This is a genomic window from Agreia sp. Leaf335 (assembly GCF_001423605.1).
Classification (GTDB): Bacteria; Actinomycetota; Actinomycetes; order Actinomycetales; family Microbacteriaceae; genus Agreia.
In genome coordinates, this window is sequence record NZ_LMOQ01000002.1 from 227,050 (window position 1) to 284,720 (window position 57,671).

Sequence of the window (57,671 nt, forward strand, 5' to 3'; positions counted from 1 at the left end):
GGGGTCGCTCATGCGCGCGACGCCGCCCTGCGACCGGATGTCGGCGGGAACGCGTTCCAGCGCCATGACGGCGACGGCACCGGCTTCTTCGGCGATCTTCGCCTGCTCGGCATTGACGACATCCATGATCACGCCGCCCTTCAGCATCTCGGCGAGACCGCGCTTGACGCGGCTCGATCCGTGCTCGGTGCGGCCAGTCTGGGAAGGTGTTTCGTGGGTGCTCATTGTGTCCTCTCGAACCCGATTCTACTCGGGGTGCTGGTGTCTAGGCTGACTCGGGCCAGGCTGCTGCGATAGACGCGCGCACGTCTCCGAGCAATTGCGGAAGTGCTTTCGTCTTGGCGATGATCGGAAAGAAATTCGAGTCCTGAGACCATCGTGGAACGACATGCTGATGAAGATGGCCAGCGATTCCCGCGCCCGCTACCGCACCCTGATTCATTCCGATGTTGAAGCCGTGGCACTGGGAGGTCTCGCGCACGACCCGCATCGCGGTCTGCGTGAGGGCCGCGATCTCCACGACCTCGGCCTCTGTGGCGTCGTCATAGAGCGAGACGTGGCGATAGGGGCAGACCAGCAGATGGCCGCTGTTGTAGGGGAACAGGTTCAGAAGAACGTATGCGTGCTCTCCGCGATGCACGATGAGGGCCTCCTCGTCGCTCAACTGCGGGGCCCGGCAGAACGGGCAGGTGTCGTCACCCGTCACCGGGCCGTTCTCGATGTAGACCATGCGGTGGGGCGTCCAGAGACGCTGGTAGGCATCCGGGACACCCGCGAAATCGGCCGAGCTCTCGATCGGAACCTCGGGGAACTCCTGATCTGCGGGAATCACGCCTGGCCCTGGCTGGTGACCTGCAGCCGCGAATCGATAGCGGCCCGGATGCGGGCGACGGCCTCGTCGATCGGCACGCCGTTCTCCTGCGTGCCGTCGCGGAAGCGGAAGCTCACCGACCCCTGCGCGCGATCCTCTTCTCCCGCGATGAGCAGGAACGGGACCTTCTGCAGGGTGTGATTGCGGATCTTCTTCTGCATGCGGTCGGCAGACACGTCGAGCTCAGCGCGCACGCCCTGCTTCTTCAGCGTGGAGACAACCTCGGCGAGGTAGTCCTCGTACTGCTCGGCGATCGGGATGCCCACGACCTGCACGGGTGCCAGCCACACGGGGAATGCGCCGGCGTAGTGCTCCGTGAGCACGCCGAAGAAGCGCTCGATCGAGCCGAAGAGGGCACGGTGGATCATCACCGGGCGCTTCTTCGTTCCATCGGATGCCGTGTACTCGAGCTCGAACCGCTCGGGCAGGTTGAAGTCGAGTTGAACCGTCGACATCTGCCAGGTGCGGCCGATGGCGTCGCGCGCCTGCACCGAGATCTTGGGTCCGTAGAACGCGGCTCCTCCAGGATCGGGCACGAGCTCGAGGCCGGACTCCGCGGCGACCTCTGCCAAGGTCGACGTCGCTTCTTCCCAGACGTCGTCGTCTCCGACGTACTTCTCCGGGTCCTTGGTCGACAGTTCGAGGTAGAAATCGGTCAGGCCGTAGTCGCGAAGCAGCGCGAGGATGAAGTTGAGCGTCTTGGTCAGCTCCTCCTTCATGTTCTCGCGAGACGTGAAGATGTGTGCGTCGTCCATCGTGAGACCGCGCACGCGGGTGAGACCGTGCACCACACCCGACTTCTCGTTGCGGTACACCGTTCCGAACTCGAAGAGGCGAAGAGGGAGATCCCGGTACGAGCGTCCTGATGAGCGGTACACCAGGATGTGCATCGGGCAGTTCATCGGTTTGAGGTAGTAGTCCGCTCCCTGGCGAGTGATCTCGCCTTCCTCGTTGCGGCCCTCGTCGAGGTGCATCGGGGGGAACATGCCGTCGGCATACCAACCGAGGTGGCCGGACTGCTCGAACAGGTGCGCCTTGGTGATGTGGGGCGTGTAGACGAAGTCGTAGCCTTCCTCCTCGTGCTTGCGACGAGAGTAGTCCTCCATCTCACGGCGGATGATTCCGCCCTTGGGATGGAAGACGGCGAGACCGGAACCGATCTCGTCGGGGAAGGAGAAGAGATCGAGTTCGTTGCCGAGCTTGCGGTGGTCGCGCTTCGCCGCCTCCTCGAGGCGCGCCTGGTAGGCGCGGAGCTCGTCCTTGGTCGGCCAGGCCGTTCCGTAGATGCGCTGAAGCTGCTTGTTCTTCTCGGAGCCGCGCCAGTATGCGGCGGCCAGTCGGGTGATGGAGAACCCGTTTCCGACCAGACGGGTGGACGGCAGGTGAGGACCGCGGCACAGGTCCTTCCACAGAGTCTCGCCGGTCTTGGGGTCGACGTTGTCGTAGATGGTGAGTTCAGCTCCGCCGACCTCGACGGACTCGTCTGCGGTCTCGTCCTCGGGGGCCCCCTTGAGTCCGATGAGCTCGAGCTTGTACGGCTCGTCTGCCATCTCGGCCCGAGCCTCGTCTTCGGTGACGACGCGGCGGGTGAATCGCTGACCCTGGCGGATGATCCGCTCCATGGCCTTCTCGATGGCCTTGATGTTCTCGGGAGTGAACGGCTCTGCGACATCGAAGTCGTAGTAGAAACCGTCGGTGATGGGCGGGCCGATACCGAGCTTGGCCTCGGGGTTGATCGTCTGCACGGCCTGTGCGAGCACGTGGGCGGCGGAGTGGCGCAGGATATTGAGGCCATCGGCAGAGTCGATCGTCACCGGCTCGGTGGTGTCATCGGCCTCGACCGTCGTGGCGAGGTCGCGCAGCTCGCCGTTCACCCTCATGGCCACGATGGACCGGTCCGGAAAGAGTTCGAATCCGTCAACCACTTTTTGTCCCGCTCCTTGTTATGTCACCGACCTATCCACTGTAGTGCCGGGTACGAGCAGCTCGATCCCGCGGTCCGCTGCGTGAGCTCATGGTTCCGGATGCCCGGGAACGACAAAAGCCCCCGGTTTCCCGGGGGCTTCATCTTCTGTGGGCGATACTGGGATCGAACCAGTGACCTCTTCCGTGTCAGGGAAGCGCGCTACCGCTGCGCCAATCGCCCATTCGTTGTGTCTCGAAGCGAGACCGGGTGAGTGAAACCCTGTTGAGTGGAGGTGGCGACGGGATTTGAACCCGTGTGGACGGCTTTGCAGGCCGCTGCCTCGCCTCTCGGCCACGCCACCATTCTTTGAGCTACACGTGGCACATGACTGTGCTTTGTGAATCTTCACACTCGAGCGGATGACGAGATTCGAACTCGCGACCCTAACCTTGGCAAGGTTATGCGCTACCACTGCGCCACATCCGCATTTGCTCGCTTTTCGGCGTGCGTTGAAGACTCTAGCCGAAACAACGCGGCATGACCAAACCGAGCACTTTTCGTCTCCGCCGGATTGCGGTCGAAGTCCCGTCGAGCCCCGGAACGGAGCCGAACGCGAGCGTTGACAGCGACGGGACGCCCCGGGCGTGTCGACGCGATTCCGCTGGCCGATGTGCGCAGCGCGCGCCGCGTCGGCTAGGATCGATCCGCGCTGCTTCGTGTGGCGCGTGACGGGCGATTGGCGCAGTTGGTAGCGCGCTTCGTTCACACCGAAGAGGTCATCGGTTCGAGTCCGGTATCGCCCACCCGTCAGAAGCCCTGGTCAATCATGAGATTGCCCGGGGCTTTTCTCGTTCGTCGAGCGTGCAGCGCGAACCACACCCCACGCGATGAGGCCCTGGCCCGCGAGGTAGAGGGCCATGATGATCAGGTCCTGCTGCACGAGCTCGAAGTCCGGCAGAAAGATGCGGCACGCGAGCAGGCTGTCGGAGCAGACGAAAAGTAGAGCGCCGATGGCCGTCAGCCGGTTCGTCGCGACGGCGACGGCTCCGGATGCCCCGAGCACGAGACCGTAGGCCGCCACCGGTATGAGCAGGCTTCCGAGCGAGGGGGCCAGCAGCAGCACGAAGCCCACCCACCACAGCAGATAGAGCCACGCCCCGAGGGGTACGCGCTGGCGCCTGAAGAAGGCGGTGAATGCGACGAGGTACAGCAGGTGCGCGACGAAGAATCCCGTCAGTCCCAACAGAAAGCCGACGTCGCCCGGCGAGGCCAGCAGCACATCACCCAGCCACGAGAATCCGAGGGCGGCGATGATCAGGACGGTTCCGGCGCCCCCTCGCCGGCCCGTCATGAGGAGAACGGCCAGCAGCAGCGCGGGCATCAGTAGCGGCTTCGTCCACCCGGACAGCTCCGGCAGCTCAGCACTCAGGGCGACGAGGTGCACGGCGCTCAGCACGACGTACGGTACGACGGCCCAACGGCGGCTCCGAGTGCTCACCGGCGCGTGATTGTCGGTCATGCATCACACTGTGGCACGACGCGGGTCGATGCTGAAGCAGCAGGGGAATGTCTCGTCGGGTGCGCCGGTTGCGCAAACGGATACATTTGCATGGAAGCCGCAGAGAACGAGGAGATCGACATGACCAAGCAACTCGAGTTCGGACTGGACACGTTCGGAGACGTCACATCGGATTCCGACGGAACCCCTCGAAGCTACCCCCAGGTCATCCGGGATGTCATCGCAGAGGGTGTGCTCGCCGATCAGGTCGGGGTCGACTTCATCGGATTGGGTGAGCACCACCGCGACGACTTCGCCATCTCCGCGCCCGATGTCGCCCTCGCCGCCATCGCGGGGCAGACGTCGCGCATCCGACTCGGTTCGGCCGTGACGGTTCTGAGTTCGGACGACCCCGTGCGGGTGTTCCAGCGCTTCGCGACGCTCGACGCGGCATCCAACGGTCGCGCCGAGGTCATCCTCGGCCGCGGCTCGTTCACCGAGTCGTTCCCCCTTTTCGGCTACGAGCTCAGCCAGTACGAGGAGTTGTTCGAAGAGAAGCTCGACATCTTCACCCGCCTGCTGACGGAGAAGCCCGTGACCTGGCAGGGCAGCACCCGCCCCGCGCTGGTCGATCAGCGCGTGTTCCCGACCACCGAGTCCGGCTCGCTGAAGACGTGGATCGGAGTCGGAGGAAGCCCTGAGTCCGTCGTTCGTGCCGCGCGATACGGACTGCCCCTCATGCTCGCCATCATCGGCGGCGATCCCGTGCGGTTCGCGCCCTACGCCGATCTGTACCGCCGCGCGCTCGCCCAGCTCGAGAGCCCTGAGCTGCCCATCGGCGTGCACTCCCCCGGCTACGTCGCCGCGACCGACGAGCAGGCACGCGAGGAGTTCTGGCCCCAGTACAAGAAGATGCGCGACCGCATCGGGGCCGACCGCGGCTGGCCGCCCATGGCGAAATCGGAGTTCGACCGTGAGGCCGGCCCGCACGGTTCGCTCTACGTGGGCTCGCCCGAGACCGTCGCCCAGAAGATCGCGTCGACCGTACGCGCTCTCGACGCGACTCGCTTCGACCTCAAGTACAGCGCGGGTCCCCTCCCGCACGACCTGCTCATGACCTGCATCGAGCTGTACGGAACCGTGGTCATTCCGCGCGTCCGCGAGCTGCTCGCAGAATGACCGCCGCCGACACGAGCGGCGTCGGCTTCCGGTCGCAACGAGGCCCGGTTCTCATCGCCCTGATGGTGACCACCGGGCTCGTCGCGATCGATGCGACCATCCTCGCCACCGCCGTTCCCTCGATCGTCGACGATCTGGGCGGCTTCGCGCAGTTCCCGTGGCTCTTCTCGATCTATCTGCTCGCGCAGGCCGTCTCCGTGCCCCTGTACGCGAAGCTGTCCGACACGGTCGGTCGAAAGCCGATCATCCTCGTCGGCGTCGGACTCTTCCTCCTCGGCTCGATCCTGTGTGGATTCGCCTGGAGCCTACCCGCGCTCATCGCGTTCCGTGCGGTACAGGGTCTGGGCGCCGGTGCTGTTCAGCCGATGGCGATCACGATCGCGGGAGACATCTACACGGTGGCGGAGAGGGCCAAGGTGCAGGGCTATCTCGCCAGTGTCTGGGCCATCAGCTCCGTCGCCGGTCCCACCCTCGGCGGGGTGTTCTCCGAGTTCGTCTCGTGGCGGTGGATCTTCTTCATCAACGTGCCTCTCTGCCTCGTCGCCGGTTGGATGCTCGTGACCCGTTTTCACGAGAAGATCGACAAACGCGCCCACCGGCTCGACATCGCCGGCGCCGCTCTCCTCACCTCAGGGCTCAGCCTTGTCATCCTCGCCGTGCTCGAGGGCGGGCAGGCGTGGGACTGGGACTCGATTCCGAGCATCGCGGCCTTCGCGGTCGGCGGGGCGCTGCTCGCGGTGTTCGTGCTCGTCGAGCGGCGCGCGGCCGAACCGATACTCCCCCTGTGGGTCTTCTCCCGTCGGCTGCTCATCACGACGACGCTGATCTCGCTGGGTGTCGGAGCTATTCTCATCGGCCTCACCTCCTACGTTCCGACGTTCCTCGAGGGCGTCGCGGGAGCATCCCCCCTGATCGCGGGATTAGCGCTCGCCGCCCTCACTATCGGCTGGCCCATCGCGGCCTCGCTGTCCGGTCGGCTCTACCTGCGGTTGGGCTTTCGCACGACAGTGCTCATCGGCACGGGCCTCGCCGTGCTCGGAGCGACTCTGCTGATCGTCGTCTACCCGACCGCGAACATCGTCCTCGTCGCGGTGAGCTGTTTCATGGTGGGCCTCGGTCTCGGGCTCGTGGCGACACCCAGCCTGATCGCTGCCCAGTCGAGCGTGCCGTGGAACGAGCGCGGCGTCGTCACCGGAACGAACCTGTTCTCGCGCTCGATCGGCAGCGCGGTCGGCGTCGCCGTGTTCGGAGCGATCGCGAACGGCATTTTCGGCGCGAGTGCGACAGGCGAGAGCGATCCCTCGGTTCTGACGAGTGCGTCAGGGGCGGTCTTCGCCGCGGTGCTCGTGTGCGCCGTGTTCACCGGTGCGGCCGCCCTGGCGATGCCGCAGGCGCGCGTGGAGGACGTCGAGCACGTGGAGGCCTCGAGCTAGTCCGCTCGCTATGGGCGTCGGCCCTCGAGTGCCGACGACACGGCGGCGAACTGCGTGCGGCTGACCGCACTGGCCTCGCGTCGCATCCCCGACTCGAAGACACGGAAGACCCTGTCGAGGCGCACCCAGCTCGGGCGGCCCTGAGAGTCCCATGGTCCCGGCCCGATGTAGACGAAATGCTGCTCATCGCGTTCGTGCGGCTTGCTCGTGAGTTGCAGCGCGAGAACCGACCGCGGTGAGTCGCGCGTCACGATCAGCACGGGTCGATCCTTGCCGCGCCCATCGTTCTCTTCGAAGGGCACCCACGTCCAGACCACTTCTCCGGGATCCGGCTTGCCGTCGACGTGCGGCTCGAACGAGAGGCGGCGCCGCCGGAGCGCATCGACCCCCGCCTCGATCGTGGCACTCGCTCCCGTTCGGCCTGGCGAGGGGATATCGCCCCCGCCTCGTGGCGTGGACTTTCGGGATGTCTCGCTCGTGCGGAACGCGGAGAGAAGGCGCCTTACGATCGTCGTCAATGCGCGGAGTCTCATGAGGCCGAGCGTACCGGGTCGTCAATCCCCACCCGTTCGGCAGGCACGATTGCTAGACATGCCGAATGACGATTCGCGCCGACGGCACTGTTCCCCTCCGCTCCTACGGTGTTATCGGCGACGGGAGGACGATCGCTCTGATCGCTGAGGACGGCGGCGTGGATTGGCTGCCGATGCCGAGCATGGATGGGACTCCCGTCTTCGGTCGCCTGCTCGACGCGGAGGGCGGCGGCGCCATCGATCTGATGCCGGCTGAGGACTACACCGTGTCTCGTCGCTATGTCGATGGCACCAATGTGCTGGAGACCACCTTCACGACGAGTTCCGCCGAGGCCGTTCTGACGGATGCCCTCGTGACGGGCATAGCCGGGCGGCTCCCGTGGACCGAGCTCGCCCGGCGAGTGGATGGAGTTCGGGGTGAGATGCGGTTCCGCTGGCGCGTCGCGCCGGGAACCTGCCTGTCGACGGCGTCGCCCTGGAAGCAGGAGACCACGCACGGACCGGTGATTCGCGTCGACGGCGTGACGATCGCCGTGCGCGGCCTCGAGCACGGACCACGCGGCGGAGGCGATGCCGCGCTCGCGGGGTCGTTCACGACCGCCAAGGGTTCGCGTCACGTGGTCACCGTGGTCGGAACGTCCAACGAGCCTCTGCACCTTCCGGTCGCCGCCAACGTCGATCGTGGCATCGACCGCACGATCGAGAATTGGCAGTTCTGGTCACGCGAGTTCAGCTACGACGGTCCCTGGTCCGACGATGTGCACCGCAGCGCCCTGGCCCTGAAGCTGCTCATCTTCAGCCCGACGGGCGCCATCGCGGCCGCGGGAACCACCTCACTGCCCGAGAATCCGCGTGGCGGCAAGAACTGGGACTACAGATTCGCGTGGGTGCGCGATGTCGCGTACACCCTGCACGCGCTCATCCGCTTCGGGCTGCGCGAAGAGACGCACGCGGCCGTCGCGTGGCTGCTCACTACCATCAGACAGAACGGCCCCGAGCTGCATATCTTCTACCGGCTCGACGGATCTCTGCCGTCAGGGGTCACGGAGCAGGATGTGCCGGGCTGGAACGGGGCAGGCCCGGTCGTGACGGGAAATCCCGCGAGTGGTCAGTTGCAGCTCGGCGTCTACGGCGACCTGTTCGACGTCATGCGGCTCTACGTCTCGGCGGGCAACGTTCTGGATGCGGAGACGGGTCGACTCCTCGCCTCCGTCGCCGACCGCGCCTGCGACGCGTGGCGGCAGCGAGACGCCGGCATGTGGGAGCTGGAGGACGTGCAGCACTACACCTCCGCCAAGATGGGCTGCTGGCAGGCCCTGGATGCCGCGGTGGAGCTCTGCGAGAAAGGGCAGATCCCCGGCGACTCCGCCCGCTGGATCGCGGAGCGGGAGCACATCCGCGAGTGGATCGAGGCGAACTGCTGGTCGGAGGAGAGGCAGAGCTACGTGGCCTATCCGGGCTCCGATGAACTCGACACGTCGGTCCTCCTGCACGCGTCGAGCGGATTCAACAGGGGCGAGCGTATGTCGAAGAGCATCGATGCGATGCGTGAGGAGTTGGGCAGGGGCCCGCTGCTGTACCGCTACTCGGGCGCGGACTCGGAAGAGGGGGCGTTCGTCGCGTGCTCGTTCTGGATGGCTCAGGCGCTCGCGTGCGTCGGGAGGATCGACGAGTCCGTCGCCCAGATGGACGCCATGATCGCCCTCTCGAACGACGTGGGGATCTACTCCGAGATGATCGATCCAGACGACCTCGCCTATCTCGGCAATCTCCCGCAGGCCCTGAGCCATCTGGCGTTGGTGAATGCGGCGATCACGATCGAGGAGCTCACGGGCCGGTCGTAGCCGCGCCGCATCCCATCACGACTTCTCGCGCGGCGCAACCCGACCCTTGACGGGGGTCGCCATGCCTATCGTGGAGTATATGGATCTACGAATCTCAGGCAAGAAGGCGCTCATCACGGGAGCCGACTCCGGAATCGGTTGGAGCACAGCGAGGGTTCTGCTCGCAGAGGGCGTGACGGTGGTCATCACCGATCTCGATCAACGACGGCTCGACGATGCCGCCGCACGACTCGGTGCCGACGAAGGCATGCTGTTCGCGTTCGCTGCAGATGTGACGGACACTGCCTCGCTGGCCTCCTTGCACTCCCGGGTGGCCGAGGCGGTGGGACCGATCGACATTCTCGTGCAGTCGGCCGGGGTGACGGGTGCCCAGGGTCTCTTCCACGAGATAGACGACGCCGGATGGGTCGACACCCTCACCGTCGACCTGCTGGGACCTGTGCGGCTGGTGAAGGAGTTCCTTCCCGATCTCCGCGAGGGAGGCTGGGGTCGGCTGGTGTTCCTCGCCTCCGAGGACGCCGTGCAGCCTTACGACGACGAGCTTCCCTACTGCGCGGCGAAAGCCGGAGTGCTCTCTCTGGCGAAAGGATTGTCGCGCAGCTACGCACGCGAGGGCCTGCTGGTGAACGCCGTCTCCCCCGCCTTCATCCACACGCCCATGACCGACGCCATGATGTCCAAACGCGCCGACCAGACCGGCACGTCCTTCGACGAGGCCATCGAGAGCTTCCTCGATGAGGAGCGGCCATTCATGGAACTGCACCGCCGCGGAGAACCGGATGAGGTGGCCAACGTCGTGGCGTTCCTCTGCTCGGATCGTGCGAGCTTCGTCAACGGATCGAATTACCGCGTCGACTCCGGCTCCGTAGCGACCATCTGACCACCCACCAGACCCCCTTCGAAAGGAAACCACAATGACAACCACGATCGAACGCCCCGCGAGTGCGCCGAGCGATGCAGGAGCGAAGAGCACCCGACGCCAGAACGCCGAACGGGGATTCAAGGCATCGAAGTCGCTGACGGACAACATGCAGAAGGTTCTCGTCGACCTCATCGAACTGCATCTTCAGGGAAAGCAGGCGCACTGGAACGTGGTCGGCAAGAACTTCCGCGACCTGCACCTCCAGCTAGACGAGATCATCGACGCGGCCCGCGAGTTCAGCGACACCGTGGCCGAGCGACTCCGCGCTCTGCACGCGATCCCGGATGGTCGTAGCGACACCGTCGCAGCGACGACCACCCTGCCCGAGTACCCGAACGGCGAGGTCGACACGGCCGAGACGGTCGATCTGGTCACCGTGCGCATCGAGGCCGTCGTCGGCACGATGCGTGACGTGCACGACGAGGTCGACGAGGCCGACCCCACGAGCGCGGACATCCTGCACGCGATCATCGAGCGGCTCGAGCAGTACGCCTGGATGGTCTCGGCGGAGAACCGCACGGCGACCAAGAAGTCCTGACGTCCCGAAGCATTTGTAACGACGAACGGCGTGCCGCTTCCCGAGAGGGAAGCGACACGCCGTTCGTCGCTGTGTGGGTGATGCAGAGCGGCTGTTAGCGGGTCTCCTCCAGGAGGATGTATCCCTCTTCGCCGTGAACGACGGTGTCGATGCCGGCGATCTCGTCTTCGTTCTTGACTCGGAAGCCCATCGTCTTCTCGATGATGAGTCCGATGATGTAGGAGAGCACGAACGAGTAGATGAGAACGGCGAACGCCGCGATGGCCTGCTTGCCGAGCTGCTCGCCACCGAAGCCGAAGAACAGGCCGACGTTGTTGCCGAGCAGACCGATGTAGAGCGTTCCGATGAGTCCACCGACGAGGTGGATACCCACGACGTCGAGCGAGTCATCGAATCCGAGCTTGAACTTGAGGTCGATCGCGACGGCGCAAATGGCGCCGACGAGGATACCGAGGACGATGGCCCAGAACGGCGTCAGGATGTTACACGCCGGGGTGATCGCGACCAGACCCGCCACGGCACCCGATGCGGCTCCGACCGAGGTGGGCTTGCCGTCCTTGATCTTCTCGACGATGAGCCAGCCGAGGATCGCGGCGGCCGGAGCGGCGATCGTGTTGAGGAACGCGACAGCGGCGATTCCGTCGGCGGCCAGCTCGCTGCCCGCGTTGAAGCCGAACCAGCCGAACCAGAGCAGACCGGCCCCGAGGAGGACGAAGGGCGGGTTGTGCGGCTTGTGCACGCCCTTGGCGAAGTTCACGCGCTTGCCGAGGACGAGCGCCAGGGCGAGAGCGGCGGCACCGGCGTTGATGTGCACGGCCGTTCCACCGGCGAAGTCGTTCGCGCCGACACCGTATGCGATCCAGCCACCATCGGTGATCGAACCGTCGGTGACGGTGAAGTTGAAGACCCAGCTGGCGACAGGGAAGTAGACGACGGTCGCCCAGACTCCTGCGAACACCATCCAGGCGCCGAACTTGGCCCGGTCGGCGATCGCTCCCGAGATCAGGGCGACAGTGATGATGGCGAATGTCGCCTGGAACGCCGCGAACGCGAGCGTCGGATAGGCGGTCGTGATGTCACCACCGGTGGCCTCGTTGAACGCACCCTGCAGGCCGAGCTGGCTGAGGTCGATGCCGAACCAGCCGTCGATGCCCACGTAATCGCCGACGCCGGCGTTCGAGAACGTGATGGCGTAGCCGTACAGAACCCAGAGAACGCCGATGAGTCCCATGGCTCCGAAGCTCAGCATCATCATGCTGATCACGCTCTTGGCCTTGACGAGTCCTCCGTAGAAGAACGCGAGTCCCGGCGTCATCAGGAGTACGAGGGCTGCTGCTATGAGCAAAAAGGCGGTATTGCCCTGGTCCATTGAAATTACCTCTCTTAGTTGTTGCAAGGTGCACCGAGAGATGATGACGAACGGGGGTGCTGTTAGAAGGAAACCAGCGCGCGCGCCTCACTCGGGTATGCCCAACTATCGTGTGAAGAAGTTTCAAGACATGCGCGTCAATGTTTCCGGCACGTAACGCTCGGACGGCAATTGTAAAAACTGTGTTTCGCCTCGCTGCGGAACCGCGGGGAGAGTCTGCGCAGAACGCGAGCCGGTGTCAGTACTGCGTCGACGCGATGAGTCGCGAGACCGATCGAAGGTACTTCTTGCGGTATCCCCCCGACATCATGTCGCCGGCGAAGACCTCGTCGAGCGGGCTGCCGGAGGCGAAGATCGGGATCTGGGCGTCGTAGACCCGGTCGATGAAGGCGACGAACCGCAGGGCGTCTGTCTGACTGTGCAGGGGTGAGACGTCGTCGAGGACGATCGCATCGATGCCGTCGATCAGCTTGACGAACTTCGAGGGATGGATGGTGCCGAGGTGGGCGATGAGTCCGCCGAAGTCGTCGCGGGAGACGGATGCCGAGGCGGACTTCTGCACGACGGCCGAGACGGCGTCATCGATTCCCGTCTCGTCGAGCACGCGGGCGTGGCCCTCGATGTCGCGCCGGCGGTAGTCGAGGCCGTCTATCCGCACCGTGTCGAAGCGGTCGGAGAGCGACTGGATCTCGCGGAGGAAGTCGGCTGCGGCGAAACGGCCCTCGCCGAGCGCGTTGGGCGGCGTGTTGCTCGTCGCGGCGAGCCGGGTTCCGGATGCGCTCAGGTCGGTGAGCAGGCGGGTCATCATCATCGTGTCGCCCGGGTCGTCGAGCTCGAACTCGTCGATCGCGATCAGCTTCGCGCCGGTGAAGAGCTTCACCGCGGCGGCGTAGCCCATCGCGCCGACGATCGCGGTGTACTCGATGAAGGTTCCGAAGTACTTCGGCCCGGGAGCCGCATGCCAGAGCGCCGCGAGGAGGTGCGTCTTGCCGACGCCGAAACCGCCGTCGAGGTAGATGCCCGTCGGTCCGGCCGGCGCTTTCTTCTGGCGGGAGAAGAACCCGCCCGACCGAGCTGCCGGTGCCCACGACGTCGAGAAGCTCCGCACGATCTCGAGGGCATCGGTCTGGGAGGGGTAGTCGGGGTCGGGCCGGTACGAATCGAACGACGCCCCGTCGAATTGGCGCGGCGGCACGAGAACGGCCGCCATCTCGGCGCCGGAGAGTGTCGGGGCGCGGTCGACGAGTCGAACGAGTGTGGTGGGGATGGATGACGCCATGACGGAGCTCTTCCGGAGAGTTTGTGTCGAACAGAGACGTTTCCCGGAGAACGGTCACCGGAACGGCATAGATTCGAGGGGAGACAAGTGTCTCCAGACTAAACCGCCGATACCGCCGTGCCGGTCTCCGACCGGCGAGTGCACTCCCAGGAGGAACCACCCATGACCGTCGCCGCCGATCCGTCGCCCCGCTTCGCCGAATTCGCGCATCCGGAACGCCTCGTGAGCACCGACTGGCTGCAGTCGCACCTGGGCGAGACCGGCCTCGTGGTGGTCGAGTCCGACGAAGACGTGCTGCTCTACGAAGTCGGTCACATTCCGGGGGCCGTCAAGATCGACTGGCACACCGACCTCAACGACCCCGTGGTGCGCGACTACATCTCCGGCGAGCAGTTCGCCGCCCTGGCCGCATCGAAGGGCATCTCCCGCGAGAGCACGGTCGTCATCTACGGCGACAAGAACAACTGGTGGGCGGCCTACGCCCTGTGGGTCTTCACCCTGTTCGGTCACGCGGATGTGCGGCTGCTCGACGGCGGTCGGGATGCCTGGATCGCCGAGGGTCGGCCCGTCACGACAGACGTCTCCAAGGTCGTCGCCGCGTCCTATCCGGTCGTCGAACGCGACGACGCACCCATCAGGGCGTTCAAGGACGACGTGCTCGATCATCTGGGCAGTCCCCTCATCGACGTGCGCTCACCCGAGGAGTACACGGGGCAGCGCACCACGGCACCCGCATACCCCGAGGAGGGCGCTCTACGGGCCGGCCACATCCCCACGGCCCAGAACGTTCCGTGGGCGAAGGCCGCGGCGCCCGACGGCAGGTTTCGCGCTCTCGCCGAATTGAACGAGATCTACCGCGAGGGCGCAGGCCTCGTCGACGGCGACGAGATCATCGCGTACTGCCGTATCGGCGAGCGATCGAGCCACACGTGGTTCGTGCTCACGCATCTTCTCGGCTTCGAATCGGTGCGCAACTACGACGGATCGTGGACCGAGTGGGGAAGCGCCGTTCGTGTCCCCATCTCCACCGGAGAGGCCCCGGGAGAAGCCACGACCAGGTAGTCGGGTCGTCGGATAGGCGATAATTCATAGACATGGATGCGACAGAACTCCCCGACTCCCTCGCGGAGATCCGCGACGACTTCCTCGATCTCGAGATCAAGGAGCGGCTGCAGCTGCTGCTCGAGTTCTCGAACGAGCTGCCCGAGCTGCCCGAGCGCTATCGGGACCATCCCGACCTCTTCGAACGGGTAGAAGAGTGTCAGTCGCCGATCTTCATCGTGGTCGAGGTCGACGAGCAGAAGGCGGTCCACCTCTTCGCGACGGCTCCGGCGGAGGCTCCGACCACCCGGGGCTTTGCCTCGATCCTCGTGCAGGGCATCGAGGGGCTCTCGGCGTCGCAGGTGCTCGGGCTCGCCGACGACTACCCGAGCATGCTCGGGCTCACCGCTGCGGTCTCTCCTCTGCGCATCCGTGGAATGACGGCGATGCTCGCGCGGATCAAGCGACAGGTGCGCGAGCGAGTCGCGTGAGTCAGACCTCGAGAAGCCACGCTCTGATGGCCTCGTTCCAACGTTCGGGATCGTAGTTCCAGAGCTTCGTATGCCGAGCGATCGAGAAGGGTACGAAGGTCACGATGTCGGCGCGGAGCTCGGCCAGTTTTCTGCTCGACACGCTCGACACGTATCCGTCGTCGTCGCTGTGCAACAGCAGGATGCGCGTGTCGAGTTCTGCGCTGCGTGCCACGAAGTCGAGGCGGTCGAGATCGACAGCCCTCTCGAGCCCCGTGGCGACCGTGCCCCACTCGTGCGTCAGGGTGGCGAGGGCCGCCGTCTGAACAGGCGCGGGAATACCGAGCTGCGTGCTGCGGTAGCGCAGTGTCTCGTGCCAGTCGATCACCGGTGAGTCGAGCACGACGCCGTCCATCACGTGCTTCAACCGTGATCGAGTCGCGACCTGGAGCACCGTCGCGCCTCCCATCGACCACCCCATCAAAATGACGCTCGTCGCGCCCGCCTCGACGGCGTAGGCCAGGGCTGCGTCGACGTCCTCCCACTCCGTCTCCCCCAGCCGGAACCGGCCATCGGAGCTGCGCGGCGCATCCCCGTCGTTGCGGTACGAGACGAGAAGCGAGGTGTACCCCGCCTCGTGGAAGACCCGGCTCGCGCGGAGCGTCTCGGCGCGCCTCACCGCGCGTCCGTGAACCTGGATGACCCACCTCGTCGAGTCGGGATCGGCTGCGGGAATCAGCCACGCCGGAGCATCTCCGACGGGGGTGGCGATGGATACGTTGCGGTAGGGGAACGGGAACTCCCGCGGATGCAGGAAGAACCAGCCGCTGATGCGACCGGTCGACGCCTGTTCGAGGTCGCCGAAGTCGACCTCGAGGATGGAACGGGTCACGGCGCCGTCGGCCACGGAGATGATCTCGCCGATGCGCGCGTGGCCGCCGCTGCGATCGAACCACAGGCTGTATCGGCCGGGAAGCAGCGTGTCGGCCGTGGCACGCAGCGTGATCGTTCCGGCCTCGAGGTCGACCGATTCGATGGTCGCGTCCTCGGAGGGATGCTTCGGGGGGACCACGACAGAACGAGAGACGAGCGTCGTGAGGACGGCCGCCGCAGCCGCAGTGGCGGCGGCCAGCGCTCCCGCCGCGATGGTGGCGATGGCCCAGACGGGTACGGGACGGCGGTCGTCGGGTGCGGTCATAGTGGTGTGGTCTCCCTGTCGTCGACACCCGAGACGGGCCGGAGCCCGCTCGCAATGGTCGTCACCGGCGTGCCTCCGGCGCGCAGCATGCGGGAAACTCTAGTCTGCAGACGTGTCCGACACTCCAACCACGTCCGAACTCCCTGCTGCCTTCGAGGCTGCCGTGGCAGCGGTCCGTGCAGCCGCGACCCGACCCGAACTCGTCGTCTCTGAGATTCCGTCGCCCGCGAACCTCGCCCCGTACTCGCTCGCGCTCGCCGCAGACGTGAATCCCGAGCGGCACGGCTCCGACTCGGAGCTCGGCACGGGTCGATTCATCCTTCTCCACGATCCCGACGAGCCGGAGGCCTGGGGCGGCGCCTTCCGTATCGTCTGCTTCGCGCAGGCGCCGCTCGAGACCGAGATCGGACTCGACCCGTTTCTGGCCGATGTCACCTGGTCATGGCTCGTCGATGCGCTCGACACCCGCGGCGCTCGGTACTCGGCCGCTTCCGGCACGGCGACGAAGATCATCTCCAGTGGGTTCGGCGAGTTGAAGTCGCAGGGCGACGGCGCCCAGATCGAACTCCGAGCATCCTGGACCCCCGACGATTACGACGTGACGGCGCATGTGGAAGGCTGGGGGGAGCTGCTCTGCATGCTCGCCGGCCTTCCCCCCGCGATCGACGGAGTCACACAATTGAATGCGAGGCGCTTCGGGCGTGACTGACGATAACGAGACCATCCCCGACACCGGCGCGGCAGTTCAATCGCCGGAGTCGGCTCCGCGCACGCTGGCGCTCGCCGTCATCGACACCCGCGAGGCCTACCTCGAGGCCGTCGATCTCATCGCCGCCGGGCACGGGCCCATCGCGGTCGACGCGGAGCGGGCATCCGGTTTCAAATTCTCGCAACGCGCGTACCTGATCCAGCTTTACCGTCGCGGCGCCGGCAGCTTTCTCTTCGATCCGCCCGCGATCGGATCGTTCACCGAACTGAACGACGCGATCTCCCGCGAGGAGTGGATTCTCCACGCCGCGAGCCAAGACCTGGCCTGCCTTCGCGAGGTCGGTCTCGACCCCCGGGTGATCTTCGACACCGAACTCGCAGCCCGGTTGCTGGGCATTCCGCGGGTCGGGCTCGGCAGCGTCGTCGAGGAGTTCCTCGGCATCCACCTCAAGAAGGAGCATTCGGCGGCGGATTGGTCTCGTCGGCCTCTGCCCGAGTCGTGGCTCGAGTACGCCGCTCTCGATGTCGAGCTTCTCCCCGATCTGCGAGACAAGCTGGCCGAGCTCCTGATCGAGAACTCCAAAGCGGTGATCGCCGCGCAGGAGTTCGAGGCGACGAGGACGAAGGAACCCAAACCCGTCGCCGCAGAGCCGTGGCGTCGGCTCACGGGGGTCCACTCGCTCCGCAACCCCCGCAATGTCGCCGTGGCGCGGTCGCTGTGGATGGCGCGAGACGCGCTCGCCCGCGAGATCGATGTGTCGCCCGGCCGACTCGTCCCCGATTCCAGTCTGGTCGCAGCGGCGCGGGTCCTTCCCGAATCGAAGCGAGAGCTCGCGGCGCTGAAGGAGTTCTCCGGTCGGGCGAGCCGTACGGAGATCGACCGGTGGTGGGCCGCCCTCGAATCGGGCAAGGCGGCAACCGATCTGCCGGTCAATCGACGCAGTGAAGACACCCTTCCGCCCCCGCGGAGCTGGTCCGACCGCAATCCCGAGGCCGATTCCCGGCTGAAGGCCGCCAGGGCGGCACTCGCGGAGCTCTCGGAGTTCGTCAACATCCCTGTCGAGAACCTCCTCACGCCCGAGATCCTGCGCCGTATCGCGTGGACCCCGCCGGAGCCCATGACGGCTGACGCGATAGCGGCGTCCCTCTCGGAGCTCGGCGCACGCCCCTGGCAGCTTGAACTAACTGCACAGCCGATCGCCCAAGCCTTTGTCGATGCCCACCAAAAGCCAGAGAACGAGCCCGAAGCCTCGTCGTAGGAACAGTCAAAGGATTTCGACCACTCATTGGCCCCGCCTAGGATCGTCTCGGTTCTCAACCAGAAGGAGGCAAAGTGGCCGAAATAGCCGAAGTCGTATTTGTTGATGGGGTGCGTACACCCTTCGGGCGTGCGGGCGAAAAGGGCATGTACTGGCAGACCCGCGCAGACGATCTGGTCGTGAAGGCGATCATCGGTTTGCTGGAGCGCAACCCGTCGGTTCCGAAGGAACGCATTGACGAGGTTGCCATCGCAGCGACCACGCAGCAGGGAGACCAGGGCCTCACACTCGGCCGTACAGCGGCCCTGCTGGCAGGACTCCCCCAGTCTGTTCCGGGCTTCGCCATCGACCGCATGTGTGCGGGAGCGATGACGAGCGTCACCACCCTGGGCAGCGGAATCGGCTTCGGAGCATACGACCTGGCCATCGCCGGTGGCGTGGAGCACATGGGTCGACACCCTATGGGTTTCAACGCCGACCCGAACCCCCGCTTCCTCGCTGAGAAGCTGGTCTCGGAAGAGGCACTGAACATGGGGTCCACGGCCGAGCGCATCCACGACCGCTTCCCCTCGCTCACCAAGGAGCGATCCGACCGCTACGCGCTTCGCAGCCAGCAGAAGGTCGCCGCCGCCTACGAGGCAGGCAAGATCCAGCCCGACCTCATTCCCGTCGCGACGCGCAGCGCTTCGGGATGGGGACTCGCCACCCGTGACGAGGCTCCCCGGCCCGAGACCACCATGGAAGGCCTCTCCGGGCTCCGTACGCCGTTCAGGCCGCACGGCCGGGTCACGGCCGGCAACTCGTCGGGCCTCAACGACGGAGCGACGGCCTGCCTGCTCGCCAGCGGAGCAACCGCGAAAGAACTCGGCCTCACCACGAAGATGAAGCTCGTCAGCTTCGCCTTCGCGGGCGTCGAGCCGGAGATCATGGGCATCGGACCGGTTCCGTCGACCGAAAAGGCGCTCCGCAAGGCCGGGCTTTCGATCACCGACATCGGACTCTTCGAACTGAACGAGGCGTTCGCGGTACAGGTGCTGTCGTTCCTCGATCACTTCGGTATCGACGACGACGACCCCCGCGTCAACGAGTACGGCGGCGCCATCGCGATCGGCCACCCGCTCGCCTCGTCCGGTGTGCGCCTGATGAACCAGCTCGCACGCCAGTTCGAGGAGCACCCCGAGGTGCGCTACGGCCTCACGGCCATGTGCATCGGTCTCGGTCAGGGCGGCACCGTCATCTGGGAGAACCCGCACTACAACAAGAAGGCGAAGGCAGCGAAGCGATGACCGACTACTCCACGATCGACTTCTCCTCTCTGGCCGAGCTGTCGGCCGACGAGGTCGTCACCCACTCGTACGTCCGCGATATCCCGCTGCCGAGTGGCAAGATCCTCGCCTTGATCACGCTCGACAACGATCGTGACCACACGCGTCCGTCCACCCTGGGGCCCAACTCGCTACTCGAGTATGGAGCGACCCTCGATGCCCTCGCCGTGCGGGCGTCCGCCGGCGAGATCCAGGCCGTCGCCGTCACCGGAAAGCCCTACATCCTCGCCGCCGGTGCCGACCTGTCGAAGGTCGGCGACATCCCCAACCGCGAGCTGGCCAAGCAGATGGCGCAGCTCGGGCACTTCACCTTCGGCAAGATGGCGGCGATCGGCGTGCCCACGTTCGCCTTCATCAACGGTTTGGCACTGGGCGGCGGTGTCGAGGTGGCCCTCGCGGCCGACTACCGCACCATCGATTCCTCGATTCCGGCTCTGGCGCTTCCCGAGGTGTTCCTCGGTATCATCCCGGGCTGGGGTGGCGCGTATCTCCTGCCCAACCTCATCGGCATCGAGAACGCCCTCAAGGTCGTCGTCGAGAATCCGCTGAAGAACAACCGCACGCTGAAGGGCCAGCAGGCCTTCGACCTCGGCATCGCCGACGCGATCTTCCCACCCGCCTCTTATCTGGAGCAGTCCCTCGTCTGGGCGGACGGCGTACTCACGGGACGCGTCCCGGTCTCGCGCCCTAACGCGCCCGGCAAGCTCGAGCGCCTCGTCAAATGGGATGCCGCGATCTCGATCGCGCGCAAGATGCTCGAGTCGAAGATCGGCACGGTCGCCGCCTCACCGTACGCCGCGCTCGACCTGCTGAAGGCGGCGAAGTCGGGATCGGCGGAGGAGGGTTTCGCGCGTGAAGACGACGTTCTCGCAGACCTGATCTCCGGGGATCAGTTCCGCGCGAGCATCTACTCGTTCAACCTCGTGCAGAAGAGAGCGAAGCGGCCGGCCGGCGCACCGGACAAGGCCCTCGCCAAGCCGGTCACCAAGGTGGGCGTCATCGGCGCCGGGCTCATGGCCAGCCAGTTCGCGCTCCTCTTCGTGCGTCGGCTGCGCGTTCCCGTCGTGATCACCGATCTCGACCAGGCCCGCGTCGACAAGGGTCTCGCCTACATTCGCGACGAGATCACCGCTCTCAAAGACAAGGGCCGCATCGGCGCAGACGAGGCCAACCGGCTCAGCGCTCTGGTGTCGGGCACGACGAACAAGGCGGACTTCGCCGACGCCGACTGGGTCATCGAGGCCGTCTTCGAAGAGCTCGGCGTCAAGCAGGATGTCTTCGCCGACGTCGAGAAGTACATCTCTGACACGGCAGTGCTCGCGACCAACACCTCGTCGTTGTCGGTGGAGCAGATCGGTGCGAAACTCGCCCACCCGGAGCGGCTCGTCGGCTTCCACTTCTTCAACCCGGTGGCCGTGATGCCGCTGATCGAGGTCGTGAACACGCCGGCGACCGACGAGTCCACCTTGAGCACGGCGATGGTCATCGCCGCGAAGCTGCGCAAGAACGCTGTCATCACCCGTGACACGCCAGGATTCGTCGTCAACCGCATCCTGGCGAAGCTGCTCGGTGAGGCCATGCACGCCGTCGACACCGGGACACCGTTCGAGGTCGTCGACAATGCCCTCAAGCCCTTCGGATTGCCCATGACGCCGTTCGAACTGCTCGAGCTCGTCGGTCTCAAGGTGGGGGCGCACGTGCTCGACACGCATCATGCTGCCTTCCCCGACCGGTTCTTCGAGAGCACGAATCTGCACAGGCTTGCAGAGCACGGCAAGATCTTCGATCGCGACTCCAAGGGCGCGATCAAGGGCTTCGACAAGAAAGCCGTGAAGATCGTCACCGATGGTGGACCTGGCGGAACGGCCCTCACCGAGGCGGACCTCCTGCGCCGGGTCGAGGACGGTCTCGCCGACGAGATCAAGAGGATGCTCGATGACGAGGTCGTGCACGCGCCCGAAGACATCGACCTCTGCCTCATCCTCGGCGCGGGCTACCCGTTCCAGATGGGTGGAGCGACGCCGTATCTCGACCGTGTAGGAGCGAGCGAGCGGGTGTTCGGAGACACGTTCCACCACCCGCCGATCGTCGGCACCGACTAGCGGCATGACCGTCGGGGGCTCGTCCTAGTCTGTGAGGCATGACCTTTCAGTACTACGTGGCGAGCACCCTCGACGGGTTCATCGCCGACTCAGACAACCGCATCGACTGGTTGCTCCGTTTCGGCACGGCAGACTTCGACGACGCGTATCGACGATTCCTCTCCGGAGTCGGTTCGATCGTCATGGGGTCGAGAACCTACGAGTTCCTGCTGACTGAGTCTCCCGATGACTGGCCGTACACGGTGCCCACCGTGGTGCTGACGCACCGCGACCTTCCCCTCGCTGCAGCCGGAGCAGACATCCGGTTCAGGAGCGGCGACATCGAGGCGGTGGCAGCCGAGCTCGACGCACTGGCAGGTGAGCGATCGACGTGGATCGTCGGAGGCGGTGATATCGCCGCTCAGTTCGCGGCTGTAGGCCGTCTCGATGCCATGATCGTCACGCTGATGCCGGTGATCCTCGGCTCGGGCGTGCCGCTGCTGCCCGTCAAAGACCTTCGACACCTCCACCTCGTCTCGACCGCACCCCTCGGGCAGGGCGCTATCGAGCTCAGCTATGCGGTGTCGACACCCGGTGACGACTAGCGGGTGATGCGGCTCTCGTTCTCGTTCTCGCCCTCGAGGGGGCGCGCGATCGGAATCTTGCTGCCGAGCACCTGGGCTACGACGTCGCGCGCGATGTGCTGTGGGGTGAGGCCGACCCGCTCCATGATCTGCGCGCGTTCCGCGTGATCCAAGAACTCGTCTGGTAGCCCCAGCTCGGTGACCGCGGTATCGATACCCGACTCTCGAAGATCCTGTCTGATCCTCGTTCCGACCCCGCCGACGCGGATGCCGTCTTCGATCGAGATCACGATGCGGTGCTCGGCGGCGAGGTCGAGCACACTGCGCGGAACAGGAACGACCCAGCGTGGATCGATCACCGTCGAACCGATACCCTGCGCGGCGAGCCTTTCGGCCACCTCGAGGCCTGTCCTGGCCATCGGGCCGACGGTCACGATCAGCACGTCCTTGCGCTCGTGCTCGACGAGCACGTCGACACCGTCGTCGAGGCGGCGTACGGCGGCGATCTCCTCGCCCACGCTGCCCTTGGGGAACCGCACGACCGTGGGTCCGTCAGAGACGGCCACCGCCTCGCCCAGCTCCTCGCGGAGCCTCTCGGCGTCGCGTGGCGCGCTCAAGCGAATGTTCGGAACGACCTGCAGGATCGCGAGATCCCACATGCCGTGATGGCTCGGCCCATCGGGACCTGTCACGCCGGCCCTGTCGAGAACGAAAGTCACGCCGGCACGGTGCAGCGCGACATCCATCAGCACCTGGTCGAACGCGCGGTTGATGAACGTGGCGTAGACGGCGACCACGGGGTGGAGCCCGCCGAAGGCCAGCCCGGCGGCGGACGTGACGGCGTGCTGTTCGGCGATGCCGACGTCGAAGACGCGGGCGGGGAATCGCTCCGCCAGCTTGTGCAATCCGGTCGGACGCAGCATGGCCGCGGTGATGCCCACGATCGTGGGGTCCTTCTCGGCCAGAGCGACGATCTCGTCGCTGAACACGCCCGTCCACGACGGAGCGCTCGGGCCCCCCAGAGCCTCGCCGGTCTCAGGGTCGATCTGACCTACCGCGTGGAACTGGTCGGCGATGTCGCTCAGGGCGGGCTCGTAGCCACGGCCCTTCTCTGTGATGGCGTGCACGATCACTGGCTGGGCGTATCGCTTCGCCTGCAGCAGGGCCTCCTGCATGGCCTGCAGGTCGTGACCGTGGATGGGGCCGATGTACTTGATGTCGAGATTGGAATAGAGCGCCTCGTTGTTCGAGAAACGGCTCAGGAATCCGTGGGTGCCACCGCGGATGCCGCGGTAGATCGCGCGGCCCGGCCCACCGAAGCGATCGAAGAGCTCGCGCGACGACTGATGCAGGTTGCGGTACTTGGTGTTGGTGCGAACGGAGTTCAGGTAGCGCGCCATGCCTCCGATAGTCGGAGCATAGGAGCGACCGTTGTCGTTCACGACGATCACCAGTTTGCGCGTGTTGTCGTCGCTGATGTTGTTGAGAGCCTCCCACGTCATGCCGCCGGTGAGGGCGCCGTCGCCGACGACGGCGATGACGTGACGGTCGTTCTGGCCCGTCATCTCGAAGGCCCGGGAGATGCCGTCGGCCCACGAGAGCGAACTCGACGCGTGCGAACTCTCGACGACGTCATGCTCGCTCTCTGAGCGCTGCGGGTAGCCTGCCAGGCCACCCTGCTGGCGGAGCCGGGAGAAGTCTTGTCGGCCCGTCAGGAGCTTGTGCACGTAGGACTGGTGGCCGGTGTCGAAGACGATCGCGTCACGTGGCGAATCGAATACGCGGTGAATGGCCAGGGTCGTCTCGACGACACCGAGATTGGGACCAAGGTGTCCCCCGGTCTTCGATACCTCGGCGACCAGGAACTGGCGGATCTCGGCAGCGAGCTGAACGAGCTGCTCCTGACTGAGAGCGTCGAGATCCCGGGGACCTGAGATGTTCTCCAGCAGGCTCATGCAGACGGCCCTTCCATTCGTGAGGACCGATCGGCCCCTCGTTCGAGTCTATGACGGATCGTTCCGACGACCGCTCGGAACGACGGAGCGCCCTCGAGGATGCTATGACGCATCCAGCGAGGGCGCTCATGTTCGATCAGGCGACGAGGCTCCGCAGAACGTACTGCAGGATCCCGCCGTTGCGGTAGTAGTCCGCTTCGCCCGGGGTGTCGATGCGCACGACGGCGTCGAACTCGACGATCTGCTTACCCTCGGGCGACTGCTCGCTCGGCGTGGCCGTCACGCGCACAGTGCGCGGGGTGACTCCGTCGTTGAGCTGTTCGATGCCCGCGATGCTGACGATCTCGGTTCCGTCGAGTCCGAGCGAGGCCCAGGACTCTCCGGCGGGGAACTGCAGCGGGACGACGCCCATGCCGATCAGGTTCGAACGGTGGATGCGCTCGAAGCTCTCGGTGATCACGGCCTTGACGCCGAGGAGGCTCGTGCCCTTCGCCGCCCAGTCGCGCGACGAGCCGGAGCCGTACTCCTTGCCGCCGAAGATCACTAGAGGCGTCGATGAGGCCGCGTAGTTCTGCGCGGCGTCGTAGATGAACGACTGGGGTCCGTCGGCCTGCGTGAAGTCGCGGGTGTAACCACCCTCGACGCCATCGAGCAGCTGGTTCTTGAGCCGGATGTTCGCGAAGGTTCCGCGGATCATCACCTCGTGGTTTCCACGACGCGAACCGTAGGAGTTGTAGTCCTTGCGGTCGACGCCGTGCTCGTCGAGGTAGCGGCCGGCGGGGCTGTCGCCCTTGATCGATCCGGCAGGGCTGATGTGGTCGGTGGTGACGGAGTCGCCGAGCTTGGCGAGGACACGAGCGTTGACGATGTCGGTGACCGGAGTCGTCTCCATGGTCATGCCGTCGAAGTACGGAGGCTTCCGGACGTAGGTCGATTCGGAATCCCACTCGAAGGTCGCGCCCTCGGGTGTGGGAAGCGAACGCCAGCGCTCGTCTCCGTCGAAGACACCCGCGTACTCGTGCTGGAACATGTCCGTGTCGATCGACGAGTCGATCGTCGACTGCACCTCGGCGGCGTCGGGCCAGATGTCCTTCAAGAAGACGTCGTTGCCGTCGTTGTCGGTTCCGAGTGCATCCGTCTCGAAGTCGAAGTTCATCGATCCGGCGAGGGCGTAGGCGATGACCAGGGGCGGCGACGCCAGGTAGTTCATCTTCACGTCGGGATTGATTCGACCCTCGAAGTTGCGGTTGCCGGAGAGGACAGCGGTGACGGCGAGGTCGTTGTCCTGCACAGCGGAGGAGATCTCCTCGAGCAGCGGACCGGAGTTACCGATACACGTGGTGCAGCCGTAGCCGACGGTGTAGAAGCCGAGATCCTCGAGGTACGACGTGAGGCCCGCCTTCTCGTAGTAGTCCGTGACGACCTTCGATCCGGGCGCGAGCGTGGTCTTCACCCACGGCTTCGCCTTGAGGCCCTTCTGGCTGGCGTTCCGAGCCAGGAGGCCGGCGGCCAGCATGACGGACGGGTTCGACGTGTTCGTGCACGAGGTGATCGCCGCGATGGCGACGGCGCCGTGGTCGAGCGTGAAGTTCGTGCCGTCGTCGAGCGATACGACCGTGGGCTTGGACACGGTCTTGGGTGCGTGGCTCGAGTGCGAGTGGCTGTGGCTGTGCGACGGGTCTGCATCCTCCGGTGACAGTTCACCGGGATCTGATGCGGGGAAGGAACCGGTGCCGACGAGATCGACGATGTCGTGTTCGACACGGGCGTAGTCGTTCAGGTCGTGCTCGAACTGGTTCTTCGACTCGCTCAGCTCGATGCGGTCCTGGGGACGCTTGGGGCCGGCGATGGAGGGCACCACCGTGGCCAGGTCGAGTTCGAGGTACTCGCTGAAGACCGGCTCGACACTCGGGTCGTGCCAGAGCGTCTGCAGCTTGGAGTACGCCTCGACGAGCTTGACCTGCTCCTCGCTGCGGCCCGTGAGCCGCAGATAGTCGAGAGTCACGTCGTCGATCGGGAACATGGCCGCGGTGGAACCGAACTCAGGGCTCATGTTTCCGATGGTGGCGCGGTTCGCAAGAGGGACCTCGGCGACACCCGCACCGTAGAACTCGACGAACTTGCCGACGACTCCGTGCTTGCGCAGCATCTGCGTGATGGTGAGCACGACGTCGGTCGCGGTGACGCCGGTGGGGATCGCTCCGGAGAGCTTGAAACCGACGACTTTGGGGATGAGCATCGAGACGGGCTGGCCGAGCATGGCGGCCTCTGCCTCGATGCCTCCGACGCCCCAGCCCAGCACGCCCAGGCCGTTGACCATGGTGGTGTGGGAGTCGGTGCCCACGCAGGTGTCGGGGTAGGCGCGGAGGACACCGTCGACCTCGCGGGTCATCGTGACACGTGCCAGGTACTCGATGTTGACCTGGTGGACGATTCCCGTTCCCGGCGGGACGACCTTGAAGTCGTCGAACGCGGTCTGTCCCCAGCGCAGGAACTGGTACCGCTCGCCGTTGCGCTCGTACTCGAGTTCGACGTTGCGCTCGAGAGCGTCGTCGGAGCCGAAGAGATCGGCGATGACGGAGTGGTCGATCACCATCTCCGCGGGTGCGAGCGGGTTGATCTTGGTGGGGTCTCCACCCAGGCTGCCGACGGCTTCACGCATGGTGGCCAGGTCGACGATGCAGGGAACACCAGTGAAGTCCTGCATCACGACGCGGGCCGGGGTGAACTGGATCTCGGTGTCGGGCTCCGACGTCGGAACCCAGTTGCCGATGGCCTCAATGTGCTCCGCGGTGATGTTGCCGCCGTCTTCGGTGCGCAGGAGGTTCTCGAGAAGCACCTTCAGACTGAAGGGAAGTTTCTCGTAACCGGGGACCTTATCGATGCGATAAACCTCGTATGAGTCGTTTCCGACCTTCAGTTGATCTTTCGATCCAAAGCTGTTGACTTTCGACACGTCGCCTTCTCCTTCGAGCTCCTGAAGTCAATCTTTGTCCCGCGGAACGCTCGAGGGCTAGCAAGGCTAACCTAACCGCTCGGTCGCGGTGGGCCTCGGTGCGAGTGCCCGCATGTATCTTGACGTCAAGATAAATCGTAACACCGCAAATGGTGATGCACGCGTTCAGACGCGGGTGTCGGTCTCGCTCTTGCCGTGTCCGAACGCGGTTCGGACGAGCAGCCAGGTGACCCACAGCATGGCCGCGTAGAGCGGTACGCCGAGGATCAATTTGACCGAACCCAGGGCTGCAGCCTGGCCCGCGAGGTAGAGAGGTCCCTCGACGCCGAGGCGCAGGGCGAAGAGCCCGACCCAGCACCAGGTGGCGACGAGGACGACCCTGAACTTCGCCCGGTCCGACCTCCACCCGGTCGAGTCGCCGGTGAGCAGACCCACGATGACACCGATGAGCGGCCATCGGACGATGATCGAGATGAGAAGCACAACGATGCTGATCGCGTTGATGATGAGGCCGGGGAGGAAGTTGTCTTCGGCCCGGCCGGTGAAGAGCGCGAGGGCGGCCGAGATGGCGACGCCCAGGAGGCCGGTCACGGCGGGCATGACGGGGCTGCGAGTGACCGCTCTGACGATGATGAATCCCACCGCCACGATGACGGGGGCGACGACGCTCGGGGTGAGATCGCTCGTCACCGTATAGATGACGAGGAACGCGAGCCCTGGGAGAAGAGACTCGACGAGTCCTCGCACTCCCCCGATGGCACGGATGAGCGACGCCGCCGTGGGAGTCTCCCCCGGCGTCACTTGGCCGATTCCTGCCCTCCGTGCCGCATCCGCGAATGTCTGCGACAGGCTCGGGGCCGGCGCGCGGTCGTCGGACTGCGGATCGGACATCAGGCGCTCGTGGGAGGCGTGGCCGTCGCGGCCGTCTTGGGCATGTTGAGAGGAATGAGGTCGCGCGGGGGCATGGGCTGGGTTCCGCGCACGACGACGACGCTCCTGAAGAGCTCTTCGATCGCGAGCTCGGCGGCGGGGTTTGTGAGCGCCTCTCCGGCGATGACGCCGCGAAGGAACCAGCGCGGTCCGTCGACGCCGACGAAGCGCGCGAGGCGCGACGATGGAGAGGCGTCCGCGGATGCGCCCGCTGCGACGGGGACTTCTCCGACGAGCTCCGGGCCGAAAGCGCCTTCGCGCTCCGTGCTCGTGCCGCCCTGCTTGATGATCTGGTCTTCGATCTGAGCGCGGATCTCGTGCCAGAGCCCCGTCGACCGGGGAGCGGCGAAGGCCTGCACCTGCAGGGTCGATCCTGCGTAGTCGAGGCCTACGGCCACGACGCGATTCGTTCCCTCCTCGACCTCGAGTCGCAGATGGAGCCCTTCGCGCGGAAGGATCTTGAGGCCGCCGAGGTCGACGTACGGGCGAGCGGGGTTCGCCTCGTCCGCGTCGAACGGTCCTTCTTCTGCGCGATTCTCGGGTGCCGACTTCGTGTCGAGCGGCTCCTGATCTTCGATCTCGTCGATCGACTCGACGGCTGCGTCGTCGTTCGGCTTCTGCAGATCGCTCATGCGTTCTCTCCTTGTGATTCGGATGCTGTGGGCCCCTCGGTCGAACGAGACGCGGAGTACCCGGTCGAACCGAATCCCCCTGCTCCCCTGTCGCTGCCGGGAAGGGTGTCGACGGGAATGAAGACCGCCCGGGAGACCGGCATAACGATGAGCTGGGCGATGCGATCCCCGACGCCGATATCGTACGGCACGGTGCTGTCGGTATTCAGGAGTGCCACCTTGATCTCGCCCCGGTATCCGGCGTCGATCGTGCCCGGTGCGTTGACGATCGTGATGCCGTGCTTCGCCGCGAGTCCGCTGCGCGGGACGACGAAAGCCACGAAGCCGTCGGGAAGGGCGATGCTGACTCCCGTTCCCACCAGGCGACGCTCACCGGGCGTCAGCGTCAGAGCCTCGGCGGATGTGAGATCGGCACCCGCATCACCGGGATGCGAGTAGCGGGGAACATCGGCGGCCTGGATGAGAACTTCGACTGACTGGGTCACGCAGTCGAGGGTAGTGCAGTTTGTCTGATCGAATAGGTGCATGTCTTCGTATCGTGAGCGGCTCTGGCCCTCAATCTGGATCTATCTCGCCACCGCGCTCGTCATACCCGCGAGCATCCTCGTGCTGGCGCCCGTGAACATCGTCGCCGGAGTCATCGCGGCCGGCGTCCTCTTCGTCGGACTGGCGGGAATCTTCATCGTCCTCGCCCCGGTCATCGAGGTGCGGGACGGGATGCTGACCGCGGGCAAGGCTCGGATTCCTGTCGAGTTGCTCGGAACGCCGTCGGTCTACAGAGGCGGTGCAGCCACTCTGCAGCGCGGTCAGCGCCTCGATGCGCGTGCCTGGCTCTGCCTTCGAGGCTGGGTGGATCCGGTCGTAAAAATACCCCTCGAGGATCCGGACGACCCGACGCCGTACTGGCTCGTGTCGTCCCGGAATCCCGAGGGGTTGACGGCTGCTCTGTCCGCCTAGGCGGCGGGGCCGTGCGTGCTGTGCTCTGCGTCAGGCAGCGCACTCCACGCAGATCGGACCGAGCTTCTCTTCGTGATCGATCTGCGAACGGTGCTTCACGAGGAAGCAGTTGACGCAGGTGAATTCGTCGGCCTGCGGGGGCAGGACGACGACGTCGAGGTCGAGGTCGGAGAGGTCGGCGCCCGGCAGCTCGAAACCGCCGGGGTTGTCGGAATCGTCAACATCTACGACACCAGACATCTTGTCTGGAACGCGCTCTTTGAGCGCTTCAATCGACTCCGAATCGTCGTCGTTCTTGCGCGGAGCGTCGTAATCAGTTGCCATGCCCATCCACTTCTGAGGAGATTGATAAAACCAAATCGGCGGCGTTAGTTTGCACGAAAGCCACCGGAATAGCAATTCGGATTCGAGTCCGCATCACCCATCGACGCCATCAACTTGCGGCACGCCCGTTACATTCCCGATATTCGGCCGAGAACGTGGCATGGTCGTAGCAACAGTGACCGCTGGAGGCCCCTTCACCATGCAGGAATTGACAGTAATCGGCGTCGAAGACGGCGCCCTCCTTGTTGCATCCGACGCCGGCGAGCGATACCGCATCGCCATCGACGACGTGCTTCAGAGTCGAATCAGACAGACCCTCACGCCGTCGAGCACGGGCAAACGTGTGTCTCCCCGCGAGATCCAGGGCCACATCCGTTCGGGTCTGTCCGCCGAAGAGGTGAGCCGGCTCACGGGAGCCGACCTCGACTACGTCGAACGGTTCGAGGGGCCGGTCCTTGCCGAACGTGCCTACGTCGTGAACTCGGCACTCAAGGTCGCGGTGCAGATCGACTCCGCTCTCGATCCTCTGGGCGAGGAGCCCACGTCTACCTTCGGCGAAGCCATCCAGGAACGACTCGAGGGTCTCGGCGCGTCCGACGAGCGCTGGGCCAGCTGGAAAGACGAGACCGGATGGATCGTCAAGCTGTCGTTCACCGCCAACGAGATCGATCACGACGCCCGGTGGCAGTACGACCCCAAGCGGCACGCCCTCACACCACTGAACACCGAGGCCGTCACGCTGTCTCAGAACGGCGAGATCACCGAGGGGCTCATTCCGAGGCTGCGCGTCGTCTCTCCTCGCGTCGAAGCGGAGGAGTCGCCCGCGGCGACTCCCGCCCCGGTCGCGACGAACGACACGGCGCCCAATCCCGAAGTGATTGCCTACGGTCGCAGCGGGTCGTCGGGCGAATCCTCCCCCGCCGCAACCTCCGCCGCCATCTCGCGCTCGGAGGAGCGGCCCGCTGAGAATCTGAACCAGACGGCAGATCTCCTCGAGGCACTCCGCCGCCGACGGGGCGAGCGCGAGGCCGCTGTCTTCGTCGACGACTTCGACGACAGTGGCTCGGCTCCCACATCGCCTCCCGCCGGCGACAGGGCCGGATCGCAGCGACCTTCTGACGCTCCGCGTGAAAAGCGCGACGCCGAGGCGCGACCCACGCTCACCTCGTCGATCTGGGCTTCAGCCGCGCGCAACGACACCCTCGACGGCATCGACGCCCCCGAATCCGACTCGCCGGCCCCGACCGCGTCGCAGCCCAAGCCGCCGCGGCGCAGTCGTGCCGCGATGCCGAGCTGGGACGAGATCGTCTTCGGTGCTCGGACGGACGACGACCTCGCCTGACACCGATCAGCGCTCGAAGGCGCCGAATCTGAGCAGCGGAACAATCAGCTCGTCGGGGTTCCACGATCCGTGCTGGCCGACCATCCGGCGTGACGGGTCGTGGGGCTTCCGGGCGTCGTAGTACACGACGTTCTTCGCGGCGGCGATGATGATGTCGCCGATGCGCGGCCTGACCGCGTCGTCGACCTCGCCGAACCAACCCGCATCGATCGCCTCGTCGCGGGTGAGCACCCACGCGCGATCACCTTCGGACTCGCGCCAGGCATCCAGTACCGAACGGCGCACGTCTGCCGAGGCATCTGCGGCGAAATGCAACTGAAGACACCGCGGATCTCCCGCGATATGGACGACCCGGTCGAGCTGAGCGTCTGCGCCGAACAGCACCTGTGACGTCTCGGGCACGTCGATGACGCCGTGGTCTGCCGTGAGCAGAACCCCTTCGTCGGCACGCAGCGTGCGCACGAAAGCCTGCATCGCCGCGTCCAATTCCTCGAGCAGATGCGTCCACCTGTCGGACTGCCACCCGTGGGCGTGAGCCGCCATGTCGAGTTCGGGGACGTAGACATAGGAGATCGAGCGGGAGTCGCGATCCAGCACCGACCGGGCGGCTTCGAACCGGTCGGAGATCGAATCGGCGGCCACGTAGCGGGCACCGCGGAGAACTGCGTCGGTGAAGCCCGAGGATTCGTATCTCTTCGGTCCGATGGCCGTCGCGTCGATTCCTGCGGCAGTGGCGCGCTCGAACACGGTGGCGCGCCTCTGCCAGACGGCGGGCTCCATATCGGGCCCCCACCCGGTCAGTTGATTCGCGACCCTGTCCGATGCCGGGATGAGAGCCGAATAGCCCACCAGTCCGTGCTGACCGGGCGATGCGCCCGTGGTGAGCGACGTGAGCGCCGCAGCGGTGGTGGTGGGGAAGCCGCTGACGAGCGTCGCCTTCTTGAAGAAGCGAGACGTCAGAAATCGCGCGTGGCCGGTGCGCTGACGAAGGGCGGATGCGCCGAGCCCGTCGACGAGGACGACCACGGCCTTCGACACGGCGGGAAGATCCAGGCGATTGTCCGCCGATGTCACGGCCGCGAGGCAACTGGGCAACACGTCCGACAGACGAGGCTCGTCGGATCGGGTCGCCGGTAGCATGGGGGGCATCGGGGCCAAGTCTGGCACACGTGACGGCAGGATTTCTCGTCCCGATCACGAACCGAACGTCGACCGATCTCGCACCGGTGCGCCGCCTTTCTTCGAAGAAAGCCCCATTCAGGTATGACCCCTCAGACACCAGACGCCCCCGAGACGCCCGAGAAGATCCTCGACGTCGACGTCTCGACCGAGATGCAGGACTCGTTCCTCGAGTACGCCTATTCGGTGATCTACTCTCGTGCTCTGCCCGACGCACGAGACGGACTCAAGCCGGTTCAGCGTCGCATCCTCTACCAGATGAGCGACATGGGGCTCCGTCCCGACAGAGGGCACGTCAAGAGCGCCCGGGTCGTCGGCGAGGTCATGGGCAAGCTGCACCCCCACGGCGACACGGCGATCTATGACGCGCTCGTGCGCATGGCCCAGCCGTGGACGCTGCGCGTCCCCCTCATCGACGGGCACGGCAACTTCGGCTCGCCCGACGACGGGCCCGCGGCTCCCAGATACACCGAGGCGCGGCTCGCCGCAGCGGCCCTGGCCATGACCGACGGCCTCGACGAGGATGTCGTGGACTTCGTGCCCAACTACGACAACCAGTTGACCCAGCCCGACGTGCTTCCCGCGGCATTTCCGAACCTGCTCGTCAATGGCGCCGCGGGAATCGCTGTGGGAATGGCCACCAACATGGCTCCCCACAACCTCGTCGAGGTCGTCGCCGGTGCTCGCTACCTGATCGAGAACCCCGACGCGTCGATCGATGACCTGATGTCCTTCATTCCGGGCCCGGATCTGCCCGGGGGCGGAACGATCGTCGGGCTGGCCGGTATCCGCGATGCGTACACGACCGGCCGAGGCAGCTTCAAGACGCGGGCCCGAGTGAGCATCGAGAATCTCACCGCGCGCAAGGTCGGACTCGTCGTGACCGAGCTGCCCTACCTCGTCGGAACCGAGAAGGTCATCTCGAAGATCAAAGACGGAGTGACGAGCAAGAAGCTCGCCGGTATCTCCGACGTTACCGACCTGACAGACCGCACGCACGGACTGCGGCTCGTCATCGGCATCAAGACCGGCTTCAGCCCCGACGCCGTGCTCGAGCAGCTCTACCGCTACACCCCGCTCGAAGAGTCGTTCAATATCAACAACGTCGCCCTTGTGCGAGGCGAGCCGCAGACTCTCGGCCTGCGCGATCTGCTGCAGGTCTACATCGACCACCGCATCGAGGTGATCACGCGGCGTACGCGTTTCCGACTGGCGCGCAGAACCGAAAGACTGCACCTGGTCGAAGGGCTGCTCATCGCAATCCTCGACATCGACGAGGTCATCCAGGTGATCAGGGCGAGCGACGACACCGAAGCCGCACGCGTGCGACTGATCGACGTGTTCGAGCTGAGCGTGCTGCAGGCGGACTACATCCTCGAACTGAGGCTTCGACGGCTGACCAAGTTCTCGCGTATCGAGCTCGAGGCCGAGCGAGACTCCCTCCGCAGAGAGATCGAGGAGCTCACCGCCCTGCTCGGCTCCCCCGCCCTCATCCGTCGTGCCGTCTCGACCGAGCTCGACGCCGTCGCAGAGAAGCTCGGAACCCCTCGCCGGACGCTGCTCACCGAGGCGAAGCCCGGTGCAGCGCCCGCGTCGCGTCGAGCGCAGCCGGTCGTACTCGAACTCGCCGACACCGCCTGCGTGATCGTCCTCAGCACCACGGGCCGGGCCATCCGGATCGACTACCCCGAGGGCACGGATGCCCCGCCGCTTCCCGGAGCCGCGGCTCGTCGCGCCCGGCACGACGCGGTGCTCTCGCTCGTGAGCACCACGAGTCGCAGCGAGGTCGGCGCAGTCACGACACTCGGCAGACTCATCCGTATGCCCGTTCTCGACCTGCCTGTCGTGCCGATCAACTCCGTGCAGCTCGCCGCCGGGGTGCGCATCGCCGAGTACCTCGGACTCGACACGAAGAGGGAACGGGTGGTCGGTCTCGTCTCGCTCGATTCCAGCGTGCCGATCGCCCTGGGCACCATCGGCGGAGTCGTGAAGCGGCTGATTCCCCAGGATTACGCGAACAAGCCCGACTTCGAGATCATCGCCTTGAAGCAGGGCGACCACGTCGTCGGGGTGGCCCAGCCGAGCGAGGAGAGCGAGTTGGTCTTCGCCGCCTCCGACGCTCAGCTGCTCCGGTTCTCCGTGAACTCGGTGCGCCCACAGGGGCGTACGGCCGGGGGCATGGCCGGCATGAAGCTGTCACCCGGTGCCCGGTGCATCTTCTTCGGCGCGGTGGCACCCGACGAGGGCGCTGTCGTCGCGACGGTGGCCGGTAGCACGTCGATGCTCCCCGGTACGGATCCTGGCAGCGCCAAGGTATCTGACTTCTCCGAGTTCCCCGCCAAGGGCCGTGCCACCGGAGGTGTGCGGGCACAACGATTCCTGAAGGGCGAGGACATCATGGTGCAGGCCTGGGTCGGCCCGCAGCCGCCGCACGCCGTCGGAACAGACGGAGTGGTGCGGCAGTTGCCCGACGGTGGGGCCCGCCGCGACGCGTCAGGCACGCCACTCGAGGCGATCGTCGGATCGATCGGTGCCACGATGGCATCGCGGATGCCGGTCGGCCCGGGCTCCGGGACGGTCGACGACAGCGACTCCGTCGAGACCGACTGAGTACACAGATACGAAGAGAGGCCGTTCCCATCGGGGAACGGCCTCTCTTCGTCTATCAGACGTTACGTCGTGACCCTACTTCTCGAGGAGTCGCGCGGACTCGTCGAGCCAGCTCTTGGCGAGCGGCGAAAGCTTGTCGTGGAACTTCTTGCCGTGGTGCGAGCAGAAGAAGAGTTCGCTGCCGGACTCCATCTCTACTCGAACGTACGCCTGCGCGCCGCAGCTGTCACAGCGGTCTGCGCCGGTCAGTTGGTAGGTGGTCTCTTCGGTGATGGTGCCGTTCTCCGTTGCTGTTGTGTGCATGTGATGCTCCTCACGCCTCGCTGCTCGACAACCGATCTAGTTATCAAATCACGGGTAGCTTTGGCCGGTGCCGCTTTCGCTCGTGTTTCGCTCTGCGCGTACGTCGAATCAGGTCATTCGTGTCGGTGGACCGGCACACCCCGGCGGGAAACTACAGTTGATCGCTGGGCCATGATCCATTCGGCCCGTCGCTTATTTGGGAGAACACGTGGCATCGGCCGACTATTCCGCACGGCACCTGTCTGTACTCGAGGGTCTCGAGGCCGTGCGCAAGCGCCCCGGCATGTACATCGGGTCCACGGACTCCCGCGGACTCATGCACTGCGTCTGGGAGATCATCGACAACTCCGTCGATGAGGCTCTGGGCGGGCACGGCTCGGAGATCGAGATCCAGCTGCACGCCGATTCGAGTGTCGAGGTGAGGGACCGCGCCCGAGGCATCCCCGTCGACATCGAGCCGAAGACCGGTTTGTCCGGCGTCGAGGTCGTCTTCACCAAGCTGCACGCCGGCGGAAAGTTCGGATCGGGCTCGTATGCGGCATCCGGTGGTCTGCACGGGGTCGGCGCGTCTGTCGTCAACGCCCTCTCGGAGCGCCTCGACGTCGAGGTCGATCGTGACGGCAAGACCTACGCCATGTCGTTCCACCGCGGCGAGCCGGGTGTCTTCGACGACTCCGGCTCGACCCCGACACCGGATGCCCCGTTCACGCCGTTCGAGAACGGCAGCGAGCTCCGCGTCGTCGGCAAGGTGAAGCGGGGCGTCACCGGAACACGCATCCGATACTGGGCCGACCGGCAGATCTTCAGCTCCACCGCGCGTTTCCAGACCGAGGAACTGTTCGACCGCGCACGTCAGACGACTTTCCTCGTGCCCGGCCTGTCGATCGGCATCACCGACGAGCGCGGAGAGGACGTGCGTCGCGACGCCTTCCGCTTCGACGGGGGTATCGCGGAGTTCGTCGAGCACCTCGCCACCGACTCCGGCGTGACCGAGACGTGGCGTCTGCAAGGAAGCGGCTCGTTCACCGAGACGGTTCCCGTGCTGTCGCCTCAGGGGGCCATGGTGCCGACGGAGCTCAGCAGGGAGTGCGAGGTCGACCTGGCCCTGCGCTGGGGAACCGGCTACGAGACCACGTTCCGCAGCTTCGTGAACATCATCGCGACGCCCAAGGGCGGAACGCACCAGGCGGGATTCGAAGCCGGCCTCCTCAAGTTCCTGCGTCAGACCGTCGAGGCGAATGCCCGCCGGCTCAAGGCGGGAACCGACAAGCTCGAGAAGGACGACGTGCTCGCCGGCCTCACCGCCGTTCTGACCGTGCGGCTGCCAGAGCCCCAGTTCGAAGGACAGACGAAGGAGATCCTCGGAACTCCCGCCGTGCGCAACATCGTGTCGCAGGTCGTCACGAAGGGCCTCAAAGAAAGATTCGATTCGACCAAGCGCGACGACAAGGCACAGACCGCTCTGGTGCTCGACAAGGTCGTCGCCGAGATGAAGTCGCGCATCTCCGCTCGCGCGCACAAAGAGACCCAGCGTCGCAAGAATGCTCTCGAGTCGTCGTCCTTGCCCGCGAAGCTCGTCGACTGCCGCTCGAACGACGTGGCCCTGAGCGAGTTGATGATCGTCGAGGGTGACTCGGCTCTGGGAACCGCGAAGCTGGCCCGCAACAGCGAATTCCAGGCCCTGCTGCCGATTCGAGGCAAGATCCTCAATGTGCAGAAGGCCTCGGTCTCGGACATGCTCGGCAACGCGGAGTGCGCCTCGATCATCCAGGTCATCGGTGCAGGTTCGGGGCGTTCCTTCGACCTGTCGACCGCGCGCTACGGCAAGATCATCCTCATGAGCGACGCCGACGTCGATGGGGCGCACATCAGAACCCTGCTGCTCACCCTGTTCTTCCGCTACATGCGACCCCTGGTCGAAGACGGTCGTGTCTACGCGGCCGTCCCTCCCTTGCACCGCGTCGTCGTGATGAACCCCGGCACCAAGCCCAACGAGACGATCTACACGTACTCGGAGGCGGAGCTGCACACGTTGCTCGCCCAGCTCGACAAGGCGAAGAAGCGCTACCAGGATCCGATCCAGCGATACAAGGGTCTCGGCGAGATGGACGCCGATCAGCTCGCGACGACGACGATGGACAAGCGTCATCGCACCCTCCGTCGGGTCGGTGTCAGCGACGCGGAGCGGGCAGAGCGCACGTTCGACCTGCTGATGGGCGACGACGTGGCCCCGCGCAAGGAGTTCATCATCGCCGGATCAGAGGGCATGTCGCGAGAGCGCATCGACACCTGATCGTGCGCTGAAGTCAGGCGGCGCAGGCGTCGTTCAGACGAAGCGTCGCGGAATGCGAGGGCTGAGCCGCACGACGAGTTCCTCGGACATGGTCTCGGTGGCGTCGCCCCACTCCTGAAGGGTCTGCTCCCCCGTGCTGCCATCGCCCCACAGAGTGACGAGATCGCCGACGGCGACATCGGCATCGTCGTCGAGGCCGATCCAGGCCCTGTCGACCTCGAGAGGGCTGACAAGCGGATGCCGCCGGCCGTGGAGGGCGACACCGACTCGGCCGGGCGCGAGTGTCGAGAGTCCGTCTGCGAAGCCGAGGTCGATGGACGCCCGGCGGCCATCCGGAAGCACCTCGATCGACGAGACGGGCGCGCGCATCGTCATCACCTGACGCAACCCCATGCTGTGAGCGCTCGGCCCGTCGCCCGGCGGCAGTCCGTAGGCGAAGGCACCGAAGCGAACGAGGTCGAAGCGCGCGTCGGCTCGGGCGAAGCCGGCAGCGCTGGCTGCCAGATGCCTGAGCGGTGCCTCGACACCAAGATCGCGTGCCACGGCGACCGCCTCGTCGAATCGGGCGATCGAGAGCGAATCCTCGTGGTCGTCGGCCTCGGCGATGTGAGTCCAGACGCCGACGATCTCGACCACCCCTCGATCCTCCAGCGACCGTGCGAGGCTGACGAGGTCGGGCCAGTCCTCCGGTGTCGCCCCGTTGCGGTGCAGCCCCGTGTCGATCTTGAGGTGGACTCGGGCGGTCGACGACGACGGGGAAGCGGCGATGGACTGCAACTGGTCGACGGTCGAGATACCGAGATCGATCGAGGCAGAGAGGGCGGCACCCGGATCGTCGGCCGGATCGAGCAACCAGGCGAAGATCCGCGTCGGCGGGGCGATGCCTGCCTCGCGGAGTGTCAGAGCGGTCGGCACGTCGAGCGCACCAATCCATGAGATGCCCGAGTCGACGGCGGCTCTGGCGACGTCAACGAGTCCGTGCCCGTAGGCGTCGTTCTTGACGACGACCATCACCTGGGCCGGGGCGACCCGCGCGGTCAACACGTCGAGGTTGTGGCGGAGTGCGCTGAGATCGACGACGATCTCGCCTATCGATGCGGTCATGAGTAGCTCCGAACGATTCTGTCGCCCAGCGAGGCGGTGACCTCTGCCGCTGTCTTTCCGAGGTTCGCGGCCCACGAGAGCGGGGACGGATACCCCTTCGCCTCGTCTCCGAAGACAACCACCTCGTCACCGGGCGAGACGGGAGTGTCTCCGACATCGAGCATGAAGACGTCCATGGCGACCCGGCCCGCGACCGGATGAGTGGATCCGGCGAACCACGCCCGCCCCCCGAGGCACGCGTGCCGGTCGATGCCGTCGCTGTAGCCGAGGCAGACCATGGCGAGCGTGGTCGGCGCCGCGGTGCGGTACACGTAGCCGTACGAGACGCCCTCACCGGCTCCGACCTTCTTGGTCGAGAGGACGCGTGCCGAGAGAGTCATCGCGGGCGAGAGTCCGAGACGCCGCGGATCCGGAACAAAGATCGTGTCGAGCCCGAAGAGCTCCGGGCCGATGAGCGCGACGTCGCCCGCGCCCTGCTCGGCGCTCCGGATGGCGGGAATCGAGACACCGGCGTCGCGGATGGCCGCAGCGGCGGCGTCGTGCGACACCAGGAAAGTATCGATCGCTTCGCCGTCGAGGGCAGCGGCGATCGCAGTGGCTCCGTGACCGTAGGCGTCGCCGCGCAGATCGACGACGACGCGATGAGGCTCTCCCAGCGCGATCAGGATCCGTGCGTTGCGGCGTACGACGTCGAGGTCGATGACAGCACGGCGCGGTGGCGACGAATGTGTCGTGAGAGCTGACGACATCACTAGATCGTGGTGAAGACGCTCTTGACGTTCGCGACGATCACTTCTCGCGACTTGGCGGCCAGACGATCGAGTTCGGCGTGCGCTGCCGACGTAGCATAGGCGACGTCGCGGCGTTCCAGCGCAGCCCTGATGATGGCGTCGCTGACGGAGGGGTTCAGGGGAAGCACCGGTCCCTTGGTCTGAGTCGCGATTGAGGAGCCCGCTATGACGCCTTCGCGGCCATTGCCGTTGCCGCCGCCCGAGGTGACGACGCCGAGTGGCACAGCGCCGGTATCGAGGTTCCACTCCGACGCGTTGTCTTCGAAGCCGACGACGGTTCCGTGCGCTGACTCAATGACGATGTATCCGACCTGGCGAGGAACGCCGCGCCGCGCCGAGAAGGGGAAGATTCCGACGCCGCCGAGGACCGTCCCGTCGGCGAGCGTGATGCCTCCGCCGAGCAGTTCCGCACCGGCTCCAACGGCGAAGAAGGGCACGCCATCGTCTGCAAGCGCACGCAGCGCGGCGGCGTTCTCGGTGAGGTCGGCGTGGACAGCGCGCACAGCCGAGATGGGCCCGTTGCCGATCACGACGATGTCGGCGTCCTTCGGCAGACGTCGGCCCATCGTGTGCTGTACGACGTCGACACGATGACCCGCCCGTTCGAGACGAGCCGTCAGTGCCGTGACGTTGCCACGTTCACCGCTTGCCTCGAGGTGCTCGGGATAGAGCTCGAGGATCGAGACGGACTGTGAGGATGACGAACTCAAAACGAGACCTCCATGTCGCCGTAACCGATGATCTTCCTCGCGAGCATCATCTGCTCGTAGTTGACGACCCACGTCTTGTGGCCCGTCGTCGGTGCGGGAAGTGCGCGCATCAACTCGATGGCCTTCTTAAGGTCGGGTTCGATGGTGCCGACCGGGATGCCCTCGTGCTCGAGCCTGAGCGCAAACTGCCAGGCCTTCGCACCCGTCAGCACATCGACGTGGTCGAGCTGGGCGAAATCGATGTCGTAGAGCCAGGAGACGTCGGGAGTACCTTCGTCGATCGCGACCATGACCTGCTCCGGCGCTGAGGGAAGCGCATCGAGATTGAGCTGGAGGCTCGCGGCGTTCTTGAACATCACGAACTCCACCTTCTCGTCTCCGAAGTCGAGTAGTTCGCCGCGCCCGTAGGCCGGCGTCATCGACGAGAAGGCGGCCGATGCTTTCGCGAGGTCGAATTCGGTGCCGAGCACCTGCGCGGCCGTGGCGAGCGCCGCCGCGGCATCGATGCCGTAGTGCAGCCCCTTGGCGGGGAGAGCGATGTCGGCCAATTCTCCGGCCACCCGCACGCGGGCACCGGTGCTGTCCCACGATTCGAGCTCGGCCAGGGCATCGATCGTCGCGGTCGATGCTTCTTCTCGGTGATTGGCAGCATTGAACAGGCCGTGAGCAGAGCTCGCGACCAGCTTCGGCGAGGCGCCGAAGTAGGTGACGTCGGGAACCGGGCCACCCTTTTTCGCGAGGATCTCGCCGATCTTCGACAGATAGGCGTCGTCGCGGTTGCTGATGACGTGCTTCGTCGCCACAGCCGCGGTGTCGAGCATCATGTCGGCGACGACCTCGGTCTCGAAGAACCGGTAGAGCTGGTCTACCTGCACGTTCAGCATGAGAATCGTCGACGGCAGCAGGGTCTTCGACAGCTCGAGCGCGAACGCCTCATCGACCTCGAGGATGCCGATATCGGCCTTCAGCTTGCCGGTCACGCCGACCTCGGACAGCAGGGCGGAGGAGATGCCCTGCGGCAGGTTCGCTCCGGACGGGTTTGTGAACACGGTGAGACCGTGCCCACGGAGAACCTCCGTGAGCATGTGCGTGGTCGTGGACTTGCCGTTGGAGCCGAGGACGAAGACGATGCCGTACTCGAACTGGGCGACGACGTTCTTGATGAAGCCGGGCGCCATCTTGTTGACGATGTAACCGGGCAGCGCCGAGCCGCCGCCGCGAGCCCGGGTGACAGCCCGGACCGCGCGACCGACGAGAACGGGCGCGATATAACGCATCCGCGGCCTACTCGAGGTAGTCGCGCAGGGACTGCGACCGCGACGGGTGGCGGAGCTTCGCCATCGTCTTCGACTCGATCTGACGGATGCGCTCACGGGTCACGCCGAACGTGTCACCGATCTGGTCGAGCGTCTTCGGCATGCCGTCGCCGAGTCCGAAGCGCATGCGGATAACGCCCGCTTCGCGCTCGGAGAGGGAATCGAGAAGCGACTCGAGCTGCTTCTGCAGCATGGTGAAGCCTACGGCGTCGGCCGGAACGACCGCTTCGGTGTCTTCGATCAGGTCGCCGAACTCGCTGTCGCCGTCTTCACCCAGGGGTGTGTGCAGCGAGATGGGCTCACGCCCGTACTTCTGCACCTCGACGACCTTCTCGGGAGTCATGTCGAGCTCGCGCGACAGCTCTTCGGGCGTGGGCTCGCGGCCCAGGTCCTGCAGCATCTGGCGCTGAACGCGGGCGAGCTTGTTGATGACCTCGACCATGTGCACGGGGATGCGGATGGTGCGGGCCTGGTCGGCCATGGCGCGGGTGATGGCCTGTCGGATCCACCAGGTCGCGTAGGTAGAGAACTTGAAGCCCTTCGTGTAGTCGAACTTCTCGACCGCGCGGATGAGGCCCAGGTTTCCTTCCTGGATCAGGTCGAGGAACTGCATCCCGCGACCCGTGTAGCGCTTGGCGAGGCTCACGACGAGTCGCAGGTTGGCGCCGAGCAGATGGCTCTTGGCGCGGGCGCCGTCTCGGGCGACCCACTGCAGCTCGCGGCCGTACGCCGACTTCTTCTCGGCTTCGCTCATCGTCGACATCGTGTCTTCGGCGAAGAGTCCCGCCTCGATGCGCATGGCGAGCTCGACCTCTTCGGCCGCGTTCAGGAGCGCGACCTTACCGATCTGCTTCAGGTAGTCCTTGACGGGGTCTGCCGTGGCACCGGTGATCGCGGTCGAATAGACCGGAACGTCGCTGTCGTCGTCGGCGTCAGAGATGACGAGGGCTCCGGCGGGCAGAACGATCTCTGCTGCGGGCTTGGGCGATCCGTCGTCGGTCTCGTCGTCGGTCGTGGCCTCGTCTTCGTCGACGACGACCTCGACGACAGCGCCCGCCTCGGCATCGTCGTCGTCAGCGCCAGGACCGTCGGCTTCTGCGGCGGCCTTGGCCTTCTTGGCGGCGGCAGCGGTCTTCGCAGCAGCGGCCTTGGTCGGAGCCTTCGCCGCCTTGGCTGCGGGAGCCTTCGTCGCGGTGGTCTTGGCGGCAGCGGCCTTGGCGGCGGCGGCCTTCGTCACCGGCTTTGCCGCAGCAGCGGCAGGCTCGTCAGCGACGGGTTCGAGTGTTGTGGTTGATTTGCGGGTGGCCATACGATCACCTTTCACGCCGGTCTCACCGGGTGGATTCGGCTCTCACGAGTCGATGCCAATTGGAGGCTGGAGTTGTTTTCTGACATTACTAAGACCCATGTCAAGTGCTGGTTTTTCGTGTCTGGCTTACCAGACACCCTGCACAAGAACGGGTCTCGATTCTCAATTATTGCACGGATTGAACAGTCGACCCTCCGCCTAGGGGCGTCGACGCTTCCACCGTCCCACCAGTGCAACCCATAAGGGGGCCACGGATATTCCCTCGTCCTCCTGAAGCCGTCGCCGGGTTCGTCGGCGGGCTCGCAGGAGAAAGACGACGCCCGCTCCGATCACGACGTATTGAATCGAGAAGGCCAGCCTGAAGGCATCCATCGAGTAGAGAGCGGTGCTCACGCCGGCGTCGTACTGGATATCGAGGATGACCCCGATCAGGAACAGCATGACGAAACTGGCCATGAAGCCGCCCACGTTCACGACGCCGTTCGCGGAGCCCAGAGAACGGGCCGGGTTGAACGACCGGGCGAAGTCGAATCCGATCAGCGAGCCGGGGCCGCCGACGCCGAGGGTCACGGTGAGAATCGCAATCAGCCAGATGGGCGGGATGCCCGGCCAGAGAAGCACGGCGGCCCACACGAAGCCGAGAGCCGCAGTGATGCCCAGCACGAGGTTGGACCGCCGAAGCGGAAAGCGGGCGCTCAGAATGCCGAGGATCGGTCCGGCGACCATTCCGGAGATCACGATCACGACGAGGAAGGCCGCCGCGGTGCCGCGGTCGAGTCCCACAGCGGAGACGAGAAAGGGGAAACCCCAGAAGATCGTGAAGACCGTTCCCGAAGACTGACTCACGAAATGCGACCAGAAGCCCAACTGGGTCCCGGGCCTGCGCAGAGTGGGGCCCAGCATCCGGATGGCCTCGCGCATGCTGGCGGCGCGTCCGTCGCCGGGGGTGTCTGGCGGGCGATTCGTGAGAAAGACGACAGAGAGCACGAGAGCGGCGAACGACACGGCAGCGGCGACCGAGAAAGCGGGAGTCCAACCGAATGTGTGCAGCACCCACGCGAAGGGCAGCGCGGAGAGCACCTGCCCGAGCTGTCCGATATTGCCTACCCACTGGCTGAGCTGGGGCACGATCGGCCCTGCGAACCAGGAATTGACGAGTCGGATGACCGAGATGAATACGGCAGCGTCGCCCGCTCCGACGAACACCCGCCCGAGAACAGCCGTCGGGATATCCGGTGCCGACGACAGGACGAGCTGCCCCGCGACCATGAGCGTGCACCCGGCAGAGATGAGCCACTTCGGCCCCACCCTGTCGATGAGGATGCCCACAGGAATCTGCAGCCCCGCGTAGACGATGAGCTGGACGACGGCGAGTGTCGAGAGAAGCGCCGCCGACGAGTCGAATCGCGCCGCTGCATCGACTCCGGCCACTCCGAGCGTCGTGCGCTGCATCACCGCCGTCATGTAGGCGAAGACTCCGACGAAGAAGACAAGCCAGGCGCGTCGGGAGTTCACCTGCTCAATGCTACGGCCCCGCTGGGGCAGAGCTCGATGTCCTGCGTGGGGCGCAGACCGGGATCAGAGCCCGAGCGACGGCCCCGAGTCGTCGTCGCCCGCGCGACGGATGGCGAGGAACTTCTCGAGCTCTTCGGCGATCTCGTCTGCCGACGGCAGCTCACCGTCTTCATCGGTGAGTGGCGACTTGAGCGGTGTTCCCTGCATGTATGCGTCGTGACGCTCCTCGAGCGTGCCCACGAGCTTCTCGAGATCGCCGTTGGTGCCGACCTGCTCGTCGATCTTCGTCAGGAAGACGCGCCCCTCCTCGCGGAGTTTGTCGGTGGGGAAGATGAGGCCGGTGGCGGCATTGATGCTCTCGAGACTGGCCAGTGCTGCGAGAGGGAATTCCGTGTCGGCGAGGTAGTGCGGAACCAGGAGCGCGAAGCCCGCGACGGGATGTGCCACCTCTTGAAGGCGGAACTCGACGAGATGCATCGCGTTCGCGGGCACCTGGGTGTGCGGCTTCCACACGGAGAGAGCGTCGATGAGTTCGACCCGATTACCGCTCACGGTCACCCTGATGGGTCGCGTGTGCGGCACGGGCATCGGGATCGCGTGCACCGACGTCGTGGTCTTGATCTTCAAGCGTCCGATGAGATCGATGACCGACGAGGTGAACGCCTCCCACCGGAAGTCCGGTTCGAATCCGTTGAGGAAGAGGAAGGGCTGATTCAGTTCGTCTTGCACGAGGTAGAGGCGCAGCACGGGCGGCTGGTAGTCGCTGAGGTGATCCTGGTCGAAGTAGATCACGGGCCGTCGGGCTCGATAGTCGAGCAGTGCATCGGTGTCGAACTCGGCGATCACACGGTTGCTGAGGTTGTCGAGAATGTACTCGCCGACCTGCGCGACGGCGCCGCCGGCGTCGGTGAAGCCCGTGAGCGCCACGACGAGGTCGAGGCCCTCGGGGATGTTGCCGAGCTCGCCGGTGATCTCGTACAGCTCGCTCGAATCGGTCATGAATTCAACTCTAATCGCGGCGGCTGGCGCCACCGGGCCGCCTCGGCATGCCGAGAGCGAACATCTGCGCCATAGGGTTGGAGCATGACTCTCGCCTCCCTTTCCCTCTCCTCATCCGACGCCGGCGATGTCGCGGCCGATGTTCTCGTTCTGGGCGTGACCCGCACCGACGACGGTCCCGCACTCGTCGGCTCGGCGGCCTCGATCCTCGGCGCCGACCCCGCGTTCGCCGATCTCTCGGTCCTTGGCGTGACGGGCTCGAAGGACGACCTCGTGCGGGTGCCCGCGCCGAATGGCATCGCCGCCCGGTCGATTGCGCTCGTCGGGCTGGCCTCGGCCACGCCGACCGCCGACGACCTGCGATACGCCGCAGGCTCGGCCGCACGCCGGATGCTCGGGGTCGGCTCCATCGCCATCGCACTGCCCGTCGAAGACGAGTCACAGGCACGGGCCGTGCTGGAGGGTTGCCTGCTCGGTGCCTACGAATACACGGAATACCGCGCGGACGGTGGATCAGCGAAGTCCCGCCCCGCCGAGTCGTTCACCCTCGTCACGTCGATCTCGGTATCTGCCGAGACCGTCGCCTATGCGACCGAGGTGGGCCGCGCCATCCACCTCGTTCGCGACCTCGTGAACGAGTCGCCGCTCGATCTCTACCCGCAGACGTTCGCCGCGCGTGCCGCCGAACTGGGCAGCATTCCCGGCGTCGAGGTCACGATCTGGGACGAGACGCAACTGGCCGATGAGGGATTCGGTGGCATTCTGGGCGTCGGACAGGGCTCGTCGCGGCCGCCGCGCCTGGTGAAGGTCAGCTACTCCCCCGCAGACGCCGCCGAGGCGCGGCACATCGCCCTCGTCGGCAAGGGCATCACCTTCGACTCCGGCGGCCTCTCCTTGAAGCCCGCTGCCTCGATGATCGGTATGAAGTACGACATGGCCGGAGCCGCCACGGTGCTATCCGTGGTTCTCGCTGCTGCCCGGCTCGCTCTGCCGACGCGGGTCACCGCCTGGCTCTGCCTCGCAGAGAACATGCCCTCGGCCACGGCGATCAGACCGGGCGACGTGCTCCGGATCCGGGGCGGCAAGACCGTCGAGGTGCTGAACACCGATGCCGAAGGTCGACTCGTGCTCGCCGACGGTCTGATGGCCGCGAGCGAGGAGTTCCCCGACGCGATCATCGACGTGGCGACTCTGACCGGCGCGGCCAGCGTCGCGCTCGGCAACCGCTACGTGGGCACGCTCGGAAGCTCCCCGCTCGTCGGAGAGGTGCTCCGCGCCGCCGAATCGGCAGGCGAGCTCCTCTGGCACATGCCCCTCGGTGAGGAATTCCGACCCATGCTGAACTCCGATATCGCAGACATCGCCAACATCAAGCCCGGCAACACGGCGGGAGGCATGCTGATCGCGGCGGTGTTCCTGAACGAGTTCATCGGCACGGCGGCTGACGGATCGGGGCGGATCCCCTGGGTGCACCTCGACATCGCGGGGGCGGGCACGAACAAGGATTCGCTGTACGGCTACACCGGAAAGGGACCGACGGGCGTGACCGTGCGCACGCTTCTCGCTCTGGCAGCCTCGGCGGCGCCCACGCGGCCCGAGTGAAGTCGACCGTAGTAGGCTCGACAGGGCGCAAAACCACGCCAACACAGCCCGCTCCGCTCATCAGTGGAGCGCGGGCGAGCACGAATTCTCAAGAGGGAGTCACCGCGGGTGTCTGAACAGAACTTCGACCTGGTCGTTCTCGGCGGCGGAAGCGGCGGCTATGCGGCGGCTCTTCGAGCCAGCCTCCTCGGCCTCACCGTGGCCCTGATCGAGAAAGACAAGCTGGGCGGCACGTGCCTGCACCGCGGCTGCATTCCTACGAAGGCCCTGCTGCATTCGGCAGAAGTCGCCGACGCGGCACGGAGTGCATCGAAGTACGGCATCTCGGCCACGTTCGACGGCGTCGACATCGCCGGGGTCACGTCGTATCGCGAGGGCATCGTCTCAAGCAAGTTCAAGGGCCTCGAGGGGCTCATCAAGGCCCGCAAGATCACCGTCATCCGAGGCGAGGGCCGCTTGGTCTCTCCCACTCGTGTGCAGGTCGGCGACGACGTCATCGAGGGCAAGAACGTCGTTCTCGCGACGGGGTCCTACGCGCGTTCCCTTCCGGGACTCGAGATCGGCGGTCGCGTGATCACGAGCGAACAGGCGCTCGAGCTCGACTTCGTTCCCCAGAAGGTCGCGATTCTCGGCGGCGGCGTCATCGGGGTCGAGTTCGCCAGTGTGTGGAAGTCGTTCGGGTCGGAGGTCACGATCATCGAGGCCCTGCCCCATCTCGTCCCCAACGAGGAGGAGTCGATCAGCAAGCAGTTCGAGCGCGCGTTCCGCAAGCGCGGGATCGAATTCTCGCTCGGCACGCGATTCCAGTCGGTCGAGCAGAATGACGACGGCGTCGTCGTGACGCTGGAGGACGGCCGACGAATCGAGGCCGAGCTCCTCCTGGTCGCCGTCGGACGTGGACCCTCGACGCAGGGCCTCGGATTCGAAGAGGTCGGCGTAGAGGTCGACCGCGGCTTCGTCATCACGAACGAACGACTCGAAACGAACATCCCGGGGTTGTACGCGGTGGGCGACATCGTGCCTGGCCTCCAGCTGGCGCACCGCAGCTTCCAGCACGGCATCTTCGTCGCGGAAGAGATCGCGGGCCTGTCGCCGCAGGTCGTCGACGACGTGAACATCCCCAAGGTGACCTACTCGGATCCTGAGGTGGCATCCGTCGGCCTCACAGAGGCAAGGGCGATCGCCGAGTACGGCCAGGACCGTGTCGCTTCGTACGACTACAGCCTGGGCGGCAACGGCAAGAGTCACATCATCGGCACGACCGGCTCGGTCAAGGTCGTTCGCGTCGCCGACGGGCCCGTTGTCGGAATCCACATGATCGGTGCTCGCGTCGGCGAACTGATCGGTGAGGCGCAGCTCATCGTGAACTGGGAGGCGTACCCGGAGGACGTCGCGCAGCTCGTGCACGCGCATCCCACGCAGAACGAAGCCCTCGGCGAGGCACACCTCGCTTTGGCAGGCAAGCCCCTGCACGCGCTGTAGCCAGCCGCGTCACCCCAAGACCCAATACAAGTAAGCTAAAAACCACGATCGGTTTCTAAAGGAGACAAGCTAATGAGCGAATCCGTCAACCTTCCAGCACTCGGTGAGAGTGTCACAGAGGGAACGGTAACCCGCTGGCTCAAGAGTGTGGGAGACCGCGTCGAGGTCGACGAACCCCTGCTCGAAGTGTCAACGGACAAAGTGGACACAGAGATCCCGTCACCCGTAGCCGGTGTGATCGAGGAGATTCTGGTCCAGGAAGACGAGACCGTCGAGGTCGGAACCGCGCTTGTGCGCATCGGAGACGGCAGCTCCGCCGCCGCATCCGAGGCTCCCGCGGAGCCCGAGGCGGCAGACGAGATTCCCGCCGAGGAGCCGTCGGTCGACGCCGAGACCGAGGCCGAGGCACCTGCCCCCGCTCCCGAGCCCGAAGAGGCCCCTGCAGAGCCTGCCCCCGCGGCAGAGCCCGCACCCGCGGCGACGCCCGCTCCCGAAACTCCGGCACCGGCCGCGGCAGCCGCTCCGGCACCGACTCCTGCGGCTGCGGCTGCAGCTCCTGCCCCGGCTGCAGCTCCCGCCGCACCCGCCCCGGCCGCTGCCCCCGCGTCGGACGACTCGTCCCGTGCGGCTAACGCCGGTTACGTCACCCCCCTTGTCCGCAAGCTCGCGGGCGACAACGGTATCGACCTCTCCACCATCACGGGTAGCGGCGTCGGCGGACGAATCCGCAAGGAAGACGTACTGGCCGCCGCAGAGGCCGCCAAAGCACCGACCGCATCGGCATCCGCCGAAGCTCCTGCGGCCGTTGCAACGACCCTGCCTGTGTCAGACCTCCGTGGCACGACGCAGCCGATGTCGCGTCTGCGCAAGGTCGTCGCACAGCGCGCGGTCGAGTCGATGCAGTCCACGGCTCAGCTCACCAGCGTGGTCGAGGTCGACGTCACCCGCGTCGCCGCCCTGCGCGACAAGGTGAAGGCCACGTTCCAGGAGAAGACCGGCAACAAGCTGAGCTTCCTGCCCTTCTTCGCCCTGGCTGCGACGGAGGCCCTCAAGGCGTACCCGATCATCAACGCGACCGTCGACGGCGACAGCATCGTCTACCCCGATCACGAGAACGTGAGCATCGCGGTCGACACCGAGCGCGGTCTGTTGACGCCCGTCGTCAAGAACGCCGGCGAACTCGACCTCGCCGGGTTCGCCCGCGAGATCGCCGACCTGGCGACGCGCACGCGCGACAACAAGCTCAAGCCCGACGAGCTCGCTGGCGGAACGTTCACGCTGACGAACACCGGTTCGCGCGGCGCGCTCTTCGACACCCCCGTCGTCTTCCTCCCCCAGGTCGCGATCCTCGGCACCGGCATCGTGTCGCGCAAGCCTCTCGTGGTCAAGACGAGCGAGGGCGAGGCCATCGCCATCCGCTCGACGGTCTACCTGGCGCTGAGCTACGACCACCGCATCGTCGACGGCGCTGACGCTGCTCGATTCCTCGTCGCCGTCAAGAACCGCCTTGAAGAGGGCGCGTTCGAAGGCAACCTGGGTTACTGAGCGCTCATAAAGACATCGCGAATTCGCCAGCCGGCCTCGCCCTTCAGCAGAAGGAACGAGGCCGGTTGGCCGTTTAACCGGGCAGCGACGAGAGCGGAACCGCCCCAGGAGCCGGTGACGACGGCGCCTCCTGCGTCAATGAGAGCTGAGGGGGCATCGGCGGGCTGCGCCGCCAGGTAATCCTCCTGAAACACGGTCGCGGCGCATGCCTCGGGTTCGGCCGCCGCGGCACATCCGTCGTTCACCTGAGACAGGGTCTGCAATGCGGCGGCCGGGTCGTCGCCCGACAGTGCGGAGTCGTCGTCTGTGTTCACGGGCAGGTCGGCATCCGCAGACGAGGGGCCGGGTGCCGATGCTGGTGGCGTCGAGGTCTTCTGCCCACCAGCCTGCGCGCCGTCGTTCGGCGATGGAAGGACGAGAAGAAGCCCGGTCGTCGCCACGACCGCGCACACGGCGCCGACGAGCAGGGGCCTACGACGCCAGCGCTTCGAGGCCCTGCGGGTGTGGACAGCCTCTTCCGTTGGAGGCGTCGGGGCCTGCGGTGCGTGCCTGGTGGTGAGCCGGGCTGTGACACCGACGACCGATGCGGCGAACTCCAGTCCGGTCGACGAGACTCCGAGAACCCGTAGCGCCGCGATCAACCGGTTTTCGCTGGGAGCTGGTTCGGGAGGCGGCCGCGTCGGTGACCAGTCATACGACGCACTCTCAGCAGCAGCAGCGGCGGCGGGCTCGACATCCGTGCGCTGCGGCGACGCGTGTGTGCGCAGTGCTGACTCCGCGTCTGGAACTGGGAGGGAGACGACCTGCGGTGGAGCGAGAGAGAAGAGAATTCGTTCCAGTTCGACGAGGAAGAGTCTTCTCGGGCCCTCGGATATCGCTCTCGCGCTGCGCTCCAGATCGAACCCCGCGGGCATCCGGTCGGAGTCGACGTGTGCGAGAACCTCGTCGACCACGTCGAGCAGGTCGCCGTGATCCGAGCTCACGGCGTCTCGCCAGCCTGCCTGCCTCGGGTCCACCCCCTCGTCCGCTCGAACTCTGCCACCGGGCCAGGCGGCTGAGTAGTGATCCTGCGGCGCCTGACGAAGGACACCACGACCGAAGCCCGTGAGGGTCGGTGATCCGCGGTCATCGAAGACGATCCGGCGGGGGTGGATCCCGCCGTGGGTGACGCCGGCGTCGTGGAGGGACTGGAGGGTCGAACACAGGGGCGCGAGAATAGTGACCGCTTGGCCGGCGCTCAGCGAACTCGACTGCTCCAGGTATGTCGATAGCGACGGCCCGGGCAGTCTCTCGAAGATCAGGCACGGCGGAGCGCCTTCGCGCATGCTGGAGACGTCGAGCAGCCGCGTCACGTGAGGTATCGCGGTCGCGCTCAGGGCTGCCAGCTCCACGTCGATGGAGGACGGCGAGGTGCCGGCGTTGAAGACCTTGAGGATGCGCGGGGTCGAGGTGCCCCCGTCTCTCCGAAACGACGGGTGGGCGAGGAAGAGTGCGGCTCGTGTTCCCGTGTGGATGCGGCGGACCACCCGATGCCCTGCGACGTCGTCGAGCATGGCGGCCTCGAGCACAGCTGTTCCAGGTGCCGCCTGCGGGGCAGCAGGAGTCGGTCGCCGGCGGAGGGTCATACAGTGATCCTTCATCGTCCGGCAGCGCGTGTGCCGAACCGGGGCCACATATGTGCAGTGCGGGGCGCCGCGGTCGTTGTGGAGGAGCAGTGAGACTGCCGTGAGCGAACTGGTCGGCATGATCGAATCCGACTCGGTATCCTTGACGCATGGCACGCAAGTCTGAGCAATCCACCCCGAAGGCCCCCAAAGAACCGGGCCGCATCAAGCAGATGTGGCAGGTCTTCAACATGACCCGCCGCTACGACAAGAACGTCGTGTGGATCATGGCGCTGGGATTCCTTCTTCCCATCGCAGCGGGACTCGTGGTGGCCCTCCTTCTGTCGGATGGCAACGGCTTCGCCATGGCCATGTGGATCATCGCCGGCGTTCTCGCTGGCTTCCTTGTCGCACTGATCATCCTCGGGCGTCGGGCTGAGCGTGCCGCCTATGGCCAGATCGCCGGCCAGCCGGGTGCCGTGGGCGCCGTCCTCCGGTCGAGCCTCAAGCGCAGCTGGCGGGGCAGCGAAATGCCTGTCGCCGTGAACGGCAAGACTCAAGACGCCGTCTACCGCGCTGTCGGTCGTGGCGGAGTCGTTCTGATCAGCGAGGGCTCGAAGACGCGAACAACCCGCATGCTCGAAGAAGAGCGTCGCAAGGTGCTGCGCGTCCTCCCCAACGTTCCGGTCACGTTCCTGTACGTCGACTCCCACGACCCCGACGCGGTGCCCCTGCACAAGGTCGCCAGCCGTATGGCCAAGGTCAAGCCCGCTCTCAACAAGGCCGAGGTCATGGCCGTGAGCAACCGACTCACCTCGCTCGGCTCCACCGGCATGCCGATCCCCAAGGGCGTCGATCCCTTCAAGGTGCGGCCGCAGCGCGGACGTTGACCCGCGTCAGCGGCGCCTGACAAGCACGGTTCCGGCGAAGACGTCGTGCAGGCCGCGCTGATCCGAGTCCCAGATGAGGGCGGGGATGAGCAGCAGCAGCAGGCCCGTGCGAAGGGCCGGGCGCCACACGCCCGCATAGCTGCCGTCGACCTTAACGATGCGGATACCGAGGACGAAGTGGCCGAGGCCGCTGCCCAGGGTCGACAGTAGAACGACCTGTTCGACCGCGAAGATCACCAGGCTCGCCCAGTCGCTGCCGAAGAAGAACGCGAAGTAGACGACGTAGCACGCGGCGAAGTCGATGAAGATGGCAGCCAGACGGCGGCCGCTGCGGGCGACGGACCCGACACCCGTCTGCGGGAAGCCCATCCGCTCCCCCGGCCAGTTGCTGGGCGGAGCCCCTTGGGGCGACGAGGACGCGGTCAAGTTGGGCACCAGACGAGTTTACGGCCGCTCTCGTGAGGGCATTGAAGGCAAGCCGTAACATGCCCGAAACAAATGCGTCACTGATGGGTAACCGCTTCCCCGTAGGCTCGTGACGGCTGCGTTCGCAGCTGTTCCTCTGTACCAAGCCATTTTGGAGTCTCTCACATGTTCAGTGATTCTTCTGAGGTGCTCAAGTTCATCAAGGACACGGACGTTAAGTTCCTTGATATTCGGTTCACCGATCTTCCCGGTGTCCAGCAGCACATCACTATCCCCGCGTCGACGGTCGATGAGTCCTTCTTCACCGTCGGGCAGATGTTCGACGGATCGTCGATCCGCGGTTTCGCGTCGATCCACGAGTCGGACATGCAGATCATCCCTGACGTGTCGACGGCCTACATCGATCCGTTCCGCGTCAACCGCACGCTGATCATGATCTTCGACATCTACAACCCGCGCAACGGTGAGATCTACCACCGTGACCCGCGCCAGGTCGCCAAGAAGGCCGAGAAGTACCTCGCCTCGACCGGCATCGCCGACACGGCATTCTTCGCCCCCGAGGCAGAGTTCTACATCTTCGACGACGTGAAGTACGAAGTGAACCAGCACTCGAGCTCCTACTCCGTCGACTCCGACGAGGCTGCCTGGAACTCGGGCCGCACCGAAGAAGGCGGAAACCTCGCCAACAAGACGCCCTACAAGGGCGGTTACTTCCCCGTCAGCCCGGTCGACAAGCACGCCGACCTGCGCGACGACATCGTGCTCGAACTGATGGCTGCCGGGCTCGAGGTCGAGCGTGGCCACCACGAGGTCGGCACCGCCGGCCAGGGTGAGATCAACTACAAGTTCGACACCATGGTGCACGCGGCCGACGACATCCTGAAGTTCAAGTACATCGTCAAGAACGTCGCCGAGCGCTGGGGCAAGACGGCCACGTTCATGCCCAAGCCGCTCTTCGGCGACAACGGGTCGGGTATGCACACTCACCAGTCGCTGTGGAACGATGGCGCGCCGTTGTTCTACGACGAGGCGGGCTACGGCGGCCTCAGCGACATCGCTCGCTGGTACATCGGTGGAATCCTGGCTCACGCCCCCGCCGTGTATGCGTTCACCAACCCCTCGGTCAACAGCTATCACCGCCTGGTTCCCGGGTTCGAAGCACCCGTCAACCTGGTCTACTCGGCGGGAAACCGCTCGGCATCGATCCGTATCCCCATCACGGGAACGAACCCGAAGGCCAAGCGCATCGAGTTCCGCACGCCGGATGCGTCGGGTAACCCGTACCTCGCCTTCGCGGCTCAGCTCATGGCTGGCCTCGACGGAATCATCAACCGGATCGAGCCGCACGAGCCGGTCGACAAGGACCTCTACGAGCTGCCGCCCGAAGAGGCGAAGCTCATCCCCCAGGGTCCCGCGTCATTGGGCGAGGCACTCGACGCGCTCGAGGCCGACCACGAGTTCCTGCTTGCAGGCAACGTGTTCACGATCGACCTGATCGAGAACTGGATCAGCTACAAGCGCGAGAACGAGATCAAGCCGCTGCAGCAGCGTCCGCACCCGTTCGAGTTCGAGCTCTACTACGGCGTCTAACGACACATGATCGAGGGGTTTCGGCCTCTCCCGATCCGCGACGAGTCCGCAAGAGTGGCCCGGTCCTTCCAGACCGAGAAGGCCACTCCTGCGGACTCGTTTGCTTTGTTCAGGGGCCAGGAGAGCTCGAATCCGCCTCAATCACCACGGGCGAACCGGATACTCTCAGCTCAGCGCCCCGTCGCGCCGGCAGGCAGGCGTGGATGCTCGTGTCCGACACGCCGTGGAGGTCCACCGGCTCGAGGCGATGACCGGGCGCCAGCGACGTCTCCGGACGAAGCTCGACCGACCGATCCTCCAGATGCACGGCACGCGAGCTCGGCGGCGACACGGCGCTGTGCCCTTCGACCACGCCGGGCAGGGCGAAGACCTCCGCGAGAAGACGTCCCCAGAGCTCCGGTTTCGATCGTTCGCTGAGCTGTCGTTGCGGACCCTCGGTGGAAACAGTGGGCCGTGATCCTTCTCGCGACGCTGTGTGCTGCATCGTCTAGGCGTAAATCCAGCTATCGCGTGGCGCGGGAGCGTTGGGTGGCCAGCTTGGCCTGTCGGTCGAACCCGAAGAGACGTCGGGCACCGAATCCCCCGATGGTCGTTCCGGCCGCCAGGCCGATTCCGGTGGCCAAGGCCATCACCACCGGCGGCAGGGTGTCGGCGACGGCGAACTCGGCATCCATGAATCCGTACAGCGCCCGATAGACGGCGAGGCCGGGGATGAGAGAGATGATTCCCGCCATGGTCACGGCCCCTTCGGGAACCTTGACCCACCGGTAGGCGAGGTATCCGACGATGCCCGCGACCGTTCCCGCGATCCCCGGGGCCAGTCCGGGCTGCGTGGCAAACGGAAGCACCAGCGAATAGACCGCGAAGATCCCTCCAGCGGCCATGGCCATCAGGAGGACGAGGCGAAGGCGCACGTAGGTGGTGAGAGCGAAACCGACGCCGATGAGCATCGCCCCGACGGTTCCGGAAACCAAGCCGATTCGATCTCCCAGCGATGTGGCGATGGTGACCGGAACGCCGATTCTGAGCGCGAACCCGAGGACGAGCGAGATGCCGACGGCGAGGCCGAGTGTGAGCATCAGCACCTCCATGCCTCGCGCCGTCGCCGTCACGTAGTACCCGTCGATGGCGTCCCTGGCCGACGCCGTCAGCCCGACACCGGAGAGGAGGGTGATGATTCCGGCGATGACGATCACCGTGGGGCTGTTGGAGCCCGGCAGTTCGATACCGACGGATCGCAACCAGAAGATGAAGACGGCGATGCTCGTCGTGGCGACGGCCGCTGCCATCTGAGCGAAGAATCCGGGTACAGACCACCGGCTGAGCCTGCGCACGATGAGGTGAGACATGGCCGCCGTGATCGCAGTGGCGAGGACGAGGACGATTCCCACGTCGAACATCACGACGACGCCGCTGGCCAGAATGGCTTGGCCCGCGGCCACGACCCAGTGCCGGTAGGGATGCGGGCTCGCCAGAATCGCCGTGAGGCGATCCCTGGCCGCGTCGACGTCGAGCGGTTCCTGCTGGCCGGCGATCTCGTCGATGAGACGATAGACGGCCTGCAGACGTGTGTAGTCGGTGGTGCGCACTCTCACGATCCGCATGACCGACAGCGGGTCCTCGTTCATTCCGCGATGGATCGACACGGTGATCGACGTGAACGTGATGTCCACATGCATCGCACTGATGCCGTACGCATCGCTGATTCTCAGTACTGTTGCCACCACATCGGACGCGGACGCACCAGTGGCGAGCATCGCCTCCCCGGCGCGCAGACAGAGGTCGATGACCAACCGGGCATGCCGCTGTGACAGAGCGTCATCGCCCCCGACCACCGAGATGATCTGGGTGGGAGCTCCAGCTCCTCGGATGGCACCACCCGCCAGCTCGATCAGGGACTGCCTGACCCGTCGGCGATGCACGTTCTGCCGGTCGTTGATGCCATCACTCACCGGTCAAGGGTACGGGCAAGGGGGTGCGATGTGTCCGAGCCCGCTCGGTCGTCGGCGAAAAATCTATGCGTCGTAGAACAGTCGCTCGAAGACGGCCCTGGCGCGCCGCGTGACACCCAGATAGTCCTCTTCCAACGTGGTCGCCGAGCCGGGAGGATACTCGAGCAGACGCGCGATTCCGTCGAGCGCCTTGCGGTCGCTCGGCAGCACATCCGAGTTCTTGTTGGCCCACAGTGTCACGGCAGAGCGAGCGCGCGATGCGAAGACCCAGGCGGCGCGAAGCACGGATGCGTCGGCCTCCGTGACGAGGTCGGCCGCGACAGCGGCATCCAGCGCTTCGAGCGTCGACGTGGTGCGCAGAGACGGAATGCGGCTGCCGAATTGGAGCTGGGTCAGCTGCACGAGCCACTCGACGTCGCTGAGGCTGCCTCGGCCCAGCTTGAGGTGCCGCAGCGGATCGGTGCCCTGTGGCAGACGCTCGTTCTCGACCCTGGCCTTGATTCTTTTGACCTCGCGAACCTCCTTCTCGGCGATCTCGGCGGGGTACCGGACGGTGTCGGCGAGCTCCTCGAAGTCGTGGATCAGCGACTCGTCGCCCACGAGTCCTCGAGCGCGGAGAAGCGCCTGCGCCTCCCACGTCAGCGACCAGCGGGCGTAGTACGCGCGATACGAATCGAGGGAGCGAACCACTGCTCCGTTCTTGCCCTCGGGGCGCAGATCGATGTCGATCTCGAGGGGAAGCCGGTTGTCTTCGGTCAGGCGCTTGATCTCGGTGGCGATGGCGAGCGCATGCGTCGCCGCATTCTGATTCTCGGCCGATCGCGCCCGGTAGACGTACATGACGTCGGTGTCCGATCCGAAGCCGACCTCTCGGCCACCGAGCCTGCCCATGCCGATGATGGCGAATTCGATCCCATCGTCTCCGCTCGGCATGGGCTGCCGCACGATCGTGGTGATGCCGGTCAGCAGAACGGTCGTGACGTCGGTCAGCCCGCGAGCGAGTTCGTCGACGGTGATGATGCCCAGAATCGACGAGATCGCGAGCCGCAGGACCTCGCGTCGGCGAGACGCGCGCAAGGCGCCCGCCGCGGCATCCTGTGTATCGTGACGCGCGATGATCGCGCGCATCTCCTCGTCGAGGACTGCACGGGTGCGCGGGCGCAGCTCGTCTTCGTTCTCGAGCCACGCCGCGGCCTCCGGTATCTTCTGGAGCAGCTGCCCGACGTATCTCGACGCCGAGAGCACGTGCGTGAGCCGTGAGGCTGCGCCGGAGGAATCGCGCAGCATCCGCAGGAACCAGTAGGTGTCTCCCAGGGA

Annotated in this window: 48 protein-coding genes and 4 tRNA genes (2 of these 52 only partly in view); 22 read left to right on the forward strand and 30 right to left on the reverse strand. The window is 65.7% G+C overall.

Annotation, left to right across the window (positions count from 1 at the left end):
* The 6 genes from pdxS to ASF79_RS07165 form a co-directional block, all read right to left on the reverse strand.
* Positions 1-225: the 5' portion of a pyridoxal 5'-phosphate synthase lyase subunit PdxS gene (pdxS, locus tag ASF79_RS07140; protein WP_055781230.1), read on the reverse strand. The gene continues 693 nt to the left of window position 1, outside the view; 225 of the gene's 918 nt are visible here — the first part of the coding sequence; its start codon is at positions 223-225; the stop codon falls past the left edge of the window.
* 40 nt (positions 226-265) lie between these two features.
* Positions 266-832 (reverse strand): HIT family protein, encoded by a 567-nt coding sequence (locus ASF79_RS07145; RefSeq protein WP_235480620.1) that lies wholly within the window; start codon positions 830-832, stop codon positions 266-268.
* Positions 829-2,751, reverse strand: a complete 1,923-nt coding sequence (gene thrS, locus ASF79_RS07150) for a threonine--tRNA ligase (protein WP_235500721.1) — start codon at positions 2,749-2,751, stop codon at positions 829-831. Before thrS ends, ASF79_RS07145 begins: the two co-directional genes overlap by 4 nt.
* A gap of 194 nt (positions 2,752-2,945) precedes the next feature.
* Positions 2,946-3,017: transfer RNA gene (locus tag ASF79_RS07155), tRNA-Val, on the reverse strand.
* A gap of 47 nt (positions 3,018-3,064) precedes the next feature.
* Positions 3,065-3,138, reverse strand: a tRNA-Cys gene (locus ASF79_RS07160).
* A gap of 53 nt (positions 3,139-3,191) precedes the next feature.
* Positions 3,192-3,263: transfer RNA gene (locus ASF79_RS07165), tRNA-Gly, on the reverse strand.
* Between the two features lie 244 nt (positions 3,264-3,507).
* Between ASF79_RS07165 and ASF79_RS07170 the strand changes: the two genes are divergently transcribed.
* Positions 3,508-3,580 (forward strand) — tRNA-Val (locus ASF79_RS07170).
* Positions 3,581-3,597: 17 nt separating this feature from the next.
* Here the strand turns inward: ASF79_RS07170 and ASF79_RS07175 are convergent.
* Positions 3,598-4,296 (reverse strand): lysoplasmalogenase, encoded by a 699-nt coding sequence (locus ASF79_RS07175; RefSeq protein WP_055853438.1) that lies wholly within the window; start codon positions 4,294-4,296, stop codon positions 3,598-3,600.
* Positions 4,297-4,416: 120 nt separating this feature from the next.
* Between ASF79_RS07175 and ASF79_RS07180 the strand changes: the two genes are divergently transcribed.
* Both ASF79_RS07180 and ASF79_RS07185 read left to right on the forward strand, forming a co-directional pair.
* Complete coding sequence (locus tag ASF79_RS07180; protein WP_055854543.1) at positions 4,417-5,454, forward strand: LLM class flavin-dependent oxidoreductase; 1,038 nt, start codon at positions 4,417-4,419, stop codon at positions 5,452-5,454.
* On the forward strand, positions 5,451-6,887 hold the full coding sequence (locus tag ASF79_RS07185; protein ID WP_055853440.1) for an MDR family MFS transporter: 1,437 nt from the start codon (positions 5,451-5,453) through the stop codon (positions 6,885-6,887). Before ASF79_RS07180 ends, ASF79_RS07185 begins: the two co-directional genes overlap by 4 nt.
* Before the next feature lie 8 nt (positions 6,888-6,895).
* Here ASF79_RS07185 and ASF79_RS07190 read toward each other — a convergent pair whose 3' ends face one another.
* Positions 6,896-7,405 carry a type II toxin-antitoxin system PemK/MazF family toxin gene (locus tag ASF79_RS07190; RefSeq protein WP_235500681.1) on the reverse strand — a complete coding sequence of 170 codons (510 nt, stop codon included), beginning with the start codon at positions 7,403-7,405 and terminating at the stop codon, positions 6,896-6,898.
* Between the two features lie 80 nt (positions 7,406-7,485).
* Between ASF79_RS07190 and ASF79_RS07195 the strand changes: the two genes are divergently transcribed.
* The 3 genes from ASF79_RS07195 to ASF79_RS07205 all read left to right on the forward strand — a co-directional run bounded on the left by ASF79_RS07195 (position 7,486) and on the right by ASF79_RS07205 (position 10,724).
* Positions 7,486-9,264: a glycoside hydrolase family 15 protein gene (locus tag ASF79_RS07195; RefSeq protein WP_055853442.1), complete on the forward strand. Its 1,779-nt coding sequence runs from the start codon at positions 7,486-7,488 to the stop codon at positions 9,262-9,264.
* A gap of 79 nt (positions 9,265-9,343) precedes the next feature.
* Positions 9,344-10,144 (forward strand): SDR family NAD(P)-dependent oxidoreductase, encoded by an 801-nt coding sequence (locus ASF79_RS07200; protein ID WP_055853443.1) that lies wholly within the window; start codon positions 9,344-9,346, stop codon positions 10,142-10,144.
* Between the two features lie 34 nt (positions 10,145-10,178).
* On the forward strand, positions 10,179-10,724 hold the full coding sequence (locus ASF79_RS07205; RefSeq protein ID WP_055781215.1) for a Dps family protein: 546 nt from the start codon (positions 10,179-10,181) through the stop codon (positions 10,722-10,724).
* Positions 10,725-10,818: 94 nt separating this feature from the next.
* On the opposite strand, the gene ASF79_RS07210 is transcribed toward ASF79_RS07205, so the two are convergent.
* Together ASF79_RS07210 and zapE are read right to left on the reverse strand one after the other, a co-directional pair.
* A complete protein-coding gene (locus tag ASF79_RS07210) occupies positions 10,819-12,093 on the reverse strand; it encodes an ammonium transporter (RefSeq protein WP_055853445.1) in 1,275 nt (424 codons plus the stop codon).
* A 238-nt stretch (positions 12,094-12,331) separates the two neighbouring features.
* A complete protein-coding gene (gene zapE, locus ASF79_RS07215) occupies positions 12,332-13,372 on the reverse strand; it encodes a cell division protein ZapE (protein WP_055853447.1) in 1,041 nt (346 codons plus the stop codon).
* 162 nt (positions 13,373-13,534) lie between these two features.
* On the opposite strand from zapE, the gene ASF79_RS07220 reads away from it, so the two are divergent.
* Positions 13,535-14,434, forward strand: coding sequence for a sulfurtransferase (locus ASF79_RS07220; protein WP_055853450.1), 900 nt, complete (start codon positions 13,535-13,537; stop codon positions 14,432-14,434).
* 32 nt (positions 14,435-14,466) lie between these two features.
* Positions 14,467-14,904, forward strand: coding sequence for a SufE family protein (locus ASF79_RS07225; RefSeq protein WP_055781205.1), 438 nt, complete (start codon positions 14,467-14,469; stop codon positions 14,902-14,904).
* 1 nt (position 14,905) lies between these two features.
* On the opposite strand, the gene ASF79_RS07230 is transcribed toward ASF79_RS07225, so the two are convergent.
* Entirely contained in the window at positions 14,906-16,081 is a 1,176-nt protein-coding gene (locus ASF79_RS07230) for an alpha/beta hydrolase family protein (protein ID WP_055853452.1), read from the reverse strand.
* A gap of 112 nt (positions 16,082-16,193) precedes the next feature.
* On the opposite strand from ASF79_RS07230, the gene ASF79_RS07235 reads away from it, so the two are divergent.
* The 5 genes from ASF79_RS07235 (at position 16,194) to ASF79_RS07255 (ending at position 22,059) form a co-directional block, all read left to right on the forward strand.
* A complete protein-coding gene (locus ASF79_RS07235; protein ID WP_055853454.1) occupies positions 16,194-16,790 on the forward strand; it encodes a DUF3000 domain-containing protein in 597 nt (198 codons plus the stop codon).
* 64 nt (positions 16,791-16,854) lie between these two features.
* Positions 16,855-18,048 carry an HRDC domain-containing protein gene (locus ASF79_RS07240; RefSeq protein WP_055854548.1) on the forward strand — a complete coding sequence of 398 codons (1,194 nt, stop codon included), beginning with the start codon at positions 16,855-16,857 and terminating at the stop codon, positions 18,046-18,048.
* A gap of 74 nt (positions 18,049-18,122) precedes the next feature.
* The gene (locus tag ASF79_RS07245) at positions 18,123-19,334 is read left to right on the forward strand and encodes a thiolase family protein (RefSeq protein ID WP_055781197.1); all 1,212 of its coding nucleotides are present in this window, start codon (positions 18,123-18,125) and stop codon (positions 19,332-19,334) included.
* A complete protein-coding gene (locus ASF79_RS07250) occupies positions 19,331-21,475 on the forward strand; it encodes a 3-hydroxyacyl-CoA dehydrogenase NAD-binding domain-containing protein (RefSeq protein ID WP_055853456.1) in 2,145 nt (714 codons plus the stop codon). The genes ASF79_RS07245 and ASF79_RS07250 overlap by 4 nt, the downstream gene beginning before the upstream one ends.
* A gap of 38 nt (positions 21,476-21,513) precedes the next feature.
* Entirely contained in the window at positions 21,514-22,059 is a 546-nt protein-coding gene (locus ASF79_RS07255) for a dihydrofolate reductase family protein (protein ID WP_082495748.1), read from the forward strand.
* Here ASF79_RS07255 and dxs read toward each other — a convergent pair.
* The 5 genes from dxs to dut form a co-directional block, all read right to left on the reverse strand.
* Positions 22,056-23,993: a 1-deoxy-D-xylulose-5-phosphate synthase gene (gene dxs, locus ASF79_RS07260; protein WP_055853459.1), complete on the reverse strand. Its 1,938-nt coding sequence runs from the start codon at positions 23,991-23,993 to the stop codon at positions 22,056-22,058. The genes ASF79_RS07255 and dxs overlap by 4 nt on opposite strands.
* Positions 23,994-24,129: 136 nt before the next feature.
* A complete protein-coding gene (locus tag ASF79_RS07265; protein WP_055781186.1) occupies positions 24,130-26,949 on the reverse strand; it encodes an aconitate hydratase in 2,820 nt (939 codons plus the stop codon).
* 165 nt (positions 26,950-27,114) lie between these two features.
* On the reverse strand, positions 27,115-27,840 hold the full coding sequence (locus tag ASF79_RS07270; protein ID WP_055781184.1) for a DUF3159 domain-containing protein: 726 nt from the start codon (positions 27,838-27,840) through the stop codon (positions 27,115-27,117).
* Positions 27,840-28,511, reverse strand: coding sequence for a DUF3710 domain-containing protein (locus ASF79_RS07275; protein WP_055781182.1), 672 nt, complete (start codon positions 28,509-28,511; stop codon positions 27,840-27,842). The genes ASF79_RS07270 and ASF79_RS07275 overlap by 1 nt, the downstream gene beginning before the upstream one ends.
* Positions 28,508-28,996 (reverse strand): dUTP diphosphatase, encoded by a 489-nt coding sequence (dut, locus tag ASF79_RS07280; RefSeq protein ID WP_200933550.1) that lies wholly within the window; start codon positions 28,994-28,996, stop codon positions 28,508-28,510. The genes ASF79_RS07275 and dut overlap by 4 nt, the downstream gene beginning before the upstream one ends.
* Positions 28,997-29,036: 40 nt before the next feature.
* On the opposite strand from dut, the gene ASF79_RS07285 reads away from it, so the two are divergent.
* Positions 29,037-29,468 carry a DUF3093 domain-containing protein gene (locus ASF79_RS07285; protein WP_055781178.1) on the forward strand — a complete coding sequence of 144 codons (432 nt, stop codon included), beginning with the start codon at positions 29,037-29,039 and terminating at the stop codon, positions 29,466-29,468.
* Between the two features lie 30 nt (positions 29,469-29,498).
* Here the strand turns inward: ASF79_RS07285 and ASF79_RS07290 are convergent, their stop codons facing one another.
* Positions 29,499-29,792 carry a DUF4193 domain-containing protein gene (locus tag ASF79_RS07290; RefSeq protein WP_055781175.1) on the reverse strand — a complete coding sequence of 98 codons (294 nt, stop codon included), beginning with the start codon at positions 29,790-29,792 and terminating at the stop codon, positions 29,499-29,501.
* Between the two features lie 160 nt (positions 29,793-29,952).
* On the opposite strand from ASF79_RS07290, the gene sepH reads away from it, so the two are divergent.
* Positions 29,953-31,134 carry a septation protein SepH gene (gene sepH, locus ASF79_RS07295; RefSeq protein ID WP_235500682.1) on the forward strand — a complete coding sequence of 394 codons (1,182 nt, stop codon included), beginning with the start codon at positions 29,953-29,955 and terminating at the stop codon, positions 31,132-31,134.
* A gap of 6 nt (positions 31,135-31,140) precedes the next feature.
* On the opposite strand, the gene ASF79_RS07300 is transcribed toward sepH, so the two are convergent.
* A complete protein-coding gene (locus ASF79_RS07300) occupies positions 31,141-32,208 on the reverse strand; it encodes an alkaline phosphatase family protein (protein WP_235500683.1) in 1,068 nt (355 codons plus the stop codon).
* Between the two features lie 189 nt (positions 32,209-32,397).
* Between ASF79_RS07300 and ASF79_RS07305 the strand changes: the two genes are divergently transcribed.
* The gene (locus ASF79_RS07305; RefSeq protein ID WP_082495749.1) at positions 32,398-34,923 is read left to right on the forward strand and encodes a DNA gyrase/topoisomerase IV subunit A; all 2,526 of its coding nucleotides are present in this window, start codon (positions 32,398-32,400) and stop codon (positions 34,921-34,923) included.
* Positions 34,924-34,998: 75 nt separating this feature from the next.
* On the opposite strand, the gene ASF79_RS07310 is transcribed toward ASF79_RS07305, so the two are convergent.
* Entirely contained in the window at positions 34,999-35,226 is a 228-nt protein-coding gene (locus tag ASF79_RS07310; RefSeq protein WP_044438448.1) for a DUF7455 domain-containing protein, read from the reverse strand.
* A gap of 208 nt (positions 35,227-35,434) precedes the next feature.
* On the opposite strand from ASF79_RS07310, the gene ASF79_RS07315 reads away from it, so the two are divergent.
* Positions 35,435-37,519, forward strand: coding sequence for a DNA gyrase/topoisomerase IV subunit B (locus ASF79_RS07315; protein ID WP_055853465.1), 2,085 nt, complete (start codon positions 35,435-35,437; stop codon positions 37,517-37,519).
* Positions 37,520-37,552: 33 nt separating this feature from the next.
* On the opposite strand, the gene alr is transcribed toward ASF79_RS07315, so the two are convergent.
* The 7 genes from alr to ASF79_RS07350 all read right to left on the reverse strand — a co-directional run bounded on the left by alr (position 37,553) and on the right by ASF79_RS07350 (position 45,263).
* Positions 37,553-38,623, reverse strand: coding sequence for an alanine racemase (gene alr, locus ASF79_RS07320; RefSeq protein ID WP_055853467.1), 1,071 nt, complete (start codon positions 38,621-38,623; stop codon positions 37,553-37,555).
* On the reverse strand, positions 38,620-39,372 hold the full coding sequence (locus tag ASF79_RS07325) for an alanine racemase C-terminal domain-containing protein (protein WP_055853469.1): 753 nt from the start codon (positions 39,370-39,372) through the stop codon (positions 38,620-38,622). The genes alr and ASF79_RS07325 overlap by 4 nt, the downstream gene beginning before the upstream one ends.
* Positions 39,373-39,374: 2 nt before the next feature.
* The gene (locus ASF79_RS07330) at positions 39,375-40,124 is read right to left on the reverse strand and encodes a hypothetical protein (RefSeq protein ID WP_055781163.1); all 750 of its coding nucleotides are present in this window, start codon (positions 40,122-40,124) and stop codon (positions 39,375-39,377) included.
* Positions 40,121-41,401: a MurT ligase domain-containing protein gene (locus ASF79_RS07335; RefSeq protein ID WP_055853471.1), complete on the reverse strand. Its 1,281-nt coding sequence runs from the start codon at positions 41,399-41,401 to the stop codon at positions 40,121-40,123. The genes ASF79_RS07330 and ASF79_RS07335 overlap by 4 nt, the downstream gene beginning before the upstream one ends.
* 7 nt (positions 41,402-41,408) lie before the next feature.
* The gene (locus tag ASF79_RS07340) at positions 41,409-42,749 is read right to left on the reverse strand and encodes an RNA polymerase sigma factor (protein ID WP_055781159.1); all 1,341 of its coding nucleotides are present in this window, start codon (positions 42,747-42,749) and stop codon (positions 41,409-41,411) included.
* Between the two features lie 198 nt (positions 42,750-42,947).
* Entirely contained in the window at positions 42,948-44,264 is a 1,317-nt protein-coding gene (locus ASF79_RS07345) for an MFS transporter (protein ID WP_055853473.1), read from the reverse strand.
* A 63-nt stretch (positions 44,265-44,327) separates the two neighbouring features.
* Positions 44,328-45,263: a proteasome assembly chaperone family protein gene (locus tag ASF79_RS07350; protein WP_055853475.1), complete on the reverse strand. Its 936-nt coding sequence runs from the start codon at positions 45,261-45,263 to the stop codon at positions 44,328-44,330.
* Between the two features lie 84 nt (positions 45,264-45,347).
* On the opposite strand from ASF79_RS07350, the gene ASF79_RS07355 reads away from it, so the two are divergent.
* From ASF79_RS07355 to sucB, 3 genes are all read left to right on the forward strand, one after another.
* Complete coding sequence (locus tag ASF79_RS07355) at positions 45,348-46,865, forward strand: leucyl aminopeptidase (protein ID WP_055853476.1); 1,518 nt, start codon at positions 45,348-45,350, stop codon at positions 46,863-46,865.
* A 108-nt stretch (positions 46,866-46,973) separates the two neighbouring features.
* Positions 46,974-48,347 (forward strand): dihydrolipoyl dehydrogenase, encoded by a 1,374-nt coding sequence (lpdA, locus tag ASF79_RS07360; RefSeq protein ID WP_055853478.1) that lies wholly within the window; start codon positions 46,974-46,976, stop codon positions 48,345-48,347.
* Positions 48,348-48,419: 72 nt separating this feature from the next.
* Complete coding sequence (sucB, locus tag ASF79_RS07365) at positions 48,420-49,892, forward strand: 2-oxoglutarate dehydrogenase, E2 component, dihydrolipoamide succinyltransferase (protein ID WP_055853480.1); 1,473 nt, start codon at positions 48,420-48,422, stop codon at positions 49,890-49,892.
* On the opposite strand, the gene ASF79_RS07370 is transcribed toward sucB, so the two are convergent.
* Positions 49,886-51,517, reverse strand: a complete 1,632-nt coding sequence (locus tag ASF79_RS07370) for a protein kinase (RefSeq protein WP_162239071.1) — start codon at positions 51,515-51,517, stop codon at positions 49,886-49,888. The two genes, sucB and ASF79_RS07370, sit on opposite strands and share 7 nt — an antisense overlap.
* 149 nt (positions 51,518-51,666) lie before the next feature.
* Here ASF79_RS07370 and ASF79_RS07375 point away from each other — a divergent pair, with 149 nt between their 5' ends.
* Positions 51,667-52,386: a DUF4191 domain-containing protein gene (locus ASF79_RS07375; protein ID WP_055781142.1), complete on the forward strand. Its 720-nt coding sequence runs from the start codon at positions 51,667-51,669 to the stop codon at positions 52,384-52,386.
* A 6-nt stretch (positions 52,387-52,392) separates the two neighbouring features.
* On the opposite strand, the gene ASF79_RS07380 is transcribed toward ASF79_RS07375, so the two are convergent.
* Positions 52,393-52,821: an RDD family protein gene (locus ASF79_RS07380; RefSeq protein ID WP_055853485.1), complete on the reverse strand. Its 429-nt coding sequence runs from the start codon at positions 52,819-52,821 to the stop codon at positions 52,393-52,395.
* Between the two features lie 156 nt (positions 52,822-52,977).
* Here ASF79_RS07380 and glnA point away from each other — a divergent pair, with 156 nt between their 5' ends.
* A complete protein-coding gene (gene glnA, locus ASF79_RS07385) occupies positions 52,978-54,402 on the forward strand; it encodes a type I glutamate--ammonia ligase (protein ID WP_055781138.1) in 1,425 nt (474 codons plus the stop codon).
* Positions 54,403-54,905: 503 nt separating this feature from the next.
* On the opposite strand, the gene ASF79_RS07395 is transcribed toward glnA, so the two are convergent.
* Together ASF79_RS07395 and ASF79_RS07400 are read right to left on the reverse strand one after the other, a co-directional pair.
* Complete coding sequence (locus ASF79_RS07395) at positions 54,906-56,354, reverse strand: threonine/serine ThrE exporter family protein (RefSeq protein ID WP_235500684.1); 1,449 nt, start codon at positions 56,352-56,354, stop codon at positions 54,906-54,908.
* 63 nt (positions 56,355-56,417) lie between these two features.
* Positions 56,418-57,671, reverse strand: the end of a protein-coding gene (locus ASF79_RS07400) for a bifunctional [glutamine synthetase] adenylyltransferase/[glutamine synthetase]-adenylyl-L-tyrosine phosphorylase (protein ID WP_055853489.1). Its footprint extends 1,734 nt past the window's final position; 1,254 of the gene's 2,988 nt are visible here — the last part of the coding sequence; the start codon falls outside the window, past its right edge; its stop codon occupies positions 56,418-56,420.

Bases quoted from the DNA above. Each gene is read 5' to 3' on its own strand.
- thrS (WP_235500721.1), bottom strand. From the start codon at position 2,751: ATGAGGGTGAACGGCGAGCTGCGCGACCTCGCCACGACGGTCGAGGCC.
- ASF79_RS07175 (WP_055853438.1), bottom strand. From the start codon at position 4,296: ATGACCGACAATCACGCGCCGGTGAGCACTCGGAGCCGCCGTTGGGCC.
- ASF79_RS07180 (WP_055854543.1), top strand. From the start codon at position 4,417: ATGACCAAGCAACTCGAGTTCGGACTGGACACGTTCGGAGACGTCACA.
- ASF79_RS07185 (WP_055853440.1), top strand. From the start codon at position 5,451: ATGACCGCCGCCGACACGAGCGGCGTCGGCTTCCGGTCGCAACGAGGC.
- ASF79_RS07195 (WP_055853442.1), top strand. From the start codon at position 7,486: ATGACGATTCGCGCCGACGGCACTGTTCCCCTCCGCTCCTACGGTGTT.
- ASF79_RS07200 (WP_055853443.1), top strand. From the start codon at position 9,344: ATGGATCTACGAATCTCAGGCAAGAAGGCGCTCATCACGGGAGCCGAC.
- ASF79_RS07205 (WP_055781215.1), top strand. From the start codon at position 10,179: ATGACAACCACGATCGAACGCCCCGCGAGTGCGCCGAGCGATGCAGGA.
- ASF79_RS07210 (WP_055853445.1), bottom strand. From the start codon at position 12,093: ATGGACCAGGGCAATACCGCCTTTTTGCTCATAGCAGCAGCCCTCGTA.
- zapE (WP_055853447.1), bottom strand. From the start codon at position 13,372: ATGGCGTCATCCATCCCCACCACACTCGTTCGACTCGTCGACCGCGCC.
- ASF79_RS07220 (WP_055853450.1), top strand. From the start codon at position 13,535: ATGACCGTCGCCGCCGATCCGTCGCCCCGCTTCGCCGAATTCGCGCAT.
- ASF79_RS07225 (WP_055781205.1), top strand. From the start codon at position 14,467: ATGGATGCGACAGAACTCCCCGACTCCCTCGCGGAGATCCGCGACGAC.
- ASF79_RS07230 (WP_055853452.1), bottom strand. From the start codon at position 16,081: ATGACCGCACCCGACGACCGCCGTCCCGTACCCGTCTGGGCCATCGCC.
- ASF79_RS07250 (WP_055853456.1), top strand. From the start codon at position 19,331: ATGACCGACTACTCCACGATCGACTTCTCCTCTCTGGCCGAGCTGTCG.
- ASF79_RS07255 (WP_082495748.1), top strand. From the start codon at position 21,514: ATGACCTTTCAGTACTACGTGGCGAGCACCCTCGACGGGTTCATCGCC.
- dxs (WP_055853459.1), bottom strand. From the start codon at position 23,993: ATGAGCCTGCTGGAGAACATCTCAGGTCCCCGGGATCTCGACGCTCTC.
- ASF79_RS07270 (WP_055781184.1), bottom strand. From the start codon at position 27,840: ATGTCCGATCCGCAGTCCGACGACCGCGCGCCGGCCCCGAGCCTGTCG.
- ASF79_RS07275 (WP_055781182.1), bottom strand. From the start codon at position 28,511: ATGAGCGATCTGCAGAAGCCGAACGACGACGCAGCCGTCGAGTCGATC.
- ASF79_RS07285 (WP_055781178.1), top strand. From the start codon at position 29,037: ATGTCTTCGTATCGTGAGCGGCTCTGGCCCTCAATCTGGATCTATCTC.
- ASF79_RS07290 (WP_055781175.1), bottom strand. From the start codon at position 29,792: ATGGCAACTGATTACGACGCTCCGCGCAAGAACGACGACGATTCGGAG.
- sepH (WP_235500682.1), top strand. From the start codon at position 29,953: ATGGTCGTAGCAACAGTGACCGCTGGAGGCCCCTTCACCATGCAGGAA.
- ASF79_RS07305 (WP_082495749.1), top strand. From the start codon at position 32,398: ATGACCCCTCAGACACCAGACGCCCCCGAGACGCCCGAGAAGATCCTC.
- ASF79_RS07310 (WP_044438448.1), bottom strand. From the start codon at position 35,226: ATGCACACAACAGCAACGGAGAACGGCACCATCACCGAAGAGACCACC.
- alr (WP_055853467.1), bottom strand. From the start codon at position 38,623: ATGACCGCATCGATAGGCGAGATCGTCGTCGATCTCAGCGCACTCCGC.
- ASF79_RS07325 (WP_055853469.1), bottom strand. From the start codon at position 39,372: ATGTCGTCAGCTCTCACGACACATTCGTCGCCACCGCGCCGTGCTGTC.
- ASF79_RS07335 (WP_055853471.1), bottom strand. From the start codon at position 41,401: ATGCGTTATATCGCGCCCGTTCTCGTCGGTCGCGCGGTCCGGGCTGTC.
- ASF79_RS07340 (WP_055781159.1), bottom strand. From the start codon at position 42,749: ATGGCCACCCGCAAATCAACCACAACACTCGAACCCGTCGCTGACGAG.
- ASF79_RS07350 (WP_055853475.1), bottom strand. From the start codon at position 45,263: ATGACCGATTCGAGCGAGCTGTACGAGATCACCGGCGAGCTCGGCAAC.
- ASF79_RS07355 (WP_055853476.1), top strand. From the start codon at position 45,348: ATGACTCTCGCCTCCCTTTCCCTCTCCTCATCCGACGCCGGCGATGTC.
- sucB (WP_055853480.1), top strand. From the start codon at position 48,420: ATGAGCGAATCCGTCAACCTTCCAGCACTCGGTGAGAGTGTCACAGAG.
- ASF79_RS07370 (WP_162239071.1), bottom strand. From the start codon at position 51,517: ATGACCCTCCGCCGGCGACCGACTCCTGCTGCCCCGCAGGCGGCACCT.
- ASF79_RS07375 (WP_055781142.1), top strand. From the start codon at position 51,667: ATGGCACGCAAGTCTGAGCAATCCACCCCGAAGGCCCCCAAAGAACCG.
- glnA (WP_055781138.1), top strand. From the start codon at position 52,978: ATGTTCAGTGATTCTTCTGAGGTGCTCAAGTTCATCAAGGACACGGAC.